The 57,671-nt window shown below is 39.1% G+C and carries 53 protein-coding genes, 1 tRNA gene and 2 riboswitches (1 of these 56 running past the window's edge); of the genes, 7 read left to right on the top strand and 47 right to left on the bottom strand.

The genetic code is table 11. The features are described 5' to 3' along the window. Positions 1-220 precede the first annotated feature (220 nt). The 15 genes from FZC41_RS09285 to FZC41_RS09355 all read right to left on the bottom strand — a co-directional run bounded on the left by FZC41_RS09285 (position 221) and on the right by FZC41_RS09355 (position 18,653). On the bottom strand, positions 221-1,807 hold the full coding sequence (locus FZC41_RS09285) for a glycosyl hydrolase family 28-related protein (RefSeq protein ID WP_148567136.1): 1,587 nt from the start codon (positions 1,805-1,807) through the stop codon (positions 221-223). A 13-nt stretch (positions 1,808-1,820) separates the two neighbouring features. Further along, positions 1,821-1,903: riboswitch (cyclic di-GMP riboswitch) on the bottom strand. Positions 1,904-1,930: 27 nt separating this feature from the next. After that, positions 1,931-2,006: riboswitch (cyclic di-GMP riboswitch) on the bottom strand. 110 nt (positions 2,007-2,116) lie between these two features. Next, the gene (locus FZC41_RS09290; protein ID WP_148567137.1) at positions 2,117-3,283 is read right to left on the bottom strand and encodes a glycosyltransferase; all 1,167 of its coding nucleotides are present in this window, start codon (positions 3,281-3,283) and stop codon (positions 2,117-2,119) included. 51 nt (positions 3,284-3,334) lie between these two features. Beyond that, positions 3,335-4,213 carry a UDP-N-acetylmuramate dehydrogenase gene (gene murB / locus FZC41_RS09295; protein ID WP_148567138.1) on the bottom strand — a complete coding sequence of 293 codons (879 nt, stop codon included), beginning with the start codon at positions 4,211-4,213 and terminating at the stop codon, positions 3,335-3,337. A gap of 26 nt (positions 4,214-4,239) precedes the next feature. Beyond that, entirely contained in the window at positions 4,240-5,496 is a 1,257-nt protein-coding gene (locus tag FZC41_RS09300) for a UDP-N-acetylglucosamine 1-carboxyvinyltransferase (RefSeq protein ID WP_148567139.1), read from the bottom strand. A gap of 53 nt (positions 5,497-5,549) precedes the next feature. Beyond that, positions 5,550-6,800 carry an oligosaccharide flippase family protein gene (locus FZC41_RS09305; RefSeq protein ID WP_170253936.1) on the bottom strand — a complete coding sequence of 417 codons (1,251 nt, stop codon included), beginning with the start codon at positions 6,798-6,800 and terminating at the stop codon, positions 5,550-5,552. Positions 6,801-6,841: 41 nt separating this feature from the next. Further along, entirely contained in the window at positions 6,842-8,044 is a 1,203-nt protein-coding gene (locus FZC41_RS09310; protein ID WP_148567141.1) for a glycosyltransferase family protein, read from the bottom strand. Between the two features lie 29 nt (positions 8,045-8,073). Beyond that, complete coding sequence (locus FZC41_RS09315; protein ID WP_148567142.1) at positions 8,074-9,405, bottom strand: O-antigen ligase family protein; 1,332 nt, start codon at positions 9,403-9,405, stop codon at positions 8,074-8,076. Continuing rightward, a complete protein-coding gene (locus FZC41_RS09320; RefSeq protein ID WP_148567143.1) occupies positions 9,395-10,567 on the bottom strand; it encodes a glycosyltransferase family 4 protein in 1,173 nt (390 codons plus the stop codon). Before FZC41_RS09320 ends, FZC41_RS09315 begins: the two co-directional genes overlap by 11 nt. A gap of 26 nt (positions 10,568-10,593) precedes the next feature. Continuing rightward, positions 10,594-11,697, bottom strand: a complete 1,104-nt coding sequence (locus FZC41_RS09325; RefSeq protein WP_243136691.1) for a glycosyltransferase family 4 protein — start codon at positions 11,695-11,697, stop codon at positions 10,594-10,596. A 26-nt stretch (positions 11,698-11,723) separates the two neighbouring features. After that, the gene (locus FZC41_RS09330) at positions 11,724-13,139 is read right to left on the bottom strand and encodes an asparagine synthase-related protein (protein WP_148567145.1); all 1,416 of its coding nucleotides are present in this window, start codon (positions 13,137-13,139) and stop codon (positions 11,724-11,726) included. A gap of 52 nt (positions 13,140-13,191) precedes the next feature. Next, complete coding sequence (locus FZC41_RS09335) at positions 13,192-14,607, bottom strand: hypothetical protein (protein WP_148567146.1); 1,416 nt, start codon at positions 14,605-14,607, stop codon at positions 13,192-13,194. A gap of 127 nt (positions 14,608-14,734) precedes the next feature. Then, positions 14,735-15,937, bottom strand: coding sequence for a type III PLP-dependent enzyme domain-containing protein (locus tag FZC41_RS09340; protein WP_148567147.1), 1,203 nt, complete (start codon positions 15,935-15,937; stop codon positions 14,735-14,737). After that, the gene (locus FZC41_RS09345; protein ID WP_148567148.1) at positions 15,927-16,919 is read right to left on the bottom strand and encodes an ATP-grasp domain-containing protein; all 993 of its coding nucleotides are present in this window, start codon (positions 16,917-16,919) and stop codon (positions 15,927-15,929) included. Before FZC41_RS09345 ends, FZC41_RS09340 begins: the two co-directional genes overlap by 11 nt. Further along, positions 16,916-17,539 carry a sugar transferase gene (locus tag FZC41_RS09350; protein WP_148567149.1) on the bottom strand — a complete coding sequence of 208 codons (624 nt, stop codon included), beginning with the start codon at positions 17,537-17,539 and terminating at the stop codon, positions 16,916-16,918. The genes FZC41_RS09345 and FZC41_RS09350 overlap by 4 nt, the downstream gene beginning before the upstream one ends. Then, on the bottom strand, positions 17,526-18,653 hold the full coding sequence (locus FZC41_RS09355; protein ID WP_148567150.1) for a DegT/DnrJ/EryC1/StrS family aminotransferase: 1,128 nt from the start codon (positions 18,651-18,653) through the stop codon (positions 17,526-17,528). Before FZC41_RS09355 ends, FZC41_RS09350 begins: the two co-directional genes overlap by 14 nt. 199 nt (positions 18,654-18,852) lie before the next feature. Between FZC41_RS09355 and FZC41_RS09360 the strand changes: the two genes are divergently transcribed. Beyond that, positions 18,853-19,173, top strand: coding sequence for a nucleoside triphosphate pyrophosphohydrolase (locus tag FZC41_RS09360; RefSeq protein WP_148567151.1), 321 nt, complete (start codon positions 18,853-18,855; stop codon positions 19,171-19,173). A gap of 78 nt (positions 19,174-19,251) precedes the next feature. Here FZC41_RS09360 and FZC41_RS09365 read toward each other — a convergent pair whose 3' ends face one another. The 19 genes from FZC41_RS09365 to FZC41_RS09455 form a co-directional block, all read right to left on the bottom strand. Then, positions 19,252-19,617 (bottom strand): YraN family protein, encoded by a 366-nt coding sequence (locus tag FZC41_RS09365; protein WP_243136687.1) that lies wholly within the window; start codon positions 19,615-19,617, stop codon positions 19,252-19,254. Beyond that, entirely contained in the window at positions 19,617-20,393 is a 777-nt protein-coding gene (locus tag FZC41_RS09370; RefSeq protein ID WP_148567153.1) for a ribonuclease HII, read from the bottom strand. Before FZC41_RS09370 ends, FZC41_RS09365 begins: the two co-directional genes overlap by 1 nt. 22 nt (positions 20,394-20,415) lie before the next feature. Beyond that, positions 20,416-21,252, bottom strand: coding sequence for a ribosome biogenesis GTPase YlqF (ylqF, locus tag FZC41_RS09375; RefSeq protein WP_148567154.1), 837 nt, complete (start codon positions 21,250-21,252; stop codon positions 20,416-20,418). A 2-nt stretch (positions 21,253-21,254) separates the two neighbouring features. After that, entirely contained in the window at positions 21,255-21,782 is a 528-nt protein-coding gene (gene lepB, locus FZC41_RS09380; protein ID WP_148567155.1) for a signal peptidase I, read from the bottom strand. A gap of 111 nt (positions 21,783-21,893) precedes the next feature. After that, on the bottom strand, positions 21,894-22,253 hold the full coding sequence (gene rplS, locus FZC41_RS09385) for a 50S ribosomal protein L19 (RefSeq protein WP_148567156.1): 360 nt from the start codon (positions 22,251-22,253) through the stop codon (positions 21,894-21,896). A gap of 91 nt (positions 22,254-22,344) precedes the next feature. Beyond that, positions 22,345-23,043 carry a tRNA (guanosine(37)-N1)-methyltransferase TrmD gene (gene trmD / locus FZC41_RS09390; protein ID WP_148567157.1) on the bottom strand — a complete coding sequence of 233 codons (699 nt, stop codon included), beginning with the start codon at positions 23,041-23,043 and terminating at the stop codon, positions 22,345-22,347. Continuing rightward, a complete protein-coding gene (rimM, locus tag FZC41_RS09395) occupies positions 23,040-23,552 on the bottom strand; it encodes a ribosome maturation factor RimM (protein WP_148567158.1) in 513 nt (170 codons plus the stop codon). Before rimM ends, trmD begins: the two co-directional genes overlap by 4 nt. A gap of 77 nt (positions 23,553-23,629) precedes the next feature. After that, positions 23,630-23,860, bottom strand: coding sequence for a KH domain-containing protein (locus tag FZC41_RS09400; protein ID WP_148567159.1), 231 nt, complete (start codon positions 23,858-23,860; stop codon positions 23,630-23,632). Between the two features lie 16 nt (positions 23,861-23,876). Further along, on the bottom strand, positions 23,877-24,122 hold the full coding sequence (gene rpsP, locus FZC41_RS09405; protein ID WP_148567160.1) for a 30S ribosomal protein S16: 246 nt from the start codon (positions 24,120-24,122) through the stop codon (positions 23,877-23,879). Between the two features lie 63 nt (positions 24,123-24,185). After that, positions 24,186-25,526 carry a signal recognition particle protein gene (gene ffh / locus FZC41_RS09410; protein ID WP_148567161.1) on the bottom strand — a complete coding sequence of 447 codons (1,341 nt, stop codon included), beginning with the start codon at positions 25,524-25,526 and terminating at the stop codon, positions 24,186-24,188. 9 nt (positions 25,527-25,535) lie between these two features. Beyond that, complete coding sequence (ylxM, locus tag FZC41_RS09415) at positions 25,536-25,892, bottom strand: YlxM family DNA-binding protein (RefSeq protein WP_148567162.1); 357 nt, start codon at positions 25,890-25,892, stop codon at positions 25,536-25,538. 80 nt (positions 25,893-25,972) lie between these two features. Beyond that, a complete protein-coding gene (gene ftsY, locus FZC41_RS09420) occupies positions 25,973-26,875 on the bottom strand; it encodes a signal recognition particle-docking protein FtsY (protein WP_148567163.1) in 903 nt (300 codons plus the stop codon). Between the two features lie 39 nt (positions 26,876-26,914). Further along, positions 26,915-30,487 carry a chromosome segregation protein SMC gene (gene smc, locus FZC41_RS09425; protein ID WP_148567164.1) on the bottom strand — a complete coding sequence of 1,191 codons (3,573 nt, stop codon included), beginning with the start codon at positions 30,485-30,487 and terminating at the stop codon, positions 26,915-26,917. A gap of 47 nt (positions 30,488-30,534) precedes the next feature. Further along, on the bottom strand, positions 30,535-31,206 hold the full coding sequence (gene rnc / locus FZC41_RS09430) for a ribonuclease III (RefSeq protein ID WP_148567165.1): 672 nt from the start codon (positions 31,204-31,206) through the stop codon (positions 30,535-30,537). Positions 31,207-31,355: 149 nt separating this feature from the next. Then, positions 31,356-31,580, bottom strand: coding sequence for an acyl carrier protein (acpP, locus tag FZC41_RS09435; RefSeq protein WP_148567166.1), 225 nt, complete (start codon positions 31,578-31,580; stop codon positions 31,356-31,358). A gap of 3 nt (positions 31,581-31,583) precedes the next feature. Further along, positions 31,584-32,579: a phosphate acyltransferase PlsX gene (gene plsX, locus FZC41_RS09440; protein WP_148567167.1), complete on the bottom strand. Its 996-nt coding sequence runs from the start codon at positions 32,577-32,579 to the stop codon at positions 31,584-31,586. Between the two features lie 106 nt (positions 32,580-32,685). Beyond that, positions 32,686-32,865, bottom strand: coding sequence for a 50S ribosomal protein L32 (rpmF, locus tag FZC41_RS09445; protein WP_148567168.1), 180 nt, complete (start codon positions 32,863-32,865; stop codon positions 32,686-32,688). Between the two features lie 32 nt (positions 32,866-32,897). Further along, positions 32,898-33,356, bottom strand: coding sequence for a YceD family protein (locus FZC41_RS09450; protein ID WP_148567169.1), 459 nt, complete (start codon positions 33,354-33,356; stop codon positions 32,898-32,900). Positions 33,357-33,426: 70 nt separating this feature from the next. Then, positions 33,427-34,617, bottom strand: a complete 1,191-nt coding sequence (locus FZC41_RS09455) for an acetate/propionate family kinase (RefSeq protein ID WP_148567170.1) — start codon at positions 34,615-34,617, stop codon at positions 33,427-33,429. Positions 34,618-34,765: 148 nt separating this feature from the next. Here FZC41_RS09455 and FZC41_RS09460 point away from each other — a divergent pair, with 148 nt between their 5' ends. The 5 genes from FZC41_RS09460 to FZC41_RS09480 all read left to right on the top strand — a co-directional run bounded on the left by FZC41_RS09460 (position 34,766) and on the right by FZC41_RS09480 (position 41,840). Beyond that, positions 34,766-36,025 carry a tRNA(Met) cytidine acetate ligase gene (locus FZC41_RS09460; protein ID WP_170253937.1) on the top strand — a complete coding sequence of 420 codons (1,260 nt, stop codon included), beginning with the start codon at positions 34,766-34,768 and terminating at the stop codon, positions 36,023-36,025. Beyond that, entirely contained in the window at positions 36,013-37,569 is a 1,557-nt protein-coding gene (locus FZC41_RS09465) for a carboxylesterase/lipase family protein (protein WP_148567172.1), read from the top strand. The genes FZC41_RS09460 and FZC41_RS09465 overlap by 13 nt, the downstream gene beginning before the upstream one ends. Before the next feature lie 172 nt (positions 37,570-37,741). Then, positions 37,742-40,303, top strand: a complete 2,562-nt coding sequence (locus FZC41_RS09470; protein ID WP_243136688.1) for a chemotaxis protein CheW — start codon at positions 37,742-37,744, stop codon at positions 40,301-40,303. A 153-nt stretch (positions 40,304-40,456) separates the two neighbouring features. After that, positions 40,457-41,431, top strand: coding sequence for a DMT family transporter (locus tag FZC41_RS09475; RefSeq protein ID WP_148567173.1), 975 nt, complete (start codon positions 40,457-40,459; stop codon positions 41,429-41,431). A gap of 136 nt (positions 41,432-41,567) precedes the next feature. Then, entirely contained in the window at positions 41,568-41,840 is a 273-nt protein-coding gene (locus FZC41_RS09480) for a DUF5661 family protein (protein ID WP_148567174.1), read from the top strand. Positions 41,841-41,936: 96 nt separating this feature from the next. On the opposite strand, the gene FZC41_RS09485 is transcribed toward FZC41_RS09480, so the two are convergent. The 3 genes from FZC41_RS09485 to FZC41_RS09495 form a co-directional block, all read right to left on the bottom strand. Further along, positions 41,937-42,587 carry a DedA family protein gene (locus tag FZC41_RS09485; protein WP_148567175.1) on the bottom strand — a complete coding sequence of 217 codons (651 nt, stop codon included), beginning with the start codon at positions 42,585-42,587 and terminating at the stop codon, positions 41,937-41,939. Positions 42,588-42,831: 244 nt separating this feature from the next. Continuing rightward, positions 42,832-43,554, bottom strand: coding sequence for a selenium cofactor biosynthesis protein YqeC (gene yqeC / locus FZC41_RS09490; protein ID WP_148567176.1), 723 nt, complete (start codon positions 43,552-43,554; stop codon positions 42,832-42,834). 58 nt (positions 43,555-43,612) lie between these two features. Next, the gene (locus tag FZC41_RS09495) at positions 43,613-44,449 is read right to left on the bottom strand and encodes a DUF1002 domain-containing protein (protein ID WP_148567177.1); all 837 of its coding nucleotides are present in this window, start codon (positions 44,447-44,449) and stop codon (positions 43,613-43,615) included. Positions 44,450-44,688: 239 nt separating this feature from the next. On the opposite strand from FZC41_RS09495, the gene FZC41_RS09500 reads away from it, so the two are divergent. Next, positions 44,689-46,158, top strand: coding sequence for a deoxyguanosinetriphosphate triphosphohydrolase (locus tag FZC41_RS09500; RefSeq protein WP_148567178.1), 1,470 nt, complete (start codon positions 44,689-44,691; stop codon positions 46,156-46,158). A gap of 217 nt (positions 46,159-46,375) precedes the next feature. On the opposite strand, the gene FZC41_RS09505 is transcribed toward FZC41_RS09500, so the two are convergent. From FZC41_RS09505 to FZC41_RS09550, 10 genes are all read right to left on the bottom strand, one after another. Beyond that, positions 46,376-47,440, bottom strand: coding sequence for a Fic family protein (locus tag FZC41_RS09505; protein ID WP_148567179.1), 1,065 nt, complete (start codon positions 47,438-47,440; stop codon positions 46,376-46,378). Between the two features lie 610 nt (positions 47,441-48,050). Continuing rightward, positions 48,051-48,126: transfer RNA gene (locus tag FZC41_RS09510), tRNA-Trp, on the bottom strand. 74 nt (positions 48,127-48,200) lie between these two features. Further along, entirely contained in the window at positions 48,201-49,634 is a 1,434-nt protein-coding gene (gene purB, locus FZC41_RS09515; protein WP_148567180.1) for an adenylosuccinate lyase, read from the bottom strand. A 115-nt stretch (positions 49,635-49,749) separates the two neighbouring features. Further along, positions 49,750-50,553: a TIGR00282 family metallophosphoesterase gene (locus FZC41_RS09520; RefSeq protein WP_148567181.1), complete on the bottom strand. Its 804-nt coding sequence runs from the start codon at positions 50,551-50,553 to the stop codon at positions 49,750-49,752. Positions 50,554-50,609: 56 nt separating this feature from the next. After that, positions 50,610-52,154 (bottom strand): ribonuclease Y, encoded by a 1,545-nt coding sequence (gene rny, locus FZC41_RS09525; protein ID WP_148567182.1) that lies wholly within the window; start codon positions 52,152-52,154, stop codon positions 50,610-50,612. A gap of 179 nt (positions 52,155-52,333) precedes the next feature. Next, positions 52,334-53,425 (bottom strand): recombinase RecA, encoded by a 1,092-nt coding sequence (recA, locus tag FZC41_RS09530; protein WP_148567183.1) that lies wholly within the window; start codon positions 53,423-53,425, stop codon positions 52,334-52,336. A 55-nt stretch (positions 53,426-53,480) separates the two neighbouring features. Continuing rightward, on the bottom strand, positions 53,481-54,722 hold the full coding sequence (locus tag FZC41_RS09535) for a competence/damage-inducible protein A (RefSeq protein WP_148567184.1): 1,242 nt from the start codon (positions 54,720-54,722) through the stop codon (positions 53,481-53,483). 106 nt (positions 54,723-54,828) lie between these two features. Next, positions 54,829-55,368: a CDP-diacylglycerol--glycerol-3-phosphate 3-phosphatidyltransferase gene (pgsA, locus tag FZC41_RS09540; protein ID WP_148567185.1), complete on the bottom strand. Its 540-nt coding sequence runs from the start codon at positions 55,366-55,368 to the stop codon at positions 54,829-54,831. After that, on the bottom strand, positions 55,355-56,710 hold the full coding sequence (gene rimO, locus FZC41_RS09545; RefSeq protein ID WP_148567186.1) for a 30S ribosomal protein S12 methylthiotransferase RimO: 1,356 nt from the start codon (positions 56,708-56,710) through the stop codon (positions 55,355-55,357). Before rimO ends, pgsA begins: the two co-directional genes overlap by 14 nt. Positions 56,711-56,717: 7 nt before the next feature. Next, positions 56,718-57,671: the 3' portion of a DNA translocase FtsK gene (locus tag FZC41_RS09550; RefSeq protein ID WP_148567187.1), read on the bottom strand. The gene runs 1,536 nt beyond the window's last position; 954 of the gene's 2,490 nt are visible here — the last part of the coding sequence; its start codon lies off the right edge, out of view — the gene reads right to left on this strand; the stop codon is at positions 56,718-56,720.

A 57,671-nucleotide genomic window follows, 5' to 3' on the forward strand; every position in this document is an offset into this window, starting at 1 on the left:
GGGCGAGCAAAAGAGGCAAAGGCCATAGAGCCTGAACAAAGTGAGGGCCAGCGTCTTGAGACGCCGGCCGGTAAAAGAGGCTTATAGCCTCAGAGCAAACCACCCGTTAGACGGGTGGTGCTGATTTATTTTACATTGAACTTGTCTGATGTGTTCAGAATTTAGCATGCATTTCAAAATAATATAAATTTACTTTGTGTAATGCTGTGATTACATCCTATTACGCAATTTTATTCGTAATGAGATTTAAATTATTGGCAACGATTGAGTAGTCTTTACTATTATTCAATCTGGTAAACCCTGAATAATGATTGTCAGTTGCTTGAATATTCGTACCTTGAACATTATTCATTAAAAATGAATAGGAGCTACCGGTATTTGCAAACGTATTATTTCTAATAATTGCGTCTGATCCTACTCCTCTAAAACTAATACCGGTTGATGCTATATTAGTATAGACAAAACTTGATTCTTCAACAATTAGATTTTTAGTTACTGTTGTACTGCAAGCACTGATCAATGGGATATTTCCAAGATTGACAACATCGACATGAGAAATTCCCAAATCCGTTATATTTCCTGCAAAAGAGAACAGATAACCGGTCATGCCGCTGGCATCAATCGAAATATTTGATAGGGTTGATTGGTTAATACCACCCATAACAAAAGCACCTTGATCTCGGGTCGTCGGTTTTGAACCGCTGATGTCAACATTATCAACACTGACATTATAAACATCGTTGATTTTAAAAGCCAGACTGCTGCCTGCTATCGCCAGCCCTGAAATGGAAATATCTTTTGCGCCCTCATTAATTATGACCCCAATCGTATTATTCTTAGCTGTACAATTTTCAAACGTCATATTTTCCGGTGCCGTTTCATATCGGGGATCACCGCCGACTGTTATTCCGCCGCCTGAAGCATTGTTAAACGCGTCATTTTTAAATGTGAAATTACTGTTATTCCCTCGGATATAGGCCGAATGCAGCCACTTGGTGCCGCCATCGCTTGAATTTAATACACTGTCAATCATGGTAAAATCATTCGTACCGGCTATTTGGATTGGCATTCCGGAGTTGTCAATCTTTAAATTACTGATCTGAACTCCTTTATTTCTGAGCTCGTTGGATTGCGAACCCATTTTTAATCCCACGTACATATTATCCATGGAAACATCTTTAATGGTCAGATTGCTGATCCCTTGCAGAAACATTCCCTGCACATTACTTACCATGCTGTTGGCATAGTAATCAGTACCCACGATCGTATTTTGCGACTTTAATGTTAAGCCTTCAATTAATACATTTGAAATATAATTATCGACATCTGAAAACAGCATATTTCTAATTTGGTCTGCTTGGGGTGCCATGAATAATACGGCACCGTAGCCACTGATATGGGTATTATCCTTAATTGATATTTGTTTTGTTATCAAATAATTATTTGCTGATTCAGGAATTAACATGGTAACATTATTCGCACTGGCATAATCAATGGCTTTTTGAATGGCTATGGTATCATCGGTAACGCCATCACCTTTTGCGCCATAGTCTTTAACGTTTACAACTTGACTGGCTTCCGTAGCAGCAGGTGCCGTTACTGTTGTCGGCTCAGCTGTAGGCGCTGTTACTGTTGTTGGCGCAGTCGTCGGCGCCGTTACTGTTGTCGGTGTAGTTGTCGGAGCAGTTACCGGTTCAGTTACTGTTTTACTTGATTTGTTGGTGTTTTTAGAATTAGGTGCCGCATTAACAGGCATCGTGCCAAATAATAAGCATACTGCAAGTAATAAAATACACATCTTTTTCATAATCGTTATTCCTTTCGGTAGCTGGCTGCCTTTCTTTGCAGATTAAGGTCCTTAGCTTTGCGTCCCAACTTTTCAATTGGTTTGCCGTTATCGTTGGATAATTAACAAACAAAAAACTCTTCCTTCGGAAACTGGCTGCCATTTTACAGGCCCTCTAGTTTTGCGTCCCTGTCTTTCAACAAGTTTGCCTTTATCGCCGAAAAGTTAATTCTCGATGCGCATCAATATATTCTAATTTGCTAATTAAAAATAATATAGCATATTTTTATATAGCCGTCAATACTTTTTACGATTATTTAATCATCATTTTTATCTTGAACTTTCGGCCTTCTCCCAGAATGGTTTGGCCTTTCCCGTCAGTATTCTAAAGAGACCAACCCACTGCGCTGTAATCGTAACAGTATAGTAGTAAATATATGAAAGATACTTACTTTTTGACTTTATAATGGCTTGGATTAAAGCCAATAAATAAAAGAGTACTTGTCCACAGAAAGTCAAGATATAGAACCATCCATCCTGGATAATCAGGATGTTAGAAATCAATAGCATCAAGTGCGCGATCCAAAGTAAGTATCTGCATGTTCTGTGTCCAAAATAAAAGTACGAAAACCATTTATATTTGAATACATTCAATATTCTGATATCCGGTAGAATATCTCTAACGATATCTCTGTTCATTCTAACTTTTCGTCCAAACTCATCCTCTATCACTTCTCCGGCCTTTTCATATGCGATTGCATCATGATTTGCAATCGCTCTTCTACCTTTCAAGGCATAAAATACCGGCATTGCGCTATCGTGACATTGAATGGGATTGAAATCATAATAGTCCTTTGTTCTGCATGCATACAAAGCTCCGTTTCCGGCCGTAATCGTCTGAATTTTTCCCTCAATCTCACGCGTCTCTAAATCGATATCCCAGTAGTTTGATTCAGCATGACTGACCTCACTCGCTCCCTGATTACTAATTGAAAGCCGTCCTGTGACGTATGCAATTTCATCTGAAATAAAAGCAGCCATCAACTCTTTGACAGCATTTTTATCAATCAGGGAATTGGCATCCGTCATAACAAGGAATTCTGTCGTCACTGTCTTTTGAGCTTCATTCTGGGCATTTGTTTTTCCCTTGCGAATTTTAACTTCATATAGTCTAATTTTATATTCTAAATGTTTTGTAATAAAATCTCTCACCATATTGTTGGTTTGATCGGTACTATTATCCGACGAAATTAAGAACTCTATTTTTTCCTTGGGATATTCAAGTTCAAGGATATTATTTAGTTTTTCCTGTATTACTTTTTCTTCATTATGAGCGACGACCATAACCGTAACCGTTGGTTGATGATGATAATCTTTTTCAATTTTCCGTGATTTATATCGTTTCCCGATTAATTTGATTGATACGGGATACCCGACCATTGCCCAAACGATGACGAATGCACTTAAGTAAAATAAAGTTGTACTCAATAATTCCATATTTATCCCTCTCCATGCAAACTGTTCAGGTCCTTTACCTAAACTAAAGTGTTATATTACTACCCACTCCAGTTTGAGTTCAACGTCAAATTTATCGAAGACCCTTTCCCTGGCAAGTTCCACCAGATAGATGATGTCTTCGTATTTTGCATGACCAATGTTTACTATAAAACCCGGGTGTTTATCCGAAAAAGCCGCGCCATTCTTAGCATAGCCTCGCAAGCCAACCTGATCTAGCAGCTCCCATACGACTAAATCTTTCAGGTCTTTTTCCGGTCTTACAAAAACACTGCCGGCACTGGGAAAATTTCTCGGTTGTTTTAAAAAACGCTGCTTTTTAATTTCCAATACTTTGTTAAGCGAATCGATATAGTCACCTTTTTCAGCCTTAATTTTGCACCGAATAACAATCGTCTGTTTTTCCTTCCAATATGAATTTCTTCTGGAAAAATCATCTTTGCCACTGTCTCTATCGATAATTTCATTCTTATCAAAGCTATAATATCTTACCGATTCAACCAGATCGCCCAGATAGTTTTTATAGGTGCCGGCATTCATTAAGATTGCTCCGCCAAGCGTTCCTGGGATATCCTCTAAAAACTCATAATTCTTAATCCCATTTTCGATGGCAAACCAAGCCATTTCTGATAAAGTTGCGCCTGACTCAATTTGGATAAATCCGTCTTCGTTATAAATATTATTCATTAACCTTAAGTTGACAAACAAGGACTCTTCATCATACTTCGTTTTCGAAAGTAACAGATTAGCACCTTTGCCAATAATAATAATTTTTTTGCTTTTTTCATAACGATTTACCAATTCATATAATCCTTCTTCATTATGAGGAAATGCCATCAGCGATGCCAATGATTCCAATCGCAATGTATTATATTGCGTCAATGGTACATTTTTAATGATTGTCGTATCCAAAATCTTCCCTCCCTACTAGTATTCGGCTATTCTATCCAGCTTACATCTGCACCAATACTTTGAAATTTTTCAATGAAATTCTCATATCCTCGCTCTATCTGCTTTGCATTGACAATGATCGTTTCCCCTTCTGCGACTAAACCCGCTAACAATAAAGCCGCCCCGGCACGTAAATCATCCGCATATACTTCGGTTCCAACTAACTGGTTTCCACCCTTGATAACCAGTAAATTATTAACCACTTCTGCGTCAACGCCCATTTTTTTCAGCTGCTCAGCATAACCGAATCGGTCGGGAAAACGAAGATCAACAATTTTTGACATGCCCTTTGCACACGAAGCATATACCGCCAGCAGTGGTTGCATATCCGAATTAATACCGGGATAAGGACCGGTACTAATCTCTAAGGGATAACAAACATTTTCTTTGCTGATAATCGACTTAGTCCCGGTAAAAATATTCATCCCGCTTGATTTCAAAAATATCATCGGTATTTCCAGATGTTCCATTGGGAAACCATCAATTTCAATTTCTCCGCCCGTAATAGCCGCCGCCACCAAAAATGTCAGTGCTTCCATATTATCTGGGATAACCGAATGCGTTGCGCCATGAAGATAATTTACGCCATTCACAACAATGCTTTCATTCCCCCTAACCGCGATTTTCGCTCCCATTTTATTTAGCAGCCCGATCAAATCAAGTATTTCAGGTCGTATATGCGGATTCCAAATAGTCGTCTCGCCCTCAGCTAAGGAAGAACTGATAATCGCATTTTCAGTTGCCCCAGTCGAACGAATCGGCAAATGGATTTCGGCGCCTTTTAGTTTTCCGGCCGATGAAGCAACTAAATACCCATTTTCTTCCCATACTTTGGCGCCTAATTTTTCAAGCACCATTTGATGCAAATCATATTTGCGTTCACCTATTTTGCACCCGCCGGGAAGCGGTACTTTTGAATACCCGCTTTTAGCTAGAATTGCTCCCCATATTAATAATGTATTACGAATTGATCGGCCTTCCCAAATCAGTTCATTGGTGGTGATTTTTCCACTTATCCTTAGAATATCTTTGTCAATTTTCACTTTTTTCCCCAAGATCTTCAGCATATCATTGTGTATTATTGCATCGGATAATCCATTTGGGAAATTACTCAGAATTAGTTCTTCATCCGTAAGAATAGAAGCCGCTTGAAGTCTTAAGGCGCTGTTTTTCGCTCCACTCAGATGAATTTTCCCCGTCAGAACACTTTTTCTAACCCTTAATTTTTTTTCGTTAACTGCCATTTTGATTCCCCCTTTATAATATTCCGGCATTAAACTGCAATACCTTTTAATCCTTACTTTTTCTTAACGATTATTTTCTTTAATCTTTGAATTTCATCTGTATCAAATATGAATAATTCGTGCACCTTCACATCAAAATCTTTTAAAAATATATATGTAAATACGACGCCGCAAATTGAGTAAGAAATAACTGAAGCCACTGCCGAACCGATGATTCCAAATTGGGGAATCAATATAAAGTTTCCAATAACATTAAATATAACCGCAATTAAAAGAATAGTGAAAGATACTTTTTGTTTTCCCTTTGCATTAAATAGCGAAACAATCATTTTATAAAATATCATTGGCAGTATGCCAATAAAAATTACTGTTGTCACGGGATAGGCAGTCAAAAAATCCGGGCCGTATAATAAATTAATTATAAATCTTCCCCCTATAATTATTATCCCAATAATGACCAGACTAACATAAAAATTGAATTTAATACTAAATTTTATATCATCTATCGAATCTTTTTTTGAAGTTTTAGCAAATAACACGTCTTTAAATGCATCAGGAATTAACCACACCATATTCGCAAGTCCTACCCCAATGGTATAATATCCAATCTGCTCGTAATCTACAAAAAAACCAAGAATAATGATATCTGCTTTATAGTTTAAAGTAATTAGCAGCATGGTAATCATTGGATATATTCCAAATTTGATTGTATCTTTCATTAATCTGAAATCAAGCGAACGCAACGATAATTTAAATCCAAATTTATAAATAATTCTCAGAATTATAACGATGTCTTTAATAATCAGCAGCGCAAAAATATACCAAATACTTTGTGGTGCAAAAACAAAAATGAAAAAAAGTGACACCGCATAAAAGAGTTCATTACCAATTGAGAGTTTATTCCTAAGATTAATATCTTCAACCAGCGCAATAAAGCTCAACTGGCTGCTTAAAATCATGATCGGTCCTAATGTGACTATTATTAGATAACTCATATCTCTCAAAAACATTTCTGCCACGAGTCCGATCAATAGATATATGATGAACTGGAAAATAATAATATTGAAATATTCATTCTTGACATTCTCAATCAGTTTACGTTTAAAAAAAGGATAGGATTGATAAATCCCTAAATTTAGTATCAGCACCATAATATTAATGATATTTAAAACAAAGGCAAATTCTCCTTTTAATGATGGTCCCAGATATCGATTTAGAAAAACCGTTTCACTTATCCCTAAGAAGGCAATCGTACCTTTTGTAAATAAAGAATAGACGTATTGATTCTTAAATAATTGTTTCATTGTCATTCTCTTTCTCTCGAATTAAATTTATCTTAAAATGATTATAGCCTTCTGCGAATATAATCGAATACCAACTTAATATTCAAGGCCACGATCTTACCTGTTATTCTCAACTTAATCAATTTATAACACCGTTTCTCGATACTCTTTTGTTCGATTAAAGGCAATAATTTATCTGTTAAATAAATGCTTTCATAATTCAGACAAACTAAATCGGCAACGTTAATAAGATTATTGTAATCGTAGTTACCATCCCGCAAGTCCATAATGATTTGCTGAATTTCATCCACTCCGGAACGATGAATGATGTTTCTCCCTGAAAAATTATAACTGTATAAATTCTCAAAGCTCTTCCCTGTACATAATGAAAATTCATTATCTTCACCGACTACAATACCGATTCTATTCATCATAATTGGTTCAATTACGCTTCTGCCCTTGCCAAATACTAAATGTGATTTTAATATTAATTCTTGAATATTATCGACGTGACCAACTAGTTTTATGAGTTCCCCATTAAATTTCTGATTTATTTTATTAGCTTCATTTGATAAAAATTCAGAACAATCTCCGCTTCCCGCTACAATAAGTTGGATATTATTTATCTCGTTGGCCAAATTTTCGATGATTTTGTACATCGTTAAGATCGAATTCATTTTACTTTTATCTAATCTGGAAATCACCAGTAATGATAGTGTTTGTTCATTATTCTCAAGCAGCCGATAGAAGTTTTCATAGTTCTTATCCCTGCTTACCTCAATTCTGTTTGAAATAAGTCTTATTTTATTGGGATTATAATGATGTTTAATGTAATACTCGCGATTTTCTTCGCTAAACACGACGAGTTGATTATCATTCCAGGTTGACAATAGCGTATCCGAAAAAGGATCCGGTCCTCCTGCTCTAATAATAATAACGCCCATGTTAAAATATTTACCCAACATCGAGCAAAACGTGGCATCCAAACCATCCGTCGTAATAATACTATCCGGTTTTTCTTTCATTATTAGTTTATATAACTGAAATAGCAATAAAATGTTGTGAAGTACTTTTCTATTATTAAACCTATTCAGATAATAAATCGCTATCTCATTTTTTTTATAGTTTTCAGCAATTGCATCTGATGGCACCGCTTCACCGGCAGCAATAATATTTATTCCTTTATCTGATAACGCTCTGGCATATTGAAGTAATGATCTCGGTGCTCCACCTGCAAAGCGTTGCAATTTTATGAGTACTTTCATTTTTTCGCCTCCTGGCAATAAAGGAACAATTAATAAATATCAGTCTCGGTTATTTTATTTTCGATTTTATTGGCTTTAGCCGAATTTCCGATAATAATCATACAGATTATTAGGTAAAATACGAAACTCTCTCTAAACATCAAATTTATTCCAAAACCTCTGACAACAAAAGCTACTAAAGGCAGCAAGCATATCAGGTTACCTTTAACCGTTTTCTTAAAAGGCCTAAAAACTGAATTTAATAAATTAAGATAGATAATTGATCCGATAATACCTAAGTAAACAAATAACTCAAGATAATAATTATGAGACTGTTCCAGATTATATTGTTCTATGGATAATCCCACGCCAAAGAATATTCTTCTCAAATCACTAAAATAGAAGCTCAAATACTGGGCCCAAATATCTGATCGTCCGGTGGTGATTTGTGATAGATTTTTTCCCGTCGCACTATCGATTCCTAACCTTTGCATAATGATATCCAGATAAGGAATATTGCTTATCTGAATGACTAAAAATATTACCAGTGAAACACCGATGATACCTTTAATTATCGCGTTGATATTCCATGTTGTTTTTGTTAATTTGTAAATTAAATACAGTGAAAAGATAATCAGCATCGTAATAACGAAAGACAAACTTAAGGATAATATACCAAAGCCAAGCAGTATCATAATAAGGATATAATCATACCACTTACTTTGTTTGACACTCAGCATATATAGCAGTGAAGAAATCGCTATTGTCAAATCCATTGTGTAGAAATTGGGATTATTTTGAATTCCGGAAAATCTACTGATTACCTGATTATTGTCCAATTTAATGCTGCTCTCATTCAAATACTGACTTAATCCCGGGATATAATTATTAAAGTAACCCAAAAGCGATGCAAAAATGATACCCATAACAAAGAACATGATCACCTTTCGGATATTAATCTCTTTTTCATCATTCATTACCAGTATTGCCAGTACAAAGTATATAACAAGTTCCATTAATATCTTAATACTATTTAGATTAGGATCACCGCCATTAACCAAACAAAAGATAGAAAATACTAACAGCGATAATAATTGATAAATCGACACTTTAAATTTCTTATTTAGAAAAATCATTCTTAAAATATATACCGCTATCAGAACATTAAAAAATGTATTCCCATCTGGGGATATTTTAAGGATCGGGGAAAACGGCAAGATAAAAAATAATCCATAAATAGCTTCAGTCCCACTAATAAAAATATAAACACTAGCCAGAATTATACCCGTTAATAGAAAAATATGATTGTAAAGCCCAAATATTACCAAAATAACGGCTAATACTAAAAGTCCTGTTAAACTAGTTGATTTTTTAATTATCATTTTGAACCTCACTTTCACCGTCAAGAATATTTTTTATAAATGACATAACTTTTATTGCCCGATTATTAATATCGAATTCTTTAGCATGAACTAATGCACTTTCTCCCATCATGCGACATAAATGATCGTCGTCTATTAAGCGATTAATTGCTTCTTTTATTTCTTCAACATTCATACTATTGACCCGGATCGCATCGTTGGCGGTTAATATATCGTCATTAAAATCAAGATTAGATGATATTATCGGCAGACCGCAAGCCATCGCCTCTAAAATAGAATTACTGCACCCTTCTGCTATGGTTGGCAGCACAAAAACATCTGCACAATTTAAATAATCACAAATCCGTTCATGGGGAAGTTTACCTGCGAAAAGAATTTCATCGCCTTTAGGCGTCAGTTCTCCCGCTCCAATATAGATAGCTTTAACTTTTCCTACTTGCTTAATTGCCTTATCTAATCGCATAATACCCTTTCGATAATCAAATGAACCAGTAAATGCAATGATGAAATCGGTCTTATTAAATCCAAGTTTTCTTCTAGCGGCATCCTTGTCAATCTTGTAAAACAGATTAGGATCGATCGCATTTGGAATAACCGTCATTTTATCCCTTGTCGAAAGTGCTAACTCGATACTCTCGTTCATATTTTTAGTTGATACACAAATTACTCCGCATAAACCTGATAAAGCGTTATCTATGGTCTTTTTTGTAAAAAGACTTTCTACCCAAATCTTACTTTCACCTGATGCCACAAAAAAGGGAACCGAGTATTTCTTGCTTATCATTCCCGCTATCACACCGGAATGCCAAAAGTGGGCATATAAAACATCTGGCGCCGGCGTAATTTCGGCAAAAGTTTTGGCAACCGACTTTTGAACAACATAAGTCGAAATATTCCTGCCAAATAAACGCAAATTTGAAAATGAAATTACTTTCGGCTGATATATATCGATAACGATTCCCTTTTTAACTGGATCTTGCCAAAATATCGGTCTGCTGGACCTTTTCTTTAATAATCTTTCTGTCAAACTTTGCGGTGCAATAACAGAGCACTTATATCCCAGCTCAGCAATTGAACAGATTAACTGTTTTACAAAAGTATAAACGGGCTCATTCTTTGCAGGATAATCTGGTGTAATAAAGCATATATGTTTTATGTTCATAATACCCTACGCTCCTTTTGAAAAAATTATTTTGACTGAATCGCATCGTATATTTTTAGGTATTCTTGTTCAATATCCTGCCAACAGAATTTCGGGAATTTTAGCAGCGAATTCTTTGATAAATCATTGTAAATTGTTGTTATTTTGATGATTTTTTCGGCAATTTCTTTTGAATCGAAACAATTTACAGCAAATCCCACTTCACCATCTGTGAATTGTCCATCAAAGCCTTGTTTTCTGGTATAAATTACCGGTAATCCTTGACTCATGGCCTCCGGATAAACCAAACCAAAAGTCTCGCTAATTGATGGCATAACAAATATATCGTGATCGCGATAGATTTTTATCAGCTCTTCTTTGGAAGTTTGTGAAATATATTTAAGAAAAGCTTCTCCTTTAAATTGATTATAAACTTTCTCATTTTGTATCTTGCCAACAATTGTAAATTCAACATCAAAGCCTTGGCTCTGAAGAATCTTTATCGCTTTTATTGTTGAAATAATGTTCTTTCTTTTATTAATCTGTCCAACATATAAAAGGTGCAGTCGTTTATTGTTCGGCAGAATCTTTGGCGCACCTTGATTTTCAAGCCAAAAAGCATCGACTCCATTAGGGATAATCTCGCATTTTCTAAGAACATCGTTTTTAAGTTTGTCAGGGATATATTTTTCAATTACCTCATCCCGGTATGATGTTGACAAAAATATTATTTTTGCCGCCTCTTTTAATATATTTATGCCAAGTTTTCTCAAGTAAATCATATATTTAAAAAAAGGGTTGATATCTGTATCCCTAACGGCTACAATGTAAGGCACTCCAAAATCCCGCTTGATTTTCATTGCAATATAGCCATTCGAGAACAGTGAATGCGCATGAACAACGGCATAATCACTCATTTTATATTGCTTTTTTATATCTTTGTAAATTTTAAAATGTTTCAAATGAAAAAGATATCGATCAAACTTATAATGATTCCTGCTGACCGTTGTATATTTTCCTAAATCATAATTTGCCGGAGTTGAAGTCGATACAAATACATCAATATCTATTCCCCTTTTAACTTGCTCATCATATAAGTTTTTATAAAATATTCCGGTTGCATAATATGAATTTAAATGCATAACTTTCATCAAAACACACCTTCCCTAAAACACTTTTAGCGGCCTCTTGAAATAATCCTGTTTAATCTCCTCATTACTGAATAAAATAGCTTTTTGCTCTTCGTAATGAAGTCTATGCCAGGGTTGATTGGCTCAATTGTTAAAATACCGGGAACTAAGCGTTCCATCGTACGCTCTTCAACCATGTTATTGCAACGGTCTTCAACTGAAACCCGAAGCAAAGTATCGATGATGCTCCAGGAATTAGCAAAAACAAGCCAATCGAAACCATAACAGTCCTCTGCCTGTCGATTCGCTGCACCCCAGGCAGCTCTTCGCTGATCGAGGAAAAAGCTGTCAAGCATGTCAACGCCGGCTATTGGATTCTTTTGTCTATAGATGAGCCATTCCTTATAGGCATTTAGCTCCTTCTCATCAAAATTATCGAAATAACTTTTTTCAATATCAATTGGCGCTTTCTCGACATTCGAAAATTCGACGTACTTAAATGTTTCCCTAAAACTCCGTTGCCCAATTTCAAAAGCTCCCCCATGTAAAACAATGGCATTATCCGGTAAATACCGATAATAGTTACCGGATACATATCGATCCGCCCGATCCCCGCCACACCTGCCGGTATGTTCAAAATAGACTTCAAGATCGGCAGCATTGCTGCCTTCCGAAAGAATACTTTTATGTTGTATACCAAACTTGCTGCAAAGAGATTTTGCCACCCGGGCGTCTATCCTACTTCTCGGTTCATCAAGCAAGAAAGTAAAAGCTTCAAAATCTGTCTGTGCTTTAATCAAGGCACTAAAAACCGCACGTGAATCTGATCCACCAGTCAACGCTAAATAGATCGGTCTTTTAGTCTTCTTTAACTCCAAAGCGATGTTTGTCAGTTCTTTTTCCAGAAGTAAGGACGCTTCTTCAAAATTTATTTGGGACGAAACTGACCGTGGATGAACAACGACCGAACCATCTTTGAGATTGAATTTCTGATCAATGAAAAGCCTTTTCATGTTCGGAAGCCGTGATAATGGCGCTGGATCAAACTTCATATGAGCTGACCTTAAATCACGCCCAGAAAGAGGTAAATGGAATACTTCACCAATAAGCGCACAGCTTGACCCACAGATAATGCCTGATGGTTCGCGGGAAGAATCTTCGGAATAAAATACCCCCATTGAACCGGTGGCATCCAACGAAAGCCATCCGGAAGTAATCGCAACAAAACGGCCGCAATGATAATACATTGTTTCTGAAGATTCAGGTGTTCCCAGAAGCAAACCCAAGACAAGTGTTTTTCTTCCATCAGGCCAATCAAAATATGTTAATCTCAAATCACTATCATAATAAAGAACCGCATGGTCTGAAAGCTTGATCGATAAAAAATCCTGCAATTGGTCCATATTTAAATTTCCGTTATTTGCAATAAACCATTGTTTGCGATGTTTTTTTATACTAGCCATTGCACCTGCCTCCTTTCGATTTGTAATCTTTTAAAAAGATCTGTGCGTCTTTTCAGAGCCTTTTTATCCTGATGTTGTTTAACCTTCTCTTTGCGGCATCAATTAATTCCCTGCTTTTGTTTGTTAAGTCCACTCCGGGGTTGATTGGCTCAATTGTCAAAATACCAGGAACTAAACCTTCCATCGCAAGCTTTTGAACTACTTTATTACGGCGTTCACCCACTGAAACACAAAGCAAAATATCGATGATGCTCCAGGAATTAGCAAAAACTAGCCAATCGAAGCCATAACAGTCCTCAGCCTGTCTGTTAGCAGCACCCCAGGCACCTCTTCGCTGATCGATATAAAAGCAGTCAATCATATCAACGCCGCCTATTGGATTCTTTTGTCTGTAGATGAGCCATTCCTTATAGGCATTTTTCTCACTTTCATCATAATTCTCGTAAAAACCTTTTTCAATGTCAATTACTGCTTGCTCGACATTCGAAAACCTGACTTTCTTCAAATTTTTCTCATAACCCCGCGACCCAATTTCAAAAGCGCCGCCATGCAAAACAATGGCATTATCGGGCAAGTGCCGATAATAATTACCGGATACATATCGATCAGCCCTTTCGCCACCGCACTTACCACTATGTTCAAAATAAGTTTGAAGATCGGCCTCATTGCTGCCTTCGGAAAGAACACTTTCATATTGAATACCAAACTTATTACAAAGAGCTTTTGCAACTTGCGCGTCAAGCTTAACCCTCGGTTCATCAAGGGCAAAAGTAAAAGCGTTGAAATCGATCTGTGCCTTGATCAAGGCACTAAAAACCGAACGCGAATCGGCTCCCGCAGTCAATGCTAAATAGATCGGTCTTTTTGTCTTTTTTAATTCCAAAGCGACGTCTGTAAGCGCTTTTCCCAAAAGTAAAGATGCTTCTTCTGAACTTATTTGGGGCAAAATCGACCGTGGATGAACAACAACCGAACCGTCTTTGAGATTGAATTGCTGATCAATGAAAAGCCTTTTCATATTCGGAAGACGCGATAATGGCGCTGGATCAAACTTCATCATGGTGGTCTCTAAATCACGTCCAGAAATGGGTAATTGCGATACTTCACTAATAAGCGCACAGCTTGACCCACAGATAATTTCTGATGATTCACTGGAAAAATGGGTGGAATAAAATACCCCCATCGAACCGGTGGCATCCAATGAAAGCCATTCGGAAGTAATCGCAACAAAACGACCGCAATGATAATGCATTGTTTCTGGAGATTCTGGTGTTCCCAGAAGCAAACCCAGAACTAGCGTTCTTCTCCCATCAGGCCAATCAAAATAAGTCAATGTCAAATCACAATCATAATAAAGAACCGCATGCTCTGATAGCGCTATCGATAAAAAATCATTCAAATGATCTATTTGAAAATCGCTGTTATTTGCAATAAACCATTGTTTGCGATGTTTTTTTATACTCGCCATAAAGATTTCACCTTCTTTCCATCACTTTTTTCTAAAAAGATATTTCAATCTAAGAAAATCATCTATTAAAAAGAAAATCATTATCAAACTACCATGTTTTACTAGCATCCATCATACCTTTATTTTGTTAATCCACCAAGCTGCCAATTTGAAGGTAATCACTAATCTTCATGGCCTCACGTCCTGCATAAATATCATTATTTTCTTTAATATATACAACTGGAAACAGATTTATGAAAAGGGGATTTAAACTCATTGTATAAGAACCAACCCTATTGAATACGATTCTATCGCCAACAGCTAATGCGGCATGATCTTTTAAAACCATCAGACGGTCCAAATCCATGCATGTAAATCCACATATGATTTGCTTGGGAATAATTTTCTTGACGGCCTCTTCCGTCCACACATCAAATGAATACATTTTTTTTCTCATTATCGGATCGATGTTCATTCTACTTCCGTCGATGGTCACTATCCGGCTTTTTAATGTGTCTTTTGCATCAATGACGCTGCTTACAAATGATACCGGTGAACCGATAATCGCGGAGCCCGGCTCTAGAATTAATTTTGTTTCCGTGACATTATATGCTTTTTGCAGCTCCTGCTTAATCGCCGTCAAATATTCATCAAATGCTGGTTTGCCGGGTACACCTCCAAAGAATCCACCCCCAATATCGATATATTCAAACGTTATATGGGTGTGCTCTTTAATTCTGCAGGCCATTTTTGCGAGTTCCCGGTATACTTTTATGCTTCTCGTCTTACTGGTGCTATGTAAATGTAAACCAGCAATATTTATCCGGCCAGTCGTCAGTAAACGATCAATAACGCGGTACAATTCACCGGTCTCGACACTGAAACCAAAGCGGGTTCCATCTTCTTCATAACCTATTTCATCCGGGCAGGCGTCTTCAATTGCAAAATGAACTCTTAACCCGACATTAAAATTTCGGGTTGTGGTTTCAAGCAATTGCAGCAACCACTCAATTTCTACTTGCGAATCCATGTTTACGATAGTCTCATTTAGCAATGCATCATTAAATGTCTTTTGGTTCTTAACCGGACCATTATAGATGATCTGATTTTGGGGATAACCAATTGCTCTTGCTAAATTGTACTCATTAGCCGAAACAACTTCCGCATAAAATTGATGCTTCTGTAAATATTTCAGTAACCAGGGTAATGTATTGGTTTTAAAGGAGTAGCCGATCGTGTAATTTGGCCAAAATTTATCTAAGGAAGACGTCAAACCGTAAATATTATTATCCAGTTTCACTTTGTCAAGAATAAAATAAGGTGTCTCGAAATCGCGATAATTATTTAGCAAGCTCGTTCTCCTTTCTTATTACGACACTATCGTACATCATCATGACAATTCCATTATCGTAAGAATAAAAATCAGGATCGTTTTCAATTCCTTGAAGGTTATTAATAATACAGTTGACAAAATTCACACCGGCCCCATAGGCATGCAGATAAGCGCCTCCGAATCGCGGATTAATTTCGGACAGATAGTAGACGCCATCTTCATAGAAGAAATCCACATCAATCGGTCCATTAAAATTCAAACTCGCAATTATTTTTTGAATTGTTTGCACTAGATTTTCATCCTTAAAGGATATCGTTTTGGTCGCCCCGCCGATTTTTGATTCCAGCTTTTTCTTTGAGAATATTCGAACCGCTTTCTTTGAAATGGTATCAACATAGACATCCGCATCAATATCAAACCCAGTCATGTGTTTTTGAATAATCAGACTGCGGTCCTCAGCCATTAGCTGCTCGAGTTCTTTTATCTTTTCCACTTTTCGTACTCCGACGCTCCCACTTCCCGTTCTGGGTTTAATAAATACCGGTAAAACAGCCTGCCCATTTGTATAAGCGTTTTTGAACTCTTCAATATCACCATAGGTGGAAATCGTCGGAATATTGTGCTTTACAGCATGCTGGTACAGCTTGTACTTATCAAAACAAATTCCTGCGGTCTCTGTGTATGGCGCGAGTACTTCGATGCCAATTTCTTCAAATATTTTTCTGTTCTTAGCTAAGATTTCTATTTCCGGATCAATAAAAGTTGTGATCGCATTAATGCTTTCTGCTTTGCAAATTTTGAGCAGTGCCTTCAAATATGAAGGGTCATCAATTCTCGGCACAATATATGGTTTATCGGCAAAATAAAGTGCCGGGGCAAATTGACTGCAATCAGTTGCGATAATTCGTGATTGTATCTCTAAAGAAGCTTTGAAATTTTTTATTAATTCTCCTCTTCTGCCAACGCTGCAAAACAGTAAATTCTTAGAAACTCTCTTCACTTTGTACCTCCGAAATCTTCCATAATATCATCATTTTGATTGTTTATGCCAGCTCTGACAAAAACCTTCTTGCAGGTTCTAAATATTATCTTCCAATCACCAATAAAGGTCACATTATCTACATACTCAACATCAAGATCAAACTTTTGTTCCCAACTAATGGCATTTCGTCCATTCACTTGAGCTAAGCCCGATAATCCCGGCTTTACTTCATGTCTCCGCTTTTGCTTTTCATTATAAAGCGGCAAGTATTTTACCAGTAACGGTCTTGGCCCAACGATTGACATATCGCCACGGATGATATTCATAAGTTCCGGCAACTCATCGAGGCTTGTTGATCTTAAGAATTTTCCAAACTTTGTTAATCGTATCTTGTCTGGCAATAGCTTACCCTGATCATCTCTTTGATCTGTCATCGTTCTAAACTTGTACAGTTTAAATATTTTCTCATCTCGTCCCGGTCTGTTCTGAGAAAAAAGAATGGGACGGCCGAGTTTCTTCCTGACTAGTATGGCAACAACGCCGATGATCGGACTTAACACCAGGAATGCCAGACCAGATAGGATTAAATCTTGTGGTCTTTTAATGTATTTTTCATAACTACCTCTATTGTGTTCCATCTTGTTCCCACAATCCCTTTATAATTGCACATATTCTCTTCAAATCTTCATCTGTCATCTTCGTATCAGACGGCAGACATACCCCATTTTCATATAACCTTTCCGATACATCGCCACCAATATAATCATAGTCCGCAAAAAACGGCTGCATCTGCATCGGTTTCCACACTGGGCGTGATTCAATATTTTCTTTATCCAAAGTTTCAAACAGATCAAGCGGTCTAACCTTGCCGCTTAAAGTCATGCAGGTCAACCAGTAATTCGGCTCGCTCCACTCATTGATTGGCATGAATTCAAGGCCTGCAAGGCCGCCAAGGGCTTTTTTATAAACCTCGAATATATACCTTTTTTTTGCGACTCGCTGATCTAATACTTTTAATTGTCCACGGCCAATGCCAGCCGAGACATTGCTCATCCGATAATTAAAGCCTAATTCGCTATGTTGGTAATGCCGTGCGGGGTCTCTTGATTGTGTTGACCAGAATCTTACCTTTTTAATTCTCTCTTCATTATCCGAAACCAGCATTCCGCCACCTGAAGTTGTGATAATTTTATTGCCATTGAAACTAAATGCCCCATACTCACCAAACGTACCGGTATGTTTGCCCTTATAAAAAGTCCCTAACGACTCCGCCGCATCTTCTATTACTTTTACGTCATGTTTATTACAGATTTCCATGATCCTGTCCATATTCGCTGGTAAACCATAAAGATGAACGATTAAAACAGCTTTCACATTTGGATACTTCTCAAAGGCTGACTCGAGTGCTTTGGGACACATATTCCAAGTTTCATAATCGCTGTCAATAAATACCGGAACGGCTCTTTCATATATAATTGGATATGCTGTCGCAGAAAAAGTAAATGCCGAACAGAAAACAATGTCGCCTTCACGAATGCCAACAGCTCTTAAAGCCAAATGGATAGCTGCGGTACCTGTGTTCATTGCGGCCGCAAACTTTGAACCCACCTTTTCTGCCAATTCCTTCTCAAATTCATTCACATTCTGGCCAAGTGGTGCAATCCAGTTATTATCAAAGGCTTCTTGGATGAATTTCTTTTCATATCCTTCATCACTCATGTGGGGTGAAGCAAGCCAAATTCTATTTGCCATTTTAAACCCTCCTCTCTAATATAATTATAAAATATATACCCAAAATGCCGGGAATAACACAGCCCTTAACTGGTTATTGATTCCGTCGTTGTAATATTTTGCAATAATTTATCAGCCGCAAGAACTTTTCTTAAAATATAATTTTCCCTCTTGTTTTTAAAGGCCTGCAATGGGTATAATAGGCTTGAGGTGATGGATTATGAAAGTTGATTACAATAAACTTGTTCGGGATAAGATTCCTGAAATCATTAAAAACAGCGGACGTGCCTGTGAGTACAAAATCTTAGGCAAATCGGAAGTTCGTGACGCATTAAAAGAGAAGCTTCTTGAAAAAGCTCAAGTTTTTATGAATAAGCCCTCAGAAGACGAACTTTCCGATATCTACGAATTATTAGATACCATTGTTGAAGCCTTTGAGTATGAACCCCTTCATATCGATTATTTAAAAATTCAAAACAAAGAAAATAAAGGATCATACTCTGAGAAAGTCTTTCTTATTTCAGTAGACGATGGCCAATAAAGATTAAGGGCAAAAAAGGACGGCTGCAAAATCGCAACCGTCCTTTTTTTTAATTTTTTTATCTTTTATTTCCTGTTTTTAGAAGCAAAAAGCATTTTCAAAATGATTGATGATCTGTTGGCCGTCATCTTCAAAATAAATTTCGATGACATCAAACCGGATGTTATAGTCTGCTATCTTTTTTTCCTTCAAATACCAGAGCGCTGTTTTCAAAATGCGTTTTTGTTTAGAACGGTTTACGGCTTCCCGGGGATAACCGTATTGCAAATTTCTGCGATATTTTACTTCCACAAAAACGATGGTATCACCATCTTCAGTGATAAGATCGACTTCGCCCGAAGGCTTTTTATAATTCCTTTCCCGAATGCGATGATTGGCATTTTCGAGAAAGGCGGCGGCCAATTCTTCACCCTGATTTCCCTTTTTAACATTATGGGTTTTCATCAATAATCCAAATTTCTCAAAAAACTTTTTCGATGAATCGGCGTTGGCCCATATTTTCTGATCGCTTCAATATGTGCGGCGGTACCATAACCCATATGATGATCGAACCCATATTCCGGGTATTCTTCATGATAGATCTGCATTAAATTATCCCGGTAAACTTTGGCAACAATGCTGGCTGCGGCTATCGCATAACTGATGGCATCCCCATGAATAATCGATTTTTGCGGAATCTTTGTGTTGATCTGCAGCGCATCAATCAGCAGCAGCTCCGGTTGTTCGGTCAATTTCGTCAACGAATCGGTCATGGCTTTTTTGGTGGCATTTAAAATATTAATTTCATCAATGGTTTCATTATCCACCAGACCGATGGCATAGTCGATGGCATCCTCCAGCAGCTGTTCGCATAATGTTTCACGCATTTTGCGGGATAGCTTTTTTGAATCATTAACATACAATCGCTGAGAACTCGGCTTTAAGATGATCACACAGGTGACCACCGGTCCGGCCAACGGCCCCCGGCCTACCTCATCGATGCCGCCAATTTTTTTAATTCCGGCGGCATAATAGGTGGCTTCAAGGGCTTTCATTTTTGCGATTCGGGTTACTTCTGACTCCATCGCCAGCACTTTTTTTTCCAGAGATACGCCCATATTTTGGACAGCAATCCGAGAATCAGCTTTTAAATCAGGAATGATTTCTGGATATGCCTGAATGTTTAAACTTGATAGGTGCTCTTTTACGGCCTTAACGGTCATGTTCTGAAATAAAATCATATTTACCTCTTTTGGGAAATGATTAAGGACGCTCTAAGGTAATTCGCCCGATACGGCCGTTTTTAAAGTCATTCAGAATCAGTACGCTGGTACGTGTATAATCATACTCTCCCCCTTTTATGAGGAGACCACGGCTTTTGGCAATAGCGTCAAAAATTTCCGGAAGATTTCTATCGACAACGCTGATTTTATAGATGGCTTCGAGTTCATCAGGGTAATAGGCAACCAGGTATTTTAACAAATCAGCGGCAATATTTTCTTTTTCGTAAAGCGTATCTTTGATGGAACCCAGCCAAGCCAGGTGCAAACCCACAGCCGGGTCTTCAAACTTTGGCCACAAAATTCCCGGGGTATCCAAAAGCATCAGGTTCTCCGGGGTGCTGAGCCACTGCTGACCTTTGGTGACTCCCGGCTTATTGCCGACTTGGGTTTTCTTTTTTCCAATCAGGCTATTGATTACTGTCGATTTTCCGACATTAGGAATCCCGCAGACCAGGCACTTTATTTGGGCCTTATTTTTAACATTCAGCGTCTGAATATTTTTAACCAATTCCGTTTTCTGACGCCGGTCAAAGGCATCGTACAACATGATTTGCTGAATATCGGTGTTTTTTTTAAACCAATCGATCCAATCCTGGCTCACCTCCGGGTCAGCTAAATCCGCTTTATTTAACAACAGGATATGCTGTTTATTCCAAGTGTATTGATTAATCTCCGGATTTTTACTTGAAAGCGGTAAACGGGCGTCTACCACTTCGATAACCACATTAATCAGTTTGAGTTTTTCCTTGATTTCACGGTTCGCTTTGGCCATATGGCCTGGATACCACTGGATATATTCGATTTTTTCGTCAGTCATTATTATACCGTCCCGACTTCATTAAAAGGCCAAATTCTAAAAATTACTTTTCCGTCAATCGCATCTTTTTTCACAAAACCGAGGCTGGCAAAACGGCTGTCGGAACTATTGGCCCGATTATCCCCCATCACAAAATAGGTCCCTTCAGGAACCGTTACCTTGGCGAAATCATCGTATTTTTCTTTGTTGATATAGTCTTCAGTAAGGGGTTCCCCGTTACGATAAACCACGTCATTTTTAACCTCGATGGTATCGCCGCCTTTGCCGATGACCCGTTTGACATATTCAACACTTTGACTGTAACTGAGAATAACAATATCGCCGTAATCCGGCTCACCAATCGTATAACCAATTTTATTGACAATTAATCGATCGCCCTGTTCAAGCGTCGGGAACATTGAACTCCCTTGAACCATAACGAAATCGAATAAAAACATCTTGATAATAAAAGCAAGAATAATGGCAATTAATGCAGATTGCAACCACTCTTTAATTTCTAAACCGCCTTTAGACTTTTTATCTTCGCTCATACTTTTACTCCCTTGCACGATGCTAATTATAAGAAAAACACAATTCCCGTTTCTCTCTGGTTCCCGGGCGAATAATCAAAAAAGAGGCTTGACAGCCTCTGAATTACGCTCTTATTTTGCTCGTATTTTGCTCTTTTTTTCTTTGACTTTTGCTGCTTTACCAATACGATCACGAAGATAGTTTAGTTTAGCTCGACGAACTTTACCATGTCGAACAATTTCAACTTTTTCGATTTTAGGTGAATGTACCAGAAAGGTTCGTTCAACGCCAAAGCCGGAAGATATTTTTCGTACGGTAAAGGTTTCTCCGACGCCGCCGTTTTGTCTTTTAAGCACGATGCCTTCAAAAATCTGAATTCTTTCTTTTTTTCCTTCAGTTATTTTTACATGAACTTTTACAGTATCACCGGTGTTAAACTTTGGTGGTTCTGCTTTCATGTTTTCCAATTGAATCTTTTTTATAATGTCCATTTTTTCTCCTTAAATTCGATTTTCGACGTTCGTGCATCAAGTACAGAGGACCGTCTCTATTAATATCATACCCATGAATTATACATTGGATTTATTCGTTTTGCAAGCTATTTTTGTATTTTTCATATAAATCAGGACGATTAATTTGTGTTTTTTCCTCAGACTTTGCCTGGCGCCATTTTCCCACCGCTTCATGATGTCCTGATAACAGCACTTCCGGTACTTCCAGCCCTTCAAACTCCCGAGGCTTGGTATATTGAGGATATTCCAGCAGATTCGACTCAAAGGATTCTTCACAAAGGCTATCACAGTTTCCTAAAAAACCGGGAATGTGCCTGGCGATAGCGTCAGCCAGGGTTAGGGCGGGTAATTCCCCACCCGTCAGCACATAATCTCCCACCGAATATTCCCTGGTGACATAATGCTCAATCACTCGCTGATCGATCCCTTCGTAATGACCACAAATAAAAACGATCCCTTTTTGTTGCGATAAGCTGATGCCGTCTTTTTGTTCGAATGGTTTTCCGCCCGGGGTTAAATAGATCACCGGGTAATCGCTGAAGTTTGAAATGCTTTTAAGCGCCGCCGCAATTGGCGGCGCGGCCATTACCATCCCGGCACCTCCGCCATAAGGGGAATCATCCACTTTATTATGTTTATTACCGGAAAAATCGCGAATATTAATGACTTCATATTCAATGATCCCGGCTTTCACCCCTCTGCCAATCATCCCTGTTTGAAAATAGGTGTGAAATATTTCGGGAAATAAAGTTAAAAAATAATATCTCATAGATCCAGAATTTCCTGGGGAATCGTCGCATCAATACGGCGATCATTGACATTAATCTCTTTGAAATAAATTTTTCGCGCTGGCACACAATAGGTTTTTGGACCTCCGGTAATGGTATAGACATCGACCCCACCGGCTTGCATCACGTCCGTTATTTTTCCTAAAAGCGCGCCTTCGTTGTAAACTGGCAAACCGATCAGTTCTTCAATAAAGAATTCATCCTCTTGCAATTTCACGGCCAGATCCCGGGGAATCCCTACTTCTCTGCCAATCAATGCCTCAGCATCATTCCGGGTTGCAACTCCATCAACAAACAAAAGGACATTTGTTTTATGCAAACGGCAGTTGGTGATGACATAGTCTTGTTGAATTTTGCCATTTAATAAAGTAATGGTTTCTAAATCATAATAACGGCCGGGATCATCCGTTAAAGGCAGCACCTTTAACTCACCCTTTATGCCGTGAGCACCAAGGATTCGACCAATAATTATCAAACTATCATCTTTCATATCTTTCTCCTGATTCAAATAAACAAAAACACGCTTTGCGAATAAAAAAAGAGCTGTATACACAGCCCAATGCCTTGTTATTGAATAATCTCCAACATGACACGTTTATCTTCTTTCGTGGCAGCGGCTTTTATGACGGTACGAATTGCCTTTGCGATACGCCCTTGTTTTCCAATGACCTTGCCCATATCGTCATCAGCTACTTTCAATTCCAATGTAATGGATTGTTCGCCTTCGACTTCCTGAACAAATACGGCATCGGGGTGATCAACCAGAGACTTAGCAATAATTTCTACAAGTTCTTTCATCATTTACCTCCTGATACTACTCGATTACGTTTTCTCTCTTTAATAAATACTTAACGGTATCTGTTGGTTTTGCGCCATTAGCTAACCATGCTTTGGCTTTCTCTGCATCAACTTTTACAAGTGCAGGATCAACACAAGGATCATAGTATCCAATTTCTTCAATGAACTTACCATCACGTGGTGCACGTACATCTGCAACAACGATTCTATAAAAAGGTTTTTTCTTTTTACCCATTCTTTTCAATCTAATTTTTACTGCCATGTTTTGTTCCCCCTTTCTTAACATCTTTATCTAAATGACATAGAGTCTTTGATAACATAATTTTTACATAAAAGGCAGCTTCATCCGGCCTTTTTTCGAAATATTGGAATTGGTCATTTGTTTCATCATTTTCTTTGACTGTTCAAAACCTTTTAATAAGCGATTGACATCAGCAACCTTGGTACCGCTGCCTAAAGCGATACGCTTTCTGCGGCCGGCATTAATGATCCCCGGTTTACTTCGTTCTTCGTTGGTCATGGACAAAATAATGGCTTCGGTGCGTTTAGTATCCGCCCCTGACAAATCCACATTCTTAAGCGCTTTTTTATTAGCGCCGGGCATCATTTCCAGCAAACTGCTGATGGAGCCCATATCCTCTATCTGTTTGATCTGGTCCAAGAAATCATTGAGATCAAAATCAATATTGTTTTTTAATTTTTCTTCTAATTTTTTAGCTTTTTCTTCATCCATCATGTTCTGGGCTTTGTCGATAAAGGATAATACATCCCCCATCCCCAAAATACGTGAAGCCATTCGGTCTGGATAAAAAAGCTCGATATCCGTCAATTTCTCACCGGTACCAATATATTTAATGGCTTTACCAATGGTGTAGGTAATTGATAAGGCGGCCCCCCCTCGGGTATCGCCATCGAGTTTTGTTAAAATGACTCCGGAAATATCCAAAAGACGATTAAACTCATTGGCCACATTCACGGATTCCTGACCGGTCATGCCATCTACGGTTAGCAGAATTTCGGTCGGTTCAATGGCTTCCTTGATATTGACCAACTCTGCCATTAACGTTTCGTCAATTTGCAACCGGCCGGCGGTATCCATAATCACCAGGTCATACTGTCCAGCCACGGCCTTTTGAAGCCCCCGTTTGGCAATGCCCACCGGGTCTTTGACATCATGTTCTGAATAGACATCGATATTTAATTCTTCACCCAAAATTTCAAGTTGTTTGATTGCCGCGGGACGATACACATCGCAGGCAACCAGCAAGGGTTTGAATTTTTTTTCTTTGCGCAGTAAATTAGCTAACTTACCCGCTGTCGTTGTCTTTCCGGCACCTTGTAAACCGACCATCATAAAGACATTTCGGCGTCCGTCGACAAAATCCATCCGTTCAATTTCACCGCCTAAAAGGGTTGTCATTTCATCCTTGACAATCTTAATAAACTGCTGTCCCGGCGTCAGGCTGTTCAAAACTTCCTGGCCCACGGCACGTTCGCTGATATTTTTTGTAAACTGCTTAACAACCTTAAAATTGACATCCGCTTCTAAAAGTGCAAGTTTAATCTCGCGGCTGACTTCCTGGATGTCTTTTTCATTAAGCTTGCCTTTGCGTTTAAGCTGGGAAAATATATTTTGAAATTTTTCGTTTAATCCTTCAAAGATCATGTGTCACCCTTAGTTTTCCTCACTGACTTTTTTCAGTTTTTCAACTACCACCATCAATTCGGATTTTAGCGTATCATCTCTTTCGCGATCTGCCAAACCCGATAAATCCTTTTGGATTTTCTCCAGAAGAATTTGCGATTTCAAAAATTTATTGATAAGTCCAAGTTTTTCTTCATAAACTTGCATCATGGCTTTAGAGCGTTTAATAACATCAAATATTCCTTGTCGGGTCACCGACATGACCTCGGCAATTTCGGCCAGACTATAATCATCATCATAATAGTACTCTAAAATCTGCTTCTGCTTTTGCGTTAACAACTCACCATAAAAATCAAATAAATACTGTTCTCCGACTTTCTTTTCCATATGCACCTTCGTTAAATCGTAAAGGAATTTTACTTGACGACTTAATTATTGTAAGTCCTGGCGGGGGAAATGTCAAGCATTTATTCAAATAAGAGATCAACAAATTTTTTCGGATCAAAGTCAATTAAATCCTCGGATTTTTCTCCGATTCCGACATATTCAATCGGAATTTGCATTTCGTCGATAATCGAAATGGCAATCCCGCCTTTGGCTGTTCCATCCAGTTTGGTTAGGATGATGCCACTGATATCGACGCAGTCGTGAAAGACCTTCGCCTGATTGATGGCATTTTGTCCGGTTGTGGCATCCAATATCATCAGATTATGAATGGTGAACCCTTCCCCTTCCCGGATAATGATACGGCTTATCTTTTGAAGCTCGTTCATGAGATTTACCTTGTTGTGCAGCCGACCGGCGGTATCACATAACAAGATATCCGCATTTCGTGCTTTGGCCGCGCCAATGGCATCAAAAACTACGGCTCCGGGGTCAGCGCCGGTGGTACTTTTGACAATATCCACGCCAACCCGCTGTGCCCACTCATCCAACTGTTCAGCGGCCGCTGCTCTAAAGGTATCCGCCGCGGCAATAACCACTTTTTTTCCCTGGCTTTTGTAACGGCTGGCCAGCTTGGCAATGGTGGTTGTTTTTCCCACGCCATTGACCCCTACCACCAACATAATCGTTGGACCCTGGGGTTTGACAGCCTCCACCTGAACCATCTCGATCAGAATTTCTTTCAAGAAGCCCATCACCTCTTCTTTACTTTTAGAGTGGGTCTCTTTGATTTTTTTCCGCAGGGCTTCCGTGATTTTTACCGATGTTTGAGCCCCTAAATCCGAGAGAATCAGTGTTTCTTCTAACTCATCAAAGAAATCATCGTCAAAACTGCCCATATACATGACATTTTCTATTTTTTCTTTAAAATTATCCTTTGTTTTAACCAGGCGGTTACGCATCCGTTCGTATAAACTTAATTCCATTTTAGCCTCCTTTGGTTTTAGTTTTATTTACCTTTGATTTTAGACATAATCCGTGAGTCGCACCGATACTAATTGCGACGCTCCATCTCGCGACATCGAAACGCCATAAAGATTATCGCAGACCTCCAAGGTTGTGCGCCGATGGGTAATGACAATAAACTGATTGTGCTCCGATATTTTCTCTAAATAATTTGTGTAGCGATAAATGTTACGATCATCGAGAGCCGCATCCACCTCATCAATCACACAAAACGGCGAGGGATTGATTTCCAAAAAAGAAAAGAGCAGGGATATCGCCACCATTGATTTTTCGCCGCCTGAGAGCAGCGATATATGCCGCAGCCGTTTTCCCGGCGGTTGCGCCACCAATTCGATGCCGCCTTCCAAAATATTGGTTGGATCGGTGAACTCTAAGTATGCCCGTCCCCCTTCAAACAGAATGCTGAAAATCCGGGTGAAATTTTCCTGAAGTTTAATAAAGTTATTCTTAAACTGTTCGGTCATGGCATCATACAAGGTATTAATGATATCTAAAATTTCACTTTTTGCTGCAGTCAAATCATCCAGCTGTTTTTTCATGAAATCATGCCGGGTTAATATTTCTTCGTATTCATCAATGGCATTTAAATTAACATTTCCCAGGGCGGCAATTTTTCCTTTGAGGAGGCGTTGCCGCTCTTCTGATAAATCCAGTTCATCCAGCTGTTGATTTGCCGCCAACTGATGATAGGCATCCTCGACCATTAAATAGTTCATCTCATAGCTTTTATAGATGTTGTCTTCCCAGTTGCTGATCTGGATTTGCAGACCATTAATCTTGGTGGTTAATGTATTTTTTTCATCATTATTGATGATCAGCTGATGGTTGTCGTTTTTAATTTCTTCTTGAAGAGTCTCTAATCGCCGTGCATTGTTTTTTTGCTGCTCCACCGCGGTTTTGTTTTTGTCCCGACGCGATTCGATCGCTTTTCTCAGTCGGATCGACTCTTCCGCCAGATTTTTTTGTTTTTGCAAAAGTTCCGCAGTGCCCTGCTCGTAACTTTTCATTTCTTCTGCTAATGAATTTTTTCGATCCGTTTGTTGGGTTAACTGCTCATGGATCAAGTGCAGCTGCTGGTCAAAACCGGCCATTTCACCTTTTATCTGAGTAATCGCTAATTGGCTTGCCGATATCTTTGAACGAAAGGTATCCAGCCGGGAACGGATTTCCTCCGAATTCTCATCGGCTTCCGGCCCTTTGGTAAGCTCTTTGACGTCGTTATAGGCTTTTTCTGTATTTTCTAATTCAGCATCTTGCTGCTGAAGATGCTGCGCTAAAAGCTGTGTTTTTTCTTCCAACTCACTGATGGATCGAGTCGTTTCGGTATTTTTCTTAGTTAAATCTTCAGCCATCTTATTTTTTTCCCACAGGGTCTGTTTGCAAAGATTGAACTGATTTTCAAGTGTTTTCAATTCTTCCGCCTTTTTTATCACGGATCGTTGCTTGTCTTCTGTTTGCTTCTTGATGGCATTCAAAGCTTTTTCCTGTTCTGCCATTTCTTTTTCCAGGTTTGCTATTTCTATTTTTTTTGAAAGTGGTGATTGACGATTGTCCTTGCTTTGTCCCCCGACAATAGCCCCCCCGGGATAGAAGATTTCCCCTTCCAGGGTGACAATGGTAAATTTGGAAGCCAGTTTTCTTTGAATATCTTTTCCTGCCGAAAAGTCTTTCGCGACAATGATTCGGCCTAAAAGACTATCAATGGCTTTTTGATAGACAACCGCTGTTTTAACCAGCTCACTGGCAATCCCTTCAACACCGGACAGGTTTTGAAGTGTCTGTCTGGTTCTTTCATCAATGGAACTATACCGCAGGTTGTCCAAAGGTAAAAAGGTCGCCCGTCCCAGGCGTTCTTTTTTCAGAAGATCAATGCAATTGCTGGCCACTTTCACGCTGGCGACGACAATGTTTTGACTTTTGGCACCTAAAGCGATATCAATCGCCTGGAGATAGCGGGAATCCGTGGAAATCAGTTCCCCTACCGGACCATATACTTCATGGATAACCGGTCCCAACATTTTTTCTGAGGTCATTAACTTTCGAATGGTGGGAAAGTAATCCTGATAATTTTTTTGGATGTTTTTTAAGTACTCCACCTTGGAAGCATTAACCTTTAGGTTGTTGGCGATAAGGTGTTCTTGATTTAGACGATTTTTTTGGCCCTCCACTTCTTGATTGTAATCAATCTGAAGGTTTTTATAGGCTTCCTGTCGCTGTTTAATCTCTTCGATTAGCGTATTAATATTTTCTTTTACACTTTTAAGGTCCTTTTGTAACAGCGCTTGGCTTTCACTGGATTCCGCTAAACGATTTTTTACAAAAACCGCTTCTGTCTTTATTTCCTGAATGCCGGACCGCAGCTCCAGCCGTTTTTCCTCAAGACTGTCACAGGTTGATTGATGATTTAAGACCGCCGCTTGCTGTGCTTTGACCCGCTCCTTTTCTTGCTGTTCTGCTAAAATCAGCTCATTAAAGGAATGCTCCAGTTTTTCATGCTGCGCTTGATGTTTTTTTAAATTCTGGGCAAGGGTTTCTTTTTCGGTGTCTACCCCTGTTATTCTTTCCTGGGTGGCGTTTATTCGCGAAAGAAGGGTCCTCCATTCTGCTTTCAAGCGTTCCTGGGTGATCTCATTCGCTTCCAACTGACTTTTACAGCGAATCTCTTCTCGCTGAACACCATCAAAGTCATCCTTTATCGTGGCAAGGCCCTTTTTCTCATTATCCTCTAATAAATCCAATTCCCGATTTTCGATGGTTAGCTTCTGATAGCAGGCATCTTTTTCGGCAATTGTTTTTTCAGCCGATTCACACTGTTTTATTTGAAGCGTCAGTTTGTTTTTAAGATTTTCAAGATCCTTGAGCGCGACACTCATCTTGGCGTGAAAAACGACCAAGTCCACGGTTTTTAGCTCTTCATGAAGAATCAGCCAACTCTTTGCTTTGCGGGACTGATTTTTTAAAGGGCCCAGTTGTTTTTCTATTTCCATCATAATATCCCGCAAACGGTCTAAGTGGCCCTGGGTTTGCTCGAGTTTCTTTTCGGCTTCGTTTTTTTTCGTTTTATAGGAGACAATACCAACCGCTTCTTCGAAAATATTTCTAAGTTCTGCGGGCGAACTGGCGATAATGCTTTCAATTCCGCCCTGACTGATCAGAGAATAGCCATTTTTACCTAAACCGGTATCCATAAAAAGGCGCTGTACCTCTTTGAGCTTGCAGCTCTTCTTGTTAATGGCATAATCACTTTCCCCGGTTCGATACAATTTTCTTGAAATCGCCACTTCTTGCGGATAATTTTCCAGAGCGCCGTCTTGATTGTCCAAAACCAAAACAACCTCGGCATAGCCGGAGGCTTGTTTTTTTTCTGTACCTGAGAAGATAACATCTTCCATTTTTTTTCCCCGCAGAGATTTAATGCTTTGCTCACCCAGCACCCATTTAATCGCATCGGTGATATTGCTTTTCCCGCTGCCGTTAGGGCCCACAATCGCTGAGATTCCCTTTGAAAACTCAAAGGTGACCGGGTCAGCAAATGATTTAAACCCCGACAATCGCAATTTTTTTAAATACAAGCCATCACCTCAGTTCCTTCCGATCTTGTCTGTAAAAGTCAACTTAATTATTTTTCTTGAATCGTCTTTACTTCCAGCAGGTAGTTTTTGGCAGCGTTCTGCTCGCCTTCTTTTTTGCTTTTTCCAATTCCCTGACTGACAGATTCCCCGTTAAAAATCAAATTGATATAAAAGGTTTTATTATGTTCCGGCCCATCTGATCTGTCCAAGGTATATTCAATTACATTATCGTTGTTTTTTTGAATATATTCCTGAAGTTCGGTTTTATAATCTTTTACCAACGCACCGCTTAATGCCAGATGAATGTTGTTTTCCAGCAGCCGCAGGACTACTTCCTTTGTCGTTTCAAAATCGCTATCCAAAAAAACCGCACCAATCAGGGCTTCAAAGGCATTGGCAAGATTTGATTTGCGATGTCTTCCCCCGGTTACGATTTCACCTTTTCCCAAAAATATATGTTCCCCTAATTCGAGATCGCAAGCAGCCTTTGAAAGAGACTCGGCACATACAATATTGGAACGGATTTTCGTCATTTTACCCTCAGATAATTTGTGAGATATAAATAAATACTCACTGATAATCAGTTCCAATACTGCATCCCCCAAGAATTCGAGACGCTCATTATTTGTCGTATTCCCTGAATGCGAACTATGTGTTAAAGCGATTTTCAGCAGTTCTCTTTTTTTAAAAATATAGCCAATTTTTTTTTCTATTGTCATCTGGTATCCCCCCTTAACAATAACTCAAAACAGCCTCTCTAAAGTTTCTCCTTAACTCGCAGACAGTCGCCAAATGGGTATCTTACACACACTTGGCGACCGCCCATGAACCACAACGAAACTCAGATTGTGTGTTTCTTGCAGCTTTTTTATGAAATGGCATTAAGGATATCCTCAACCGTGTGAATATCTTCCAGTGCATCGTCAGCAACTTTCGTTCCAAATTCATCTTCAAACGCCATGATCAGCTCAACAATATCTAGTGAATCCGCTTCCAGATCATCAATGAGTGAGGTTTCAAGAGTAATTTTTTCAATATCAACATCGAGCTGTTCCGAAATAATTGCAGTCACTTTTAAAAATCGTTCATCCATGATTTACGCCTCCATTTTTTTAGCATTTTCTGATATTTTTTTCAAAACATCATTTTCAACAAATTTAATACTTTGGCGGATAGCATTTTTGATGGCATAAGCATCACTGCTTCCATGGGCTTTAATGATGCCGCCTTTTACACCTAAAAAGGGTGCTCCGCCATACTCTGCATAATCAAACTGTTTTTTAAAGTTTTTTAAGTTGTCTTTAATCAACATGCCACCAATTTTTCCTTTGGTACTGCTCAAGATTGATTTCTTGATTCCCTTAATGATAAAATCAGCCGTTCCTTCAGTTAGCTTTAGGACAACATTACCCGTAAATCCATCACACACTAAAACATCGGCCTTTGTTTCCATGATATCGCGCGCTTCAACATTGCCCAAAAAATTAAAGTCTCCAGCCTCCAGCAGCTCGTAAGCCGCTTTTACAAGGGTGTTTCCTTTTTTTGCTTCCGCACCGATATTAATCAGGCCAATGCTGGGATTTATTTTTCCCAAAACATTTTCTGAATAAATTTTCCCCAATTGTGCAAACTGTTCCAAATATTCGGGTTTGCAGTCTGCATTTGCGCCCGTATCAATGAGTAAAAACACACCATCATTCTTGGGGATTGTCGCTGCCAGGGCCGGTCGTTTGATGCCTTTAATGCGGCCCAGTTTTAAAAGCCCCCCCGATAGGAGCGCTCCGGTGCTGCCGGCTGAAATAAGCACGGCATTTTCACGCGTTTTCATTTCTTCCAGAGCTACCACCAGGGATGAATCCGGTTTACGGCGAATGGCCATTGCCGGCTCTTCGCTGTTTTCAATAACCGTTTCGGCAGGTAGAATTTCTATTTTGTCTTTAGGGTAGTCGTATTTTGAAAGCTCGTCTTCGATGACTGACCTTCGCCCCACAAGGGTAAGCGTTACGCCATATTCTTTAACTGCATCAACGGCACCCTTGACAATTTCATAGGGGGCATTGTCTCCGCCCATCGCATCTAAAAATATATTCAAAATAACCCTCTCTTTTTTTTATCTATTGTCCCGAAAAAACTCACTTCAACCAATACGGTCTGAAAAAATAATCCCGGATAGAGAAAAAACAGAGTCTAAACTCTGTTTATTCGTCAAAACTAAGAACGCTAACGTCTTTGTATGTTCCACAAGACTTGCAAACTCGATGTGGTAATTTAATCTCACCGCATTTTGGACAAGTACTCATCCCCGGAATATTTAATTTGTAATGTGTTCTTCTTTTGTCTCTTCTGGACTTAGAAGTTTTTCTCTTTGGTACAGCCATCACTTACACCTCCTAATAGTAAAGTCATTCACTTACAATAGCTTTTTTAATGCTTCAAATCGAAGATCTAAATCATCGGATTTTTCACAGTCGCATTGTTTGTGATTTAAATTATTGCCACATTTTGGACACAAACCCGCACAATCTTCACGGCATAACACGCGGTAAGGCTCATTAATATAAATACATTCTTCAACAATGGGCAAAAGATCGAGGGTGGTCACACCATCTTCAACCGTTACCGTATCTGAATATTCATAACAACAATCGATTGGGGTTGGTTCCAGGCAACGCGCACAAGGATAGATCATGGTCATCTCGATGGTGAAAGACACAAGAAAAGTACCACGTGATATTTTCTCAATGGTTCCACGAATCAACCCACCATTTTCATCCAGTTTTCCCTCTATCTCATTAAAATCCGTATTTTTTACAACAAATTCAAAAGGGATTATTTCTTCCTGTAATAGCTTATTGATTTCAAAATTCATATTATCACTCCAAACGGGCAATCATCATTATATAGACGATTGCCCGTTTTGTCAAGTAAAATACTTTACATTATTTAACTAAAGAAAGGGTGTCTCTGGCAATCATTAATTCTTCATTCGTTGGAATGACCATAACGGTGGTTTTGGAATCTTTATCCGAAATGATCGTTGCTTCGCCACGTTTGCTGTTAGCAACCGGATCAAGCTTAATTCCCAGGAATTTCAAGCCATTGCAGATGGCCTGACGTGAGGTTGAAGAATTTTCGCCCAGACCGGCCGTAAAGATGATTCCGTCGACGCCGTTCATAGCGGCTACATATTCGCCAATAGTGGTGATGACGCGGTAGTGGTAAATATCAAGCGCCAATTTTGCGCGTTGGTTGCCTTTATTTGCGGCACTTTCGACATCACGGAAGTCTGAGCTGACGCCGGAAACCCCAAGCACACCAGATTTTTTATTCATGATGTTGTCAATTTCGTCAATGGCATAGCCTTTGTTTGCCAGGAAAGGAATGATCGCTGGATCGATATCACCGCATCGTGTTCCCATTTCCAAACCGGCAAGTGGGGTTAATCCCATGGAAGTGTCAACTGATTTGCCATTAAGAACAGCACAAAGGCTGGCTCCGTTTCCTAAATGACAGGAAATAAGTTTTAAGTCTTCAATTTTTTTGCCCATTAAATCGGCAGCTTCACGGCTTACAAATTTATGGGATGTCCCGTGGAAGCCATATTTTCTAATTTTATATTTTTCATATAATTCATATGGCAGGGGATACATATAGGCTTTTGCCGGCATCGTTTGATGGAAGGCGGTATCAAAAACAGCAACCATCGGAACGGTTGGCAATAATTCCTGACAAGCGCGGATACCAATCAGGTTGGCCGGATTGTGAAGCGGTGCCAATTCAGAAACAACTTCCAATTGGTTAATAACATCGGCATCAATAATTACAGAATCCGTGAAAGCTTCTCCGCCATGTACAGTTCGGTGTCCCACTGCAGAAATCTCATCTAAAGACTTAATGACCCCATGATTTGGATCGACTAAAGCGGCCATTAAAATATTTAAAGCATCCTTATGGCTTGGCATCGGTTGTTCAAATTTTACTTTGTCCTGACCTGGTGCTTCATGAGTCAAAACAGATCCATCAATACCGATTCTTTCGGCTAAACCCTTAGCTAAAACTTCTTCGTTGGACATATCAAGCAACTGATATTTAAGTGAAGAACTACCGCAGTTAATAACAAGTACATTCATTAATAATTACTCTCCTTTAGTTTTTGATTGATTACATATCGTACGTCCTATATAATAACAGTTAAAGTAAAATAATTCCATTATTTTTTTGTCATATTGCTATAAATTCTAAAAATATTGCTATTTTTTTAACATAAGGGAGGCTATTGTGAAAATTCTTGGTGTTATTGCCGAATATAATCCGTTTCATAAAGGCCATGCCTGGCAAATTAACGAATCCCAAAAAAGGAGTCAATGCGATGCCGTGATGGCTCTGATGAGCGGAAGCATTACGCAACGCGGCGACTTTGCTATCCTTAATAAGTGGGAACGGACGCAACTGGCATTATCCTCCGGGGTGGATCTTGTCTGTGAATTGCCCGTTGCCTATGCCTGCCAAAGTGCCGAGGCCTTTGCCAGCGGCGGGATAAAAATTTTAAATGCCACCCGTGTCTGTGATGTGCTTTCTTTTGGTTCCGAGGGCGGTGCCTTAGACCCGTTGAATAACCTGGCAAAATTCTTAGTTGCGGAACCGCCTGAATTTAAATCCGTTCTTAAGGAAGCTTTGTCCGCCGGGGTATCCTTTCCCAAAGCCCGCATGATCGCTATTGACCAGCTGCTGGGAAACGAAGCCAGCACACTGCTGAGAACCCCTAATAATATTTTAGCGATTGAATACCTTAAGTCTCTTTACAGGACTCATAGTTTAATCAGTCCCCTGACCGTACCACGTCAGGGCTGCGGTTATCATAGTTTGGCAACTTCTGACTATCTCAGCGCCAGCGGAATCCGTAACATTCTCAAAGATGCGCTGACTAAAACCGAATCTGAAAAAACAACATTAAGTGCTTTATCCCGCAGTCTTCCCTACCCGGTTGAAAAACTATTCTGCCCTTTAAAACAAAATTATCATCTTGACGGTGATGAACGCTTTTTGAACGCCTTGCGCCTCCAGATTCTTTCTCAGGATGTTTATCATCTCAAAAGCACCCCCTATGTTTCGGAAGGTTTGGAGCACAAAATTAGGGATGCCGTTAAAACTGCAGAAACCCTGGATGAATTAGTGAATGCCATTATTTCTAAACGCATTCCCAAAACCCGGGTCCTCCGGATTTTAAGCAATCGGGTTTTGGAATTGCATCAGCAAACCTTAGCGACCCTTCAAGCCGACGCTTTTTTTCCCTACCTGCGCGTTCTCGGCTTTAACAAAACCGGACAAGCCATTCTAAAAAAAATCAAAACCCACAGTGACCTTCCGATTTTGACAAATCTTAAAAAAAGCGAATCTTGTTTGAACGCCGATCAAAGAAAAATGCTATACTACGATTGCCGGGCCACGGATTTGCACAATTTATTTTATGAAAATAATTATTGCTATCATCGCGACTATACCCAAAGCCCGATAAGGAGAAACGAATGTCATTTTTAAACAGCGATAAACCCAAGATACCCAAGCGGCCGATACTCAATCCCCCCTGCGGTCCGGTGCTGGGACAATTTCACAAGGGCATCACCAGCTTTAAAGGCATTCCCTATGCCCTGCCGCCAATTGGCAATCACCGGTTTAAGGCCCCAGAGCCGCTGCCGCCCTGGGTAGAAATCCGAGAGTGCTTAAAACCCGGCAATGCTTCCCTGCAAATGGGCGGCATTACCATTGATTCCCCCGGCACTTATCAAATGGAAGGGAAAAGCGAGGATTGTCTGTTTCTGAACGTCTGGACCCCGGCAACCACACCTGAAAAACGATATCCGGTTTATGTTTTTATCCATGGCGGCGCCTTTGCCACCGGTTCCGGTTCCGACATGGTTTATGACGGCTTTCGAATGGCTCAGGAAGGGGTGGTGGTGGTAACCATCAATTACCGGTTGGGAGCGCTTGGCTTTCTAGCGACCCAAGGTCTTTTGGAAGAATCCGGGACAACCGGAAACTACGGCATCCTGGATCAAATTCAGGCCCTTCATTGGGTTCAAAAAAACATTGAAGCCTTCGGCGGCGATCCCAGCCAGGTGACCATCGGCGGACAATCCGCCGGAGCCTACAGCGTCACTGCGCTGATGCTCTCACCTCTTGCCAAAGGACTTTTTCATCAGGCCGTGGTCGAAAGCGGTTCCATTTTTTCCGTTCCTGCCTTTGCCATGCTCAATCGTGGGGATTTAAAAAAAACTATGGCGAATGGCCATCTTTTTTGTGAACTGTATGGCATCAAAGATACCCGAGAAGGTCTGGACCAGCTAAGGTCTCTGCCTGGCGAAATGCTGGCGGCCCTATCGATGGTGAAATCCGATCAGTCGACCGTACCGAATGCCTTCGGCTTTTGGCCGGTTTACGACGGCGTGGTGCTTCCCAAAGACCCGGTGGCCGCTCTCAAAAATGGCGAAGTCAACAAAGTAAAAGTTCTGATTGGTTATAACACGAACGAATCGACCTTATTTATCAAGGGGCATACCAATTTGGGCATTTATGAAATGCTATGCTATCATATTTTTGGTTCGGAGCATGCGCCTGCCGTCATGAATTATTTTAAAGTCGACAACGACCATTCCCCCTTAGCGCGAATGCTGGAAATCTATACCCATTCGGCTTTTTTAATTGGCATGGTAATGATGGCTAAGAAATATGCCGATCTGGGCTTAGATGTATATTTTTATAATTTTGACTATGATCCGGCGATTCTAAAAATTGTCGGTTTAAACACGGCTCATGGGATGGAACTGCCATTCGTTTTTGGCAATGGAATCGGTCAGCGCCGTGCCACTAAAATCAGCAAACTATCATGGATTATGCAGCAATCCTGGACGAACTTTATAAAATTTGGAGATCCCAATTTTAAACAAGCCTATAAAGGACTAATCGGCTGGCCAAAGTTTGATACTGAAAAAAAACATATCCTGGTGTTTGACGCCAAATTGTCCAGTATTGTGCTGCCCGGCCAAAATGATTTAGATTTTTTAGAAAATCTGATGTTTAACTGAAAAATAATGCGTAGCTCCCACAAATGACTGATCATGCAAACCTTTTATTTTCTCTAAATGCCTTGCAAACTGATGAAGAAAATGCTACATTAATACTAAATAATATAGCAAAGATGCTTAAACTGGGATATTTTTACCACTAAGCATCTTTTTATTAAACAGGAGAATATTGATGATAATTTACAAACAAAGTGACTTTCTTAACAACATGCCGGATGTCCAGGAATGCAATAAAAGTATTTCTGACTTAAATGATCAATGGGATAATATTAAACTTTTGTCTGAAATCAATTGTCCCATCCAGTCAAAAAGTGTCCTTCCCAATATGACAAAAATACAAAATGGTTTTTGTGATTTGCAACATGAACTCATTGATACTCTGGTATTTGAAAAATTAAAAAAGATGGAGCAGAAGATCGTTTCAAAAACTCAGGTAGCCATCGATATCCTGATTCGAAACCTTTTTGAAAGAACCGCTGATATCGGTTTTTTAGCCACCGACGATGATATTCGGCGCTTTGTTGAAAACGATGAACGAACCGATAGTGACCGCAATGTTATTCTGAGCCGGATGCGCGAATACGTGGCAAAATATTCCGTTTACGAAGACATCATCGTGCTTGATCGAAACTATCAGGTGCTGGCAAATCTCGATGAAAAGAACAATATTCTGGGCAAAAGGATCAAAGGCCCGAATCTTACCAAAACCATGAGTGGCGAACAGAACTTTGTTGAATATTTTAAGAACTCTAAATTGCAGTATGGGGAGAAGAATTCTCATATATTTTCAAGCCGAATCTGTAAAGAAGGTACCTCGGAAACCATTGGTCTCATCTGTCTGTGTTTTCGCTTTGAAAATGAAATGAAGCAGATTTTCGAGAAACTAACCAATGATTATGACGGATCGGTCATAACGATTATTGATGATACCAATACCGTTATTGCCAGCAGTGATGAAAATCATGTTCCCATCGGTATCAACGTTGAATCGGTTGAATCCGGCGAGAATGGCGTTGTCTACTACCGCGGTTCCGACTACATTTCTAAAACCATTTCTACCCAGGGATATCAAAAATACTTCGGTCTGGGTTGGAAGGGGCATGTCATGTTGCCGCTTCGCCTTGCCTTCCGAGATAATCGCAATCTTAATAATATTGATTCAACCGTTTCATCCGGACTGATGCGTCAGGCTGATTCTTTTTCCACTGAACTTAACGAGATTATCAATAAAACCCAAACGATCAATGGTTCGCTCAAACGCATTGTCTATAATGGTCAAATTATAGCCCGGGATGACAGTATTGATGCCGAATATTCTCGTTTGAAGCCCATATTAAGAGCAATCGGTCGCATCGGAACCAATACCAGCAATCTTTTTGAAAGTTCGGTTTCAAGCCTGTTTTCAACGGTTGTATCCACTAGTCTTGTTGATACCGGCTTTCTTGCCTCTCTTTGTGTGGACATTATGGATCGAAATCTATACGAACGTGCCAACGACTGTCGCTGGTGGGCATTGGATTCAACCATTCGTCGGATCCTGGCAAAAAATGAAATAGATCCTACCAGCCAAAATAAATTGACTGATATTTTATCCTATATCAATGATCTTTATACTGTTTACAGCAATATATTTGTTTTTGATCTAACCGGGACCATTGTTGCCGTTTCCAATCCAAACCATTCGGAGGATATTGGCAAAACACTGACCACGCCTTTTATCAGTGAGATACTAATGAACTCACAACCTGAAAAATATTTTGTATCGCCATTTGAAAAATCCGATTTATATGATAATCGCCATACCTATATTTATGGTGCCTCCATTACTGATTTCAATAACAGCAGCCGAACCGTTGGCGGTATCGGTATTGTCTTCGACAGTGAAGACCAATTTAAAACCATCTTACAGGAATCTCTCAACACCGATAATGATACTTTTGCCGTATTTGCAGACAGAAATAAAAAAATCATCTCCTCCACCAATGATGCCTATGAAGTTGGCGAAATGCTTAATCTGCCGGATGAGCTCTTCACTGTTTCCAATGGCAATACCCGATCTGAAATTCTGGTTTATGAGAACTGCTACTATTCAATCGGGTGTGCCTGCTCTGCCAGTTATCGGGAATATAAAAACTCAGATGGATACAAAAACGATGTGATCGCTTTTGTTTTTGAAAAGATGGCGAATTATTCAGAAATGCCACCGGAAAAAGCAGTATACAAAGAAATCGAACAATCCGATTTTGCCTTTTCGATGAGTGCTGAATCTAAGAAACTGGCAACCTTTGTCATCAACGGACAGGTTTACGGTTTGGAACAGTCTTATGTCGTCGAGGCACTGGAAGCAAGTAAAGCAATTTCGGTCCCCGGTACAAACAGTGTCATCCGCGGTGCCGTGGAATTCAATGAAAGCTATTACGCCGTTGTTGACGCTCTCGCTCTTTTTGACAAAAATGAGCCAAGTCTCAACGCAACCCATCTGCTGATGCTTAAGCTTTCGGATACGGAAATGATTGCCATCCAAGTTGAAAAACTCGTCAGTGTCTTGGAAATCAGTTTAAAGGACATCCAACCGGTGAGTGTTTCTTCAGCGATTACCGGTATTATTTGTTTAACTGACGGTTCTGATCGCACCATTCTGGAAATGGATCCCCAAATCATACTTGCAAAATTAGCCGAAAACCAGGTGGATGAAGACTTAGCGGCCGCTCTGCCGCTGCTGGAAAGCAGATAGTCAGTCTTATCACTTTTAATCCCTTTGTCCATCTATAAAGCAAAAAAAACAAAAAATCATATTTCCCCTCCCTAAATTGGGTTATAATATATAAGTTAACATTCATCAAGAAAGCACTTCGCAAAACATTTGCTTAATTTAGGGAGAAAAAATTTGAAAAAAGGATATCTTTACATTGTTTTATCAACGGTTCTATTCAGCTCAATGGAAATTGCGCTGAAAATGTTTTCTAATGCATTCAATCCGGTCCAGTTGACATTTCTGCGTTTTCTGATCGGTTCATTTATTCTAATGCCATTTGCCATCAAAGGACTGCGCAACAGAAATGTCCATTTGAAAGCCAAAGACTTTTATTTTTTTGCCATGACGGGATTCCTTTGCGTTATGGTCAGCATGATACTATACCAGATGGCAATTGTCTATTCACCCGCATCCATTGTGGCGGTTCTGTTTAGCTGTAACCCCGTCTTCGTCGTCCTGTTCGCCTATTTTATCTTACATGAAAAGATATACAAATACACGATTGTTTCTCTGATTATCAGCGTGATCGGCATTATCGTCATTATTAACCCGTGGCACATGTCTGGTGCTAATAGCATGCTCGGCATGACCTTAACCATTCTCGCTGCCATCGTCTTTGCCTTATACAACGTCGTCGGACGTAAGTACAGCGAACGATTCGGTGGTATCGCCCTAACTTGCTTCAGTTTTTTGTTTGGCAGTATGGAAATGATTTTATTGATTTTCATTACGCGAATAAATGTCGTTTCTGTTTTTTTTACCCAGATTGGCTTAAAATCATTTGCCAGTGTTCCGATTCTTCAGGGAATCAACGGCCATACGCTTCCCGGCTTGATCTATGTTGGCATATTTGTTACCGGACTCGGCTATACCTTTTATTTTCTCGCGATGGAAGAAACCTCTGCCGCAACAGCCTCGCTGGTATTCTTTATTAAACCCGTCCTTGCCCCCATATTGGCGCTGATCATCTTACATGATGTCATCACAGTCAACATGACTGTCGGGATTATTTTAATCATTACCGGATCGCTTATTTCTTTCATTCCCGGTTTGAGGTTAAAAAAGAAAGCTGTTTTGAAAGAAGATATTGAATCTTTCCGACCTTAAATTTTTCAAGCCAAAAAGAAACTAGTCGTTAATTTGACCGATTGACAAAAAAGCACAATATGCATATAATCAGATTAATTAAAAAATGACACGATTAGAATCGTCATATTTAAAATTTTTAGAAGAGGTGATTTTTATGTCGGAAAAAAAAGTGTTTACAACCGAACAGGCAAAAGAAACTGGCAGAATGCTTGGCATCAATTGGAGTAAATTCGATATTGAACAATTTCGAATGGGAATGGATGTCGAACTGGAACATGGAACCTGTGATTCTCATACCAATGTAACCGGTGATGACCCTTTTGTTACCGGAAAAATTGCATTGGCCCATTTAAATGAGTTTCCCGACTATTATACACGGCTTGAAAAAATGGAAGTAGAAGCTGAAAAATTCTGGGAAGCAAAATAAAAAGATCAAACTTTTAAAGGCTAATACATTATCCTGCAGTATGCAAGATAACGTATTAGCCTTTAAATTTAGATTTAATAACACACCGGGAGTTAACTAAACCTGTGCATCGGCATTTTTTCTTTCTTTAAGAAAAACAACAAAGGCTGGAAGTACTGATATGACAATAATAGCAATTAAAACAAAGGTAAAATTGTCTTTGATAATCGGTATATTGCCGAATAAATAACCGCCGGTTAAAAATAAGGTTACCCATAAGAATCCGCCTAATATATTGTAGCCGATAAACTTGACATAGTGCATTTCCCCCATACCGGCTACAAATGGAACGAAAGTCCTGATAATCGGAATAAATCTTCCGATGACGATTGTCAGTGAACCATATTTTTCATAAAACTTATGAGCCTTGACAATATATTCTTTTTTTACAAATTTATTTTTTCCGTTTTCTAAAATTTTGTTTCCGATGGCTTTACCGATCGAGTAATTTACGGTATCACCAATCACTGCCGCCAGCAAAAATGTGATGAAAAAAGCAACAACATTAAGTGACCCCATTGCCGACAAAGCGCCTGAAGCAAATATTAAAGAGTCTCCTGGCAAAAATGGGGTAACAACCAATCCGGTTTCACAGAATATAATAATGAATAATATTAAATATGTCCAAAATCCATAGTTTTGTATTATTCCGTATAACGATTGGTCAAGATGCATAATAAAATTAATGAGATACATTATTGTGTCCATCTATTTCTCCTTTTTTTATTTTTCAAAAACAGCTTTCTTAGTTATTGTGTCAAGTACATCTGCAGCCATAATTCAGCACTTTTGAATCGGTTTATTGTATCATATCAATTGTATTAATTAGCTTAAATAATTATTGATAGCGTTTTCTTAATTCATAAGTCAGCGCTTTCATCAAAAAAGCCTGACTGCGATAAAACTTCGCAATCAGACCTTATTGTTTAAATTGTTCTGTCTTTGTCAAGAACTAACATTCCTCCACCCAACCTTCTTTCAAAGAGCCGATGAAGCTCTGATCAAAGATTAATTTTCCGATTTTTCCCATCATCCGGGCCTTTTCCAAATTATCCTGGTCGGCTTTATTAATGAAAAGTATTTTTGGCAGTTTTCCATATTCTGGTTCCAATTTATTTTTTATGAACGCTTCCAAAACTTTTTTTAAAACAAATTCATCAAAAACTTCTTCTTCATCTTCAAACAATTCGGCCCGGTGAAAATATTCATCATCTATTTTTTGAAATAAAACCTCTGCTCCAATCACATGAATGATCTTGGTTGTCAAACTGGGAATGATTGGTTCATATTCATTGTAAAACTTATACGGCTTTCTTTTAGAGCCATCGCCCTCGTTAAGAATAACAACCGGACTCAATGACTTCTGTAAGAAAAGCAGCTCGTCATTGGAAAATCCTGAAATTTTCTGACCGGCCAGTAGGTCTTTTCCAATAATCCACTCTTTTTGCGGTTCTTGCTCAATCTGATGAAGAACCGCTGTGATATCTTCATTAATGATGCATTGATCCGCCGCCACATCAGAAATACAAATCTTTGCTGTTGTCGTTAACACGTGTTTTATTCCCGCCCGTAATAATTCTCTGCCAATGGCAAACATCAAGGAGGTTTTTCCCCCTCCTCCGGTAATCGTAATAACATCATTGTTTTGAATGTTAAATAATTTTATGAGCTTCATTTTTTATCCCACTTTCAACTTTTATAATACTTTTCTATTATCCATTATTTTTAGTTTCTCATTTTCCGGATGAAAGATTAGTGAAAAAATCACTGAAATTCTGGAAAAAACTTTGTATCTGGTCAAAGAACCCTGCTGATTTCTGGCTTGCCTCAAGCAGTTTTACAAATGTATCCGGATCCATATTCAATTCATTAAATTGTTTGACTAAGCCTAATATCTCTTCAATCTGATCATCCGTCAGCGTCGTATCATACTTTGTTGCCGTTTCTTTAATAAGCTGACGAATTTCATCATCACTCATACCCTTTGTCTGCGCAATTTCAGTTTTTAAACTGTTTATAATATTAACCGCATCGTCTCCGACTGCATCCTGCAGTTCGCCAGTTACAACGACTTCATCTACAGCCGTTGTTTTGGCGGCTTCATCCAAAGTGGTTCCCGTCGCAGCTTCATAAGCTTTATAAATCCCCGTTAAGGCTCCCGTACCGGAAACGGGAGTATAGGCCGCAACAATTACTTTGGCATTCGTGATTCCGGCGGTAGTCAATGCCGCTTTATACATATCTTCTGTTACCCAATCAATATTTTTGGTTTCTATCTCAATGCCGCCACTGGTTTTTTCCTGCACATAAACACTGGATAGTGCAAGGCTTCCAATTTTGTCAGAAGAGACCTGTCCACCTAAATATTGACGCTCATCGGCATTCGTCACGACGGTTTCCTCAACAGCTCCTCTGCTGATACCAAAATATCCATAGACCGTTTTTAGCTGCGCTTCGGTGTTATCTGCCCCGATGGCCACACAGGCACTTTTTGAATCAGCCCATACCGGTGACATCATCGTCATTGATAAGGCGATGGCCATTATACTCATTAATATTTTCTTCTTCATACTTTACCTCTTGATATTCTAGATTTCTAACTTTTTGTTAATTTGATAATTGTATTTAGTGCAAAAGTTATTCTGGTTAAGAATACCAGTGAATTCTATCTTTTAACTTAAATCAAGTATTTATTAACCAAATATACACTGTCTCTTTCATAAAATTGACAGATAAACCCTTAGGAATAAAAAATATTTTCTGGTATAATAGCTTTAATGAATTTTTTATTATTAAAAGGGGAACTTGTATGGAATGGGAAAAACTTTTAGCAGATACTCGAATTGGCAAAAAAATAGATCCGCCTTATGATCCTGAAAAATATTATATGAGTGAATTTGAAAAAGACTATTGGCGGATTATTAACAGTGCCTCATTTCGGCGCTTGCAGGACAAAACCCAAGTGTTTCCTTTAGATAAAAGTGATTTTGTCCGAACCCGCCTGACCCACTCGATCGAAACATCATCTCTGGCTAAACAGTTGACGGCAATGATCACCAAAAATATTACCATTTACGAAAAAGACACACCCTATAAAATCACTTCAGATCAAGCCGTCTTAGCTGCCGATATTGCGATGTGCAGCGGGCTGCTGCACGATATTGGCAATCCTCCATTTGGCCATTTCGGTGAAGTCATTATTCGAGACTGGTTCAAAAACAATCTGGGCAATTACTCCTATAAAGATAAAACGTTGACGGATAGTCTTACGAAACACATGAAAAATGATCTATATAATTTTGAAGGCAACGCTCAAGCCCTTCGCCTGCTTATTAAACTGCACCATGTCGATAGTGAGTTTGGATTGAACTTAACCGCATCTGTGTTGAATACTATTGTGAAATACCCGGTTGATTCTTTGACTTTTGACGAAAAAGATCCTGATGTCAAAAATCATAAGATCGGCTATTATCTGTCTGAAAACGAGGAGTTTTCAAAGATCGCTGATATTACCGAGACAAAAATCAATCAAATATATTATCGTCATCCGCTTACCTTCATTCTTGAAGCCGCCGATGATATTGCCTATGCAACCGCTGATCTTGAGGATGCCTTTAAAAAAGGTTTCTTTTCAATTGATACATTTGTTGAGTTCTTTGAAAATGAACTTCGCGAATATGAAAAAGCCGGTCTTTTTACTAAGGTACAAATAGAAAAATCAAATTTACTGATTGAATATTTTGATGAATTAAAGCTACAATTCAAAAAAGAGCATAGTAAAGAAATTATGATTTTTCAAAACTGGCTCAGTCATGTCCGAGATTGGCTCCTGTATTGTGCGGCTTATGGTTTTACCCATTCTTATACGGAAATTATGGAAGGTACTTTTAAAAAAGATATTTTCGAAGAGTCTTTCCATGGTGCAACTATCTGTATTTTAAAAAGTGTTATGCACGAATTCGTCTATTCAACACCGAGCATAACAAAACTTGAGTTGGCAGCTCAAAGTATCTTATATTCCTTGCTCGATAAGTTCATCCCAGCAATTATCTATTATAAAGAAGATACCGAAACCAATCCGATGTATAAACAAACCAAAGCTGAGCACAATTTAACAGACTTGATTTCAGAAAATTATAAAGAAAATTATCTGAAGTCAAAAACAGATGATCCCGTCAATAATTTATATTTGCGTTTACTTCTGGTGACCGATTTCATCTGTGGCATGACCGATTCTTATGCGAAGAATCTCTATCAAGAATTAAATGGTATGAACTAAAAATTCTAATTACTAGAACTAAAAAACGATTGATCCGTAGGTAAAGTATTACATCCATTAAAAGCATCTACCCCAATTTTAACATTTTCAACTATTTCTAAAGGGTCACTCTAAAAAAAAGGTAAAAAAAGAACGGCTGTTTTTTAATTTCCTTATATATATTGAGTTTATTGTCCAATACGGCAATTTCTGATTTTAAAAGCTTTGATTCAAAAGGTTATCTTCCACTTTTATTTAATGTGCGAGAATATGTTGTATTTCTACCAGAACCAATTTTCTTTATATATCCTTCTTTAACCAAATCACTCAAAGTTTTTTCAATCATAGCTTGACTGATACCTGGTAATTTTTCAGAAATTTCTTTCTTGTTCAATGTTCCAATATGTTTTTCAAAAACAAGACGGATTCGTTCTCCTTTAGTGATACCTTTTTTGTTTGGATAGTGAACATGTTCTGAAAATTCTTTATAAGAATTTAAAATGCAACCCAAGTAATATCTAAAAAAAGGAAGATAAGTGTTTTGACCTGCTAACCAGTCATCAGAGCTGTCTTTTAGCGCCTCATAATAGGTTTCTTTTGATTTTTCAACAATCATTTCTAGGCTGATATATTTTCCAACAATATAACCAGACTGGTACAAAAGCAATAGCGTGAGAAGTCGGCTCATTCGCCCATTACCGTCATTGAAAGGATGAATACATAAGAAGTCTAAAATAAACATAGGAATAAGTATCAATGGGTCAATCTCTTTTTTTTCAAAAGCTTCCTGGTAAGCAATACAAAGCTTTTCCATTGAATTCGGTGTTTCAAACGCACTGAGTGGACGGAAGCGGATAGATTTATTACCTGATAAATCTATCTCGGTAATAACATTATCATTATTCTTCCAATTTCCACCATCTGTTGTTGGATGAAAACTATAGAGCATTTTGTGAAGCTGTAAAATGATATTAGGAGACAGTGGAATATATTCAAAACTTTCGTGAATTATGGAAAGAACTTCTCTATAACCAGCGATTTCAGCTTCAGATCGGTTTCGTGGTTCCGATTTTTTCTGAACGATTTCAATCAGACGTTCATCTGTTGTGTAAATTCCTTCAATTCTGTTAGAAGCGCCGGTACTCTGCACTTTAGCAATTTCAAGTAAATGATTTAAAATGTCAGGTTTGATTTCGATAAAAAGTTCCTGTTTACCTTTGTACTCGTGAATAGCAGACACCATATTAATGGTTTCTGTATTTAAAAGTTCTTTGGGAATACGGTTATAGTTAAATTCTCTCATATTGATTTCCTTTCTGCCTAATCTTATATTTATCTGCATAATTTTATCATTATATTATGCAGATAGCAAATTCATTTAATCAAAAAATTATCAAACTTATTTTTTTGTAAAGATGGGATCGTGGGTGAATTAGTGAGTGGTAGACAGGCAAAACTATCTAAAATGTTTTGACGCTATTTTTTTTACAACTACCCGGAAAATCGGTCGCAATTGGGTGATTTATTTCACCTATTAGTATATACGCGGTTGATGTATATGTCGAAGGGTACACTTTGTACACCAATTGAAATAAATTGGGGGAAACCAGAAAGTAAAGAGATACAGAAAATTGTCAGGCAGGCGTTTTTATTGCCTATGCCTCTGAACAGGGCTATGGACTTTTAAATGAGAAGCTGTATTTACCACAAAACTGGTTTTCAGAAGAATACCGAGACAAATGGAAACACTGCCAGATACCGGAAGACACAGATTTTCAAACGAAAAATGCATTCGATGTATATCCTGCATGGCATCGTCATTAAATTGTTACTTTTTGTTTATTTTGAATAAAAAAATCCCCCAAAACCCTTTTTTTGAGCGGTTTCGGAGGACTTTGAGTAATATAGTTAAATGGCAGGGGTATGAGGGCTCGAACCTCAGGCACACGGTTTTGGAGACCGTTGCTCTACCAACTGAGCTATACCCCTACTTTAGCAACTTCTATATTATATTCGCTTAAGAGCTAAATGTCAATCTTTTTAGCCATTTTAAAGAACAATTTTTATACTTTTAAATCAATTTTATTCAGAGTAAGTATTTCGGAATTAGCCTCAAGAATCGGATTGACTTCATCGGTGATAAAATCATCCACCTGTTCCGGAGCTCTTCCCACATAAAGGACCGGGTCCAGTATGCCTTCAACATCTTTTTCGACTAAATTAAAAGAGGCATCTTTCAAAATTCTTTCAATTAAATCATTTGCTTTTCCTTCAACTTTTACGGTGTTTCCGGCTTCCATTGATAATACTCTGATTTTTTCATGCAGTTCCTGACGGTCTCCGCCATGCTTAACACCTTCCATGATGATGTTTTCCGTTACCATAAAAGGCAGTTCAGCATTGATATGCTGACGAATAACTTTAGGATAGACAACCAGATTTTCTGAAATATTGATGGCGATCATTAAAATCGCATCGGCTGCTAAAAATCCTTCTGGAATGCTGATTCGTCTATTTGCCGAATCATCCAGGGTTCGTTCAAACCACTGCGTTGAAGCGGTAATCGCCGGATTAAGCGAATTCACAATAATATAACGGGCTAGCGAACAAATACGTTCTGATCGCATCGGATTACGTTTGTACGCCATGGCGGATGAACCAATCTGGCTTTTTTCAAAAGGTTCTTCCACTTCTTTCAAATGTTGCAGCAATCGTACATCGGTGGCAAATTTGCTCAGACTCTGTGCAATACCGCTTAGCACATTCAATACCTGCGAATCAAATTTTCTTGAATAGGTCTGTCCGCTTACTGCAAATGATTTTTTGAAACCCATTTTTTCAGCCACCAGATCATCCAATCGTTTGACTTTATCATGATCGTTATCAAAGAGATCCATGAAACTTGCCTGAGTACCGGTCGTTCCCTTAACCCCTAAAAGTTTGACGTTGCTGATAACATGGTCAAGATCAGCTAAATCCATTATTAAATCCTGAATCCATAGACAGGCCCGTTTTCCCACCGTTGTCAGCTGGGCCGGCTGAAAATGGGTAAAACCCAATGTCGGCAAGCTTTTATGTTCCATTGCAAAAATAGCTAAATGATTAATCAAATTGATTAATAATTTACGGATATGATGGAGTCCTTCAGTATAGACAATGACATCAGTATTATCTCCAACATATGCACTTGTCGCTCCCAGATGAATAATCCCTTTTGCTTTGGGACATTGGGCCCCATAGGTATGAACATGAGCCATGACATCGTGGCGAAGCACTTTCTCTTCTTTTGCGGCAAGCTCATAATCGATGTTTTCGATATTGGATCGCAGTTCATCAATCTGTTCTTCTGTTATATTAAGACCCAACTCTCTTTCGGCCTCTGCCAAAACAACCCAGAGTTTTCGCCAGGTTTGAAACTTATTGTCCGCTGAAAATATTTGCAGCATTTTTTTTGAAGAGTAGCGTTCGATTAAAGGGTTTTCGTAATATTCTTTCATAATAATTCCTTTCTTGTTCAATTAATATTGGTTGATAAATTTTAAAATTCGGTTAAATCCTTGATCTCGCTGTTTAAAGAAGCAATTCAGATATTATCGATATTTTCTCTCCTTATTACTTGGTTTCTTCAAATGTCTCATATAATCGAGTGATTTTAGTCACTTTATTTTCAATGTCATCTATTGCTAGAATAATCCCGTTAATTTGGACACTTCCTGTTGCTGTTTCAAAACGTTTAGGCCGTTTTGTCAGCATGGTCTCCAGAATAATTTCCTTATCAACACCAATGACCCCATCAAGCGGACCAGTCATCCCAATATCGGTAATATACGCTGTCCCCTTGGCTAAAATGCGTTCATCAGCTGTTTGGACATGGGTATGGGTTCCATAGACTGCCGTGGCAAAACCATCCATGTAATAGCCAAAGGCAATTTTTTCTGAAGTGGCCTCTGCATGAAAGTCGATAATAATCAAATCTGCCGAATTTTTTAATTGCTCCATCAGTGGCAGCATTGCATTAAAGGGATTGTCTAAAGCAGGCATAAATATTTGACCCGATAAATTAACAACAGCTATTTTTTTTGTTTCTTCAGTTTTTAGTTGATATTCAAAGATATCATAACCTTTCCCTGGACAGGGATCTGGATAATTAAGCGGACGGATAATTTGCGGAAAATCCGCAATCGTTTCAAGCAGTTCTTTTTGCTGCCATACATGGTTTCCCATGGTAATGACATCAATTGGCAAACTCAGTAGTTGTTTCGCATTTTTTGTCGTTAACCCATTTCCGCCGGAAGCGTTCTCGCCGTTGACGATGGTAAAATCTATTTCATATTGTGTGATTAATTGCGGTAATTTTTCTTTTAAAATATTTCGTCCCGGTCGGCCATAAATGTCGCCGAGTATTAATATATTCATATGCTATCCTTCTGTTATTAATTATAAAAAAAGGGGAGATTATCTCCCCTTTAAGACTATTTGGCATAGTCACTTGCCCTTGTTTCACGGATAATATTAACTTTAATGTTCCCCGGATATTCCATTTCAGCTTCAATCTTCTTGGCAATATCGCGAGACAATAAAATCATCTCATCGTCATTAACTTCACTCGGTTTAACCATAACTCTGACTTCACGTCCAGCTTGAATAGCATAGGATTTTTCGACCCCTTCAAAAGACGACGCGATGGTTTCAAGCTCCTGCAGCCGTTGAACATAGGAAACCAGTGTTTCTCTTCTGGCACCTGGTCTGGCTGCCGAAATGGCATCTGCCGCTTGGACAAGAACCGCTTCCATTGTATGCGCTTCAACGTCACCATGATGAGCTTCCACAGCATGAATAATATTCTTATTTTCTTTGTATTTTTTAAGTACATTTACGCCAATTTCAACATGTGGTCCTTCAACCTCATGGTCAATAGCTTTCCCAATATCATGTAATAATCCTGCTCGTTTTGCAACCTTGATGTTACCATCAAGTTCAGCTGCCATAATGCCAGCCAAATGCGACACTTCTATGGAATGCTTTAATACATTTTGTCCATAACTGGTTCGGTATTTCAGACGCCCAAGTAATTTTACAATTTCAGGGTGTAAGCCATGTATCCCAGTGTCAAAACAAGCCTGTTCACCAACTTCTTTAATCTGGTTTTCAACTTCTTTTTGGGATTTTTTGACCATCTCTTCAATTCTTGCTGGATGAATTCGTCCATCAATAATTAATTTTTCTAAAGCCAGTCTGGCAACTTCTCGACGGATGGGATCAAACCCGGAAAGAATAACTGCTTCTGGGGTATCATCAATGATTAAGTCAATACCCGTCAATGTTTCCAAGGTTCGAATATTTCGACCTTCCCGACCAATAATACGGCCCTTCATTTCATCATTTGGCAAGTTAACCACGGTAATGGTTTGTTCAGCAACATGATCTGCGGCACACCGTTGAATGGACTGAGCAATCAATTCTTTTGCCTTTTTATCAGCAACGGCCTTGGATTCAACTTCAATTTGACGGATCATAATCGCCGCTTCCCGGCGTGTATCTTTACTGACATCTTCAAGCAAAATTTCTTTTGCTTCCTCATAAGTCAAACCTGATATGCGTTCAAGTTCTTTAACCTGTTCGTCATATAAACCATCAAGCTTTTCTTTTTTCTTTTCTAAATCCTTGCCTCTTTTACCGAGAGCTTCTTCATTTCTTTCTAAGTTCACTAATTTTTTTTCTAGATTCTCTTCTTTTTGCATAAACCGATTTTCAAGTTTTTGCAACTCGGCTCGGCGTTCTCGGTTATCTCTTTCATTGACTTCTTTCATCTGCAGGGATTCTTCCTTTGCATCAAAAAGAATTTCCTTCTTTAAATTTTCTCCATCTTTTACAGCATCGTTCACAATTGCAGCAGCTGTCATTTCAGCATTTCTGATTTTACCTTCCGCAATATTTTTGCGGACAAAATAACCAACTACAAAAGCTAATACAATACCGATGGATAAGATAATTACTAGTATGTTTATAATTTTCACCTCCTTATGTAATATTTATTATATTCTTACTATACTCATCATGAGAACCATTTTATACTTTTTTTAAAATAGTGTCAAGAAACAAAGGTGAAACCTTGTACCTTATTTTATCATGATCAAAAAAGAACCTATTAAAAGGTTCTTTTTAAGCATTTTTTTATTGTCTTTATGATGAGTTTCTACTCGAAAGATTTTTCTTCAGCAGTTTCGTCCGGTAAGTCTTCTTCTTTTGCATCCGGTTCGGCCGGTGCTTTGTTTAATTCATTTTTTTCACGAATTTCTTTTTCAATCGCGTCCGCAATATCCGGATTGGCCAAAAGGAATTCTTTTGAATTATCACGCCCCTGGCCTAAGCGTTGTTCTTTATACGAAAACCACGATCCTGATTTATCAACGATATCAAAATCGACCCCAACATCCAAAATATCGCCTTCTTTAGATATTCCCCGGCCATACATAATATCAAACTCTGCCTGTTTAAAAGGGGGTGCCATTTTATTCTTAACAACTTTTGCCCGGGTACGGTTTCCGATCATTTCAGTACCCTTTTTAAGCGTTTCAATGCGGCGCACGTCAATTCTTACTGAAGCGTAAAATTTAAGTGCTTTGCCGCCGGTAGTTGTTTCCGGATTTCCGAACATCACGCCAATCTTTTCTCTAAGCTGATTGATAAAAATGACCGTCGTATTTGATTTATTTATGATGCCGGTTAATTTTCTTAATGCCTGGGACATTAAACGGGCCTGCAGCCCCATATGGGAATCGCCCATTTCACCGTCTATTTCTGCCCGTGGCACTAACGCTGCTACCGAGTCAATGACAACCACATCAATGGCATTACTTCTTACCAACGCTTCAACAATTTCCAATGCCTGTTCCCCGGTATCCGGTTGCGCTACTAAAAGATTGTCAATATCAACTCCCAAGGCCTTGGCATATGTGGGGTCAAGGGCATGTTCGGCATCAACAAACGCCGCATTTCCGCCGGTTTTTTGTGCTTCAGCAATAATGTGAAGAGTAAGGGTTGTTTTTCCAGAGGATTCAGGGCCGTAGATTTCCACAACTCGTCCCCGCGGAACCCCGCCAATGCCTAAAGCGATGTCCAGTCCGATTGAAGATGTCGAAATTACGTCGACGTTAAGCCTTGCGGTATCATCTCCTAAACGCATAACCGCACCTTTGCCAAAACTTCTTTCAATGCCTTTTAGTGCAGCATCCAAGGCTCGCTGTTTATCTGAGATTTGATCGTTTGTTTTTATTTTTTCAGCCATTTTCGCCCATCCTATTCATTATTCGAACATTCGTTCTGATTCTATTATAGCTAACTTATTTCGCTTTGTCAACTATGGTCTTTCCGATCAGATGAAAGACTTTGTTCGCCGTTTTTTGTTGGATAATTTTACGTTCTCCATTAAAATGACACGTCGTGATCTGGGTTATTCCATTATAGCAAAGACCAATATACACCAGTCCGACCGGTTTTTCTGCGGTTCCACCTTCAGGGCCGGCAATCCCCGTTACCGATACAGCGAGATCGGCATTTGAAATCTTTTGAAGATTTTCGCACATTTCTCTTGCGGTTTCTTCGCTGACTGCTCCGAATTTTTCAAGAGTTTCTGCTTTTACATGCAGCAGGTTTATTTTTGTTTCGTTGGAATAAGATACAATACCGGTTCCGAAGACTTTAGAAATTCCCGACTCTTCTGTGAGCTGAGAGGCGATTAATCCGCCCGTACAGGATTCTGCGGTGGCAATTGTGATATTCTTTTCAATTAACAGCTTGGCGACTGTTTCTGCTAAAGACTGTTTGGAACAAGTAAAGATATTATCTTTAAAACGTTCCAGCATGATGTCTTCATATTGATCCAATAATGTATTTAGCTCTTTTTCATTTTCACCGTTGGCAGTAATTCGCACCAGCACCTCGCCCATCTTAGCGTAGGTAGCAATGGTTGGATTTGTTTGGGTGTCAATGAGGTCAAGCAATCGATCTTCTACCGCTGACTCGCCGATGTCGGACAAATTATAGTATCGTGAAAGCACTAACTGCCTGTTTTTTTTCCTTATCAATGGCAATACGTCTTCTTCAAAGACACATTTCATTTCTCGGGGCGGTCCGGGCAGCATAATAATGACTCTTCCCTGTTCCCTCAGCAATATACCTGGTGCTGTTCCGCAGGGGTTTGGCAATACTTCGGCGTGTTCCGGCACAAAGATTTGCTTGAGGTTATTGGGAGTAAAGGGGAATTCACGATTTGCAAAAAATTGCAGCAACTCTTCCTTTACTTTTTCATCCTGAACCAATTCTTTGTTGAATAATTCGGCAATCACTTCTTTGGTTAGATCATCCTGGGTTGGTCCCAATCCGCCGGTTGTGATAATGAGGTCGCTGCGATTAAACGCAATTTTCACAACTTCTTCCAGCCGTTTGGGATTATCTCCAACCGTAGTATGATAACCCACGCTTAAACCCTGGTTCGACAATTCTCTTGACAAATACTGAACATTCGTATTAAGGGTATCCCCAACTAAAAGTTCAGTTCCGACACATATAATTTCACATTTCATTCTTTAGATCCTTTCAATAATATTAGAAACAATTATTGATCATCATATGGGCCATGAGGTACCGATGATGATCATATAATTGTTTCTAAATAGTTTTTTTATTCAATTACATCGTGCGAAATACTTTTTTGTTAATGATGAAATAATCCACTCCTGAAATAATCGTCATGACGGTTGCAATATAAATCATAATGGTGCCAGCGGGAATGTTGATTAAGTAGAATGGCCAATTGCCAATGAGAATAATCACGATCGCAATCATCTGCGACATGGTCTTTGCTTTTCCCCATTTACTGGCGGCGATAACGATACCGTCTGCTGCTGCTAAGGTTCTAAGCCCGGTGATGGCAAATTCCCGGGCGATGATAATAATAACAATCCATGCCGGTACCGACCCTAACTGGACAAAGCAGATCAGAGCTGAACAGACGAGAAGCTTATCTGCCAGAGGATCCATAAATTTTCCGAAATCTGTAACTAGATTGCGACTGCGGGCAAGATAACCGTCAAGGCTGTCTGATAAAGCTGCAATAACAAACAAAGCTGCCGCAAGCGGTTGATGGAATGGGAATTCAATTAACAAGGCCGCAATGAAAAATGGAATCATAATAATTCGTACCATGGTAATCTTATTAGGTAAGTTCATTTTCAATCTCTCCTATCAAATCATATTCTAATGCACTGCGTATTTTTACAGAATAAAAATGGCCAATGGTTAACGGCGTTTCTTGGCTGTCAACATAAACCGTTCCGTCTATTTCCGGGGCGTCTCCATAAAAGCGGCCAGTATAGGTTTCTTCCTCCATCCCTTCAATCAACACCGCTACCGTTCGTCCGATAAACCGTTGCTTATTTTTCAGCGAAATATTTTGCTGAGCCATCATTATTTCATTGTGACGTTTTTCCTTAAGCTCTTCCGGAATTTGATTTTGAAAGGCGGCTGCCGGGGTATCTTCTTCCTGAGAGTATTTGAAAACGCCGAGATGATCGAATTCAAGGACGTTGATGCCTTTTAGTAGGGATGAATGATTATCGTTGGTTTCTCCCGGGAAACCGGTGATAATCGACGTTCTCAAAACGGCATCCGGCAAAGACTTGCGAATCAGTTGAACAAGTTCTTTAATTTGCTCAAAGGACATCTTTCTCCCCATTCGTTTTAATACCGCATCTTCAGTATGCTGCAGAGGGATGTCAAAATACTGGCAAATGGAAGGATACTGCTTAACCACTGACAATAACTCCGGGGTGATGCCTTCAGGATACAGATACATCATTCGAATCCATTTAAAGCCAAAATCCCGGGCAATCTTTTCCAACAGTTTAGGTAAATCATAGCCTTCATCAAGATCTCTTCCGTATGGGGCGATGTCCTGACCGATGAGGATGATCTCCTTAATTCCCATTTCTTTGAGATAGTAAAGCTCATCAAAAATATTCTGACTCTGACGACTTCGGTATTTCCCTCTTATTTTTGGTATGGCACAATAGGTGCAGTGATGGTCGCAGCCCTCGCTGATTCTTACAAAAGTAGACACCGTGCCTTTTTTGATATAGCGTTTGATTTTTGCTGTCACTTCTTTTTCGATATCACCCAAATATGTTTCATCCTGACGCTGTGTTTCACTGGACTCTTCAAAACGATTGATTAAATCAATGATATTATCAAAATGACCCACTCCTAGGAAGCCATCGATTTCCTCTATCTCGTCACTTAATTCTTTATGGTAGCGTTCTGCCATGCATCCGGCGACAATGAGAACTTTACACCTTCCGCTTTTTTTATATTCAACATATTCAAGAATATAATCGATGGATTGTTCTTTTGCTTCCTGGATAAAACAGCAGGTATTCACGATAATAATGTCTGCATCCTGAGGATCTTCCTGGATACAATACTGCTTTTCCTGTATTAAACCCAACATCAGCTGTGAATCAATGGTATTTTTATCACAGCCCAAAGTTGTTACATGGATATTTTTATTTTTCATTCTTCACCTACTCCCGATTTCTAATTTCATCTTCTGTTACCAATATTTCCCGTGGTTTGCTTCCGTTCGGCCCGGATATAATGCCCCGTTCTTCAAGGTCATCAATAATTCTTCCTGCTCTTGCATAACCAACCTGTAATTTTCGCTGCAGCATTGAAGTTGATATTTGATTATATTCGAAAGCTATTTTTATCGCATCTTCTAACAGAACATCGCCATCACGTTTAGGCTTTTTTTCTTCCGGTTCCTTTGAAATTTCATCTTCAATGGAAGCATCGTACTGTTTGCCTTTCTTAACTTCTACTGCATCAATGACGGCATTGATTTCATGATCGGACACATATGTGCATTGTACCCTGGTCGGCTTTGATTGTCCTACCGGATAATACAGCATATCCCCTTTCCCCAAAAGTTTTTCGGCCCCGCCGGTATCCAGGATTGTTCGTGAATCCGTATTTGAAGCCACCGCAAAAGCTATTCTGGAGGGAATATTCGCTTTAATCAGTCCGGTAATGACATCCACCGACGGGCGTTGGGTGGCAATAATTAAATGAATGCCACATGCTCGCGCGAGCTGAGCGATCCGGCAAATGGCATTTTCGACTTCTTTTGGCGAAGTAATCATCAAATCTGCTAACTCGTCGATAACAATGACAATGCGGGGTAATTTTTTATCCCCTGATTTTTCAATTAATTCATTGTAGCCTTCAATATCCCTGACTCCTGAATCTTTAAACAGCATATAGCGCTCTGTCATTTCCTTCAATCCCCAATTTAATGCATAGGCGGCCTTTTTAGGATCTGTTACCACCGGAATCAGTAAATGCGGAATCGCGTTATACTGACTGAGTTCGACCATTTTGGGGTCGATCATAATGAACCGTACTTCAGCGGGAGAGGATTTAAAAATAAGACTCGTGATAATACTGTTGATGCAAACGCTTTTCCCTGAACCCGTGGC

The organism is Acetobacterium paludosum (genome assembly GCF_008086595.1).
GTDB classification, from domain to species: Bacteria; Bacillota; Clostridia; order Eubacteriales; family Eubacteriaceae; genus Acetobacterium; species Acetobacterium paludosum.

What these genes read in the sequence shown, in the direction of transcription:
- FZC41_RS09470 (WP_243136688.1), top strand. Translation starts at nt 37,742, where the DNA reads ATGATAATTTACAAACAAAGTGACTTTCTTAACAACATGCCGGATGTC.
- rplS (WP_148567156.1), bottom strand. Translation starts at nt 22,253, where the DNA reads ATGGACATTATAAAAAAGATTCAATTGGAAAACATGAAAGCAGAACCA.
- FZC41_RS09330 (WP_148567145.1), bottom strand. Translation starts at nt 13,139, where the DNA reads ATGGCTAGTATAAAAAAACATCGCAAACAATGGTTTATTGCAAATAAC.
- FZC41_RS09465 (WP_148567172.1), top strand. Translation starts at nt 36,013, where the DNA reads ATGTCATTTTTAAACAGCGATAAACCCAAGATACCCAAGCGGCCGATA.
- rpsP (WP_148567160.1), bottom strand. Translation starts at nt 24,122, where the DNA reads ATGGCAGTAAAAATTAGATTGAAAAGAATGGGTAAAAAGAAAAAACCT.
- FZC41_RS09535 (WP_148567184.1), bottom strand. Translation starts at nt 54,722, where the DNA reads ATGAAATGTGAAATTATATGTGTCGGAACTGAACTTTTAGTTGGGGAT.
- FZC41_RS09360 (WP_148567151.1), top strand. Translation starts at nt 18,853, where the DNA reads ATGAAAGTTGATTACAATAAACTTGTTCGGGATAAGATTCCTGAAATC.
- acpP (WP_148567166.1), bottom strand. Translation starts at nt 31,580, where the DNA reads ATGGATGAACGATTTTTAAAAGTGACTGCAATTATTTCGGAACAGCTC.
- rpmF (WP_148567168.1), bottom strand. Translation starts at nt 32,865, where the DNA reads ATGGCTGTACCAAAGAGAAAAACTTCTAAGTCCAGAAGAGACAAAAGA.
- ftsY (WP_148567163.1), bottom strand. Translation starts at nt 26,875, where the DNA reads ATGGAATTAAGTTTATACGAACGGATGCGTAACCGCCTGGTTAAAACA.
- FZC41_RS09500 (WP_148567178.1), top strand. Translation starts at nt 44,689, where the DNA reads ATGGAATGGGAAAAACTTTTAGCAGATACTCGAATTGGCAAAAAAATA.
- FZC41_RS09285 (WP_148567136.1), bottom strand. Translation starts at nt 1,807, where the DNA reads ATGAAAAAGATGTGTATTTTATTACTTGCAGTATGCTTATTATTTGGC.
- ffh (WP_148567161.1), bottom strand. Translation starts at nt 25,526, where the DNA reads ATGATCTTTGAAGGATTAAACGAAAAATTTCAAAATATATTTTCCCAG.
- FZC41_RS09305 (WP_170253936.1), bottom strand. Translation starts at nt 6,800, where the DNA reads ATGAAACAATTATTTAAGAATCAATACGTCTATTCTTTATTTACAAAA.
- ylqF (WP_148567154.1), bottom strand. Translation starts at nt 21,252, where the DNA reads ATGACTGACGAAAAAATCGAATATATCCAGTGGTATCCAGGCCATATG.
- FZC41_RS09455 (WP_148567170.1), bottom strand. Translation starts at nt 34,617, where the DNA reads ATGAATGTACTTGTTATTAACTGCGGTAGTTCTTCACTTAAATATCAG.
- FZC41_RS09325 (WP_243136691.1), bottom strand. Translation starts at nt 11,697, where the DNA reads ATGAAAGTTATGCATTTAAATTCATATTATGCAACCGGAATATTTTAT.
- rimO (WP_148567186.1), bottom strand. Translation starts at nt 56,710, where the DNA reads ATGAAAAATAAAAATATCCATGTAACAACTTTGGGCTGTGATAAAAAT.
- trmD (WP_148567157.1), bottom strand. Translation starts at nt 23,043, where the DNA reads ATGAGATATTATTTTTTAACTTTATTTCCCGAAATATTTCACACCTAT.
- FZC41_RS09350 (WP_148567149.1), bottom strand. Translation starts at nt 17,539, where the DNA reads ATGGAACACAATAGAGGTAGTTATGAAAAATACATTAAAAGACCACAA.
- FZC41_RS09315 (WP_148567142.1), bottom strand. Translation starts at nt 9,405, where the DNA reads ATGATAATTAAAAAATCAACTAGTTTAACAGGACTTTTAGTATTAGCC.
- FZC41_RS09480 (WP_148567174.1), top strand. Translation starts at nt 41,568, where the DNA reads ATGTCGGAAAAAAAAGTGTTTACAACCGAACAGGCAAAAGAAACTGGC.
- FZC41_RS09335 (WP_148567146.1), bottom strand. Translation starts at nt 14,607, where the DNA reads ATGGCGAGTATAAAAAAACATCGCAAACAATGGTTTATTGCAAATAAC.
- yqeC (WP_148567176.1), bottom strand. Translation starts at nt 43,554, where the DNA reads ATGAAGCTCATAAAATTATTTAACATTCAAAACAATGATGTTATTACG.
- ylxM (WP_148567162.1), bottom strand. Translation starts at nt 25,892, where the DNA reads ATGGAAAAGAAAGTCGGAGAACAGTATTTATTTGATTTTTATGGTGAG.
- FZC41_RS09495 (WP_148567177.1), bottom strand. Translation starts at nt 44,449, where the DNA reads ATGAAGAAGAAAATATTAATGAGTATAATGGCCATCGCCTTATCAATG.
- FZC41_RS09300 (WP_148567139.1), bottom strand. Translation starts at nt 5,496, where the DNA reads ATGGCAGTTAACGAAAAAAAATTAAGGGTTAGAAAAAGTGTTCTGACG.
- FZC41_RS09320 (WP_148567143.1), bottom strand. Translation starts at nt 10,567, where the DNA reads ATGAACATAAAACATATATGCTTTATTACACCAGATTATCCTGCAAAG.
- rimM (WP_148567158.1), bottom strand. Translation starts at nt 23,552, where the DNA reads ATGAAAGATGATAGTTTGATAATTATTGGTCGAATCCTTGGTGCTCAC.
- recA (WP_148567183.1), bottom strand. Translation starts at nt 53,425, where the DNA reads ATGGCTGAAAAAATAAAAACAAACGATCAAATCTCAGATAAACAGCGA.
- FZC41_RS09520 (WP_148567181.1), bottom strand. Translation starts at nt 50,553, where the DNA reads ATGAATATATTAATACTCGGCGACATTTATGGCCGACCGGGACGAAAT.
- FZC41_RS09310 (WP_148567141.1), bottom strand. Translation starts at nt 8,044, where the DNA reads ATGAAAGTACTCATAAAATTGCAACGCTTTGCAGGTGGAGCACCGAGA.
- FZC41_RS09370 (WP_148567153.1), bottom strand. Translation starts at nt 20,393, where the DNA reads ATGATTTTATTTCAGAACATGACCGTTAAGGCCGTAAAAGAGCACCTA.
- FZC41_RS09365 (WP_243136687.1), bottom strand. Translation starts at nt 19,617, where the DNA reads ATGAAAACCCATAATGTTAAAAAGGGAAATCAGGGTGAAGAATTGGCC.
- FZC41_RS09485 (WP_148567175.1), bottom strand. Translation starts at nt 42,587, where the DNA reads ATGGACACAATAATGTATCTCATTAATTTTATTATGCATCTTGACCAA.
- FZC41_RS09400 (WP_148567159.1), bottom strand. Translation starts at nt 23,860, where the DNA reads ATGAAAGAACTTGTAGAAATTATTGCTAAGTCTCTGGTTGATCACCCC.
- FZC41_RS09450 (WP_148567169.1), bottom strand. Translation starts at nt 33,356, where the DNA reads ATGAATTTTGAAATCAATAAGCTATTACAGGAAGAAATAATCCCTTTT.
- FZC41_RS09505 (WP_148567179.1), bottom strand. Translation starts at nt 47,440, where the DNA reads ATGAGAGAATTTAACTATAACCGTATTCCCAAAGAACTTTTAAATACA.
- rnc (WP_148567165.1), bottom strand. Translation starts at nt 31,206, where the DNA reads ATGACAATAGAAAAAAAAATTGGCTATATTTTTAAAAAAAGAGAACTG.
- pgsA (WP_148567185.1), bottom strand. Translation starts at nt 55,368, where the DNA reads ATGAACTTACCTAATAAGATTACCATGGTACGAATTATTATGATTCCA.
- purB (WP_148567180.1), bottom strand. Translation starts at nt 49,634, where the DNA reads ATGAAAGAATATTACGAAAACCCTTTAATCGAACGCTACTCTTCAAAA.
- FZC41_RS09290 (WP_148567137.1), bottom strand. Translation starts at nt 3,283, where the DNA reads ATGGAATTATTGAGTACAACTTTATTTTACTTAAGTGCATTCGTCATC.
- FZC41_RS09355 (WP_148567150.1), bottom strand. Translation starts at nt 18,653, where the DNA reads ATGGCAAATAGAATTTGGCTTGCTTCACCCCACATGAGTGATGAAGGA.
- lepB (WP_148567155.1), bottom strand. Translation starts at nt 21,782, where the DNA reads ATGAGCGAAGATAAAAAGTCTAAAGGCGGTTTAGAAATTAAAGAGTGG.